General features: G+C 74.6%; 55 protein-coding genes and 1 pseudogene (1 of these 56 cut by a window edge). 36 read left to right on the top strand and 20 right to left on the bottom strand.

The genetic code is table 11. The features are described 5' to 3' along the window. The 5 genes in view from V1L54_RS07345 to V1L54_RS07325 are tightly spaced (at most 57 nt apart) and all read left to right on the top strand, a layout consistent with a single transcriptional unit that may run on beyond the window. Window positions 1-74, top strand: the 3' portion of a protein-coding gene (locus tag V1L54_RS07345) for a peptide ABC transporter substrate-binding protein (protein WP_330117066.1). Its footprint begins 1,555 nt before the window's first position; only the last 74 of its 1,629 coding nucleotides appear in the window; its start codon lies off the left edge, out of view; the stop codon is at window positions 72-74. Window positions 75-131: 57 nt separating this feature from the next. Then, window positions 132-1,055, top strand: a complete 924-nt coding sequence (locus tag V1L54_RS07340) for an ABC transporter permease (RefSeq protein ID WP_330117065.1) — start codon at window positions 132-134, stop codon at window positions 1,053-1,055. Next, window positions 1,048-2,109 (top strand): ABC transporter permease, encoded by a 1,062-nt coding sequence (locus tag V1L54_RS07335; RefSeq protein WP_330117064.1) that lies wholly within the window; start codon window positions 1,048-1,050, stop codon window positions 2,107-2,109. The genes V1L54_RS07340 and V1L54_RS07335 overlap by 8 nt, the downstream gene beginning before the upstream one ends. 11 nt (window positions 2,110-2,120) lie before the next feature. Continuing rightward, the gene (locus V1L54_RS07330) at window positions 2,121-3,179 is read left to right on the top strand and encodes an ABC transporter ATP-binding protein (RefSeq protein WP_330117063.1); all 1,059 of its coding nucleotides are present in this window, start codon (window positions 2,121-2,123) and stop codon (window positions 3,177-3,179) included. Then, the gene (locus V1L54_RS07325) at window positions 3,172-4,374 is read left to right on the top strand and encodes an ABC transporter ATP-binding protein (RefSeq protein WP_330117062.1); all 1,203 of its coding nucleotides are present in this window, start codon (window positions 3,172-3,174) and stop codon (window positions 4,372-4,374) included. Before V1L54_RS07330 ends, V1L54_RS07325 begins: the two co-directional genes overlap by 8 nt. A 57-nt stretch (window positions 4,375-4,431) precedes the next feature. On the opposite strand, the gene V1L54_RS07320 is transcribed toward V1L54_RS07325, so the two are convergent. Further along, complete coding sequence (locus V1L54_RS07320; RefSeq protein WP_330117061.1) at window positions 4,432-6,699, bottom strand: S9 family peptidase; 2,268 nt, start codon at window positions 6,697-6,699, stop codon at window positions 4,432-4,434. A 234-nt stretch (window positions 6,700-6,933) separates the two neighbouring features. Here V1L54_RS07320 and V1L54_RS07315 point away from each other — a divergent pair, with 234 nt between their 5' ends. The 4 genes from V1L54_RS07315 to V1L54_RS07300 all read left to right on the top strand — a co-directional run bounded on the left by V1L54_RS07315 (window position 6,934) and on the right by V1L54_RS07300 (window position 10,756). After that, the gene (locus tag V1L54_RS07315; RefSeq protein ID WP_100203401.1) at window positions 6,934-7,128 is read left to right on the top strand and encodes a hypothetical protein; all 195 of its coding nucleotides are present in this window, start codon (window positions 6,934-6,936) and stop codon (window positions 7,126-7,128) included. A gap of 23 nt (window positions 7,129-7,151) precedes the next feature. Beyond that, complete coding sequence (gene mshB, locus V1L54_RS07310) at window positions 7,152-8,078, top strand: N-acetyl-1-D-myo-inositol-2-amino-2-deoxy-alpha-D-glucopyranoside deacetylase (protein WP_330117060.1); 927 nt, start codon at window positions 7,152-7,154, stop codon at window positions 8,076-8,078. Next, window positions 8,075-8,461: a DUF6113 family protein gene (locus V1L54_RS07305; protein ID WP_330117059.1), complete on the top strand. Its 387-nt coding sequence runs from the start codon at window positions 8,075-8,077 to the stop codon at window positions 8,459-8,461. The genes mshB and V1L54_RS07305 overlap by 4 nt, the downstream gene beginning before the upstream one ends. A 240-nt stretch (window positions 8,462-8,701) precedes the next feature. Then, window positions 8,702-10,756 (top strand): hypothetical protein, encoded by a 2,055-nt coding sequence (locus tag V1L54_RS07300; RefSeq protein WP_330117058.1) that lies wholly within the window; start codon window positions 8,702-8,704, stop codon window positions 10,754-10,756. Between the two features lie 66 nt (window positions 10,757-10,822). Here V1L54_RS07300 and V1L54_RS07295 read toward each other — a convergent pair whose 3' ends face one another. Continuing rightward, window positions 10,823-11,722 carry a transglutaminase family protein gene (locus V1L54_RS07295; RefSeq protein WP_330117057.1) on the bottom strand — a complete coding sequence of 300 codons (900 nt, stop codon included), beginning with the start codon at window positions 11,720-11,722 and terminating at the stop codon, window positions 10,823-10,825. Window positions 11,723-11,753: 31 nt separating this feature from the next. After that, window positions 11,754-12,758 carry a GNAT family N-acetyltransferase gene (locus V1L54_RS07290; protein ID WP_443076540.1) on the bottom strand — a complete coding sequence of 335 codons (1,005 nt, stop codon included), beginning with the start codon at window positions 12,756-12,758 and terminating at the stop codon, window positions 11,754-11,756. Window positions 12,759-12,902: 144 nt separating this feature from the next. Between V1L54_RS07290 and fdxA the strand changes: the two genes are divergently transcribed. Next, on the top strand, window positions 12,903-13,229 hold the full coding sequence (fdxA, locus tag V1L54_RS07285; RefSeq protein ID WP_100203396.1) for a ferredoxin: 327 nt from the start codon (window positions 12,903-12,905) through the stop codon (window positions 13,227-13,229). A 99-nt stretch (window positions 13,230-13,328) separates the two neighbouring features. Then, window positions 13,329-14,426 (top strand): succinyldiaminopimelate transaminase, encoded by a 1,098-nt coding sequence (gene dapC, locus V1L54_RS07280; protein ID WP_330117055.1) that lies wholly within the window; start codon window positions 13,329-13,331, stop codon window positions 14,424-14,426. 125 nt (window positions 14,427-14,551) lie between these two features. Here dapC and V1L54_RS07275 read toward each other — a convergent pair whose 3' ends face one another. Both V1L54_RS07275 and V1L54_RS07270 read right to left on the bottom strand, forming a co-directional pair. Continuing rightward, window positions 14,552-15,022 (bottom strand): ATP-binding protein, encoded by a 471-nt coding sequence (locus tag V1L54_RS07275; protein ID WP_330117054.1) that lies wholly within the window; start codon window positions 15,020-15,022, stop codon window positions 14,552-14,554. A 366-nt stretch (window positions 15,023-15,388) separates the two neighbouring features. Beyond that, entirely contained in the window at window positions 15,389-16,333 is a 945-nt protein-coding gene (locus V1L54_RS07270; protein ID WP_330117053.1) for a VldE C-terminal domain-containing protein, read from the bottom strand. A 115-nt stretch (window positions 16,334-16,448) separates the two neighbouring features. On the opposite strand from V1L54_RS07270, the gene dapE reads away from it, so the two are divergent. Together dapE and V1L54_RS07260 are read left to right on the top strand one after the other, a co-directional pair. Beyond that, complete coding sequence (gene dapE / locus V1L54_RS07265) at window positions 16,449-17,573, top strand: succinyl-diaminopimelate desuccinylase (protein ID WP_330117052.1); 1,125 nt, start codon at window positions 16,449-16,451, stop codon at window positions 17,571-17,573. Window positions 17,574-17,757: 184 nt separating this feature from the next. Then, window positions 17,758-18,549, top strand: coding sequence for an LOG family protein (locus V1L54_RS07260; protein ID WP_330117051.1), 792 nt, complete (start codon window positions 17,758-17,760; stop codon window positions 18,547-18,549). Between the two features lie 20 nt (window positions 18,550-18,569). Here the strand turns inward: V1L54_RS07260 and folP are convergent, their stop codons facing one another. Further along, window positions 18,570-19,430 (bottom strand): dihydropteroate synthase, encoded by an 861-nt coding sequence (folP, locus tag V1L54_RS07255; protein ID WP_330117050.1) that lies wholly within the window; start codon window positions 19,428-19,430, stop codon window positions 18,570-18,572. A 172-nt stretch (window positions 19,431-19,602) separates the two neighbouring features. Between folP and V1L54_RS07250 the strand changes: the two genes are divergently transcribed. Together V1L54_RS07250 and V1L54_RS07245 are read left to right on the top strand one after the other, a co-directional pair. After that, complete coding sequence (locus V1L54_RS07250; RefSeq protein WP_330117049.1) at window positions 19,603-19,992, top strand: DivIVA domain-containing protein; 390 nt, start codon at window positions 19,603-19,605, stop codon at window positions 19,990-19,992. Continuing rightward, on the top strand, window positions 19,989-20,585 hold the full coding sequence (locus V1L54_RS07245; protein ID WP_330117048.1) for a DNA-3-methyladenine glycosylase I: 597 nt from the start codon (window positions 19,989-19,991) through the stop codon (window positions 20,583-20,585). Before V1L54_RS07250 ends, V1L54_RS07245 begins: the two co-directional genes overlap by 4 nt. Window positions 20,586-20,644: 59 nt before the next feature. Here the strand turns inward: V1L54_RS07245 and V1L54_RS07240 are convergent, their stop codons facing one another. Then, window positions 20,645-21,490 (bottom strand): enoyl-CoA hydratase-related protein, encoded by an 846-nt coding sequence (locus V1L54_RS07240; protein ID WP_330117047.1) that lies wholly within the window; start codon window positions 21,488-21,490, stop codon window positions 20,645-20,647. A 291-nt stretch (window positions 21,491-21,781) separates the two neighbouring features. On the opposite strand from V1L54_RS07240, the gene V1L54_RS07235 reads away from it, so the two are divergent. Then, window positions 21,782-21,949, top strand: coding sequence for a DUF3117 domain-containing protein (locus V1L54_RS07235; RefSeq protein WP_014137929.1), 168 nt, complete (start codon window positions 21,782-21,784; stop codon window positions 21,947-21,949). Between the two features lie 172 nt (window positions 21,950-22,121). Here the strand turns inward: V1L54_RS07235 and V1L54_RS07230 are convergent, their stop codons facing one another. Further along, window positions 22,122-22,811 carry an O-methyltransferase gene (locus V1L54_RS07230; RefSeq protein WP_330117046.1) on the bottom strand — a complete coding sequence of 230 codons (690 nt, stop codon included), beginning with the start codon at window positions 22,809-22,811 and terminating at the stop codon, window positions 22,122-22,124. A 174-nt stretch (window positions 22,812-22,985) separates the two neighbouring features. Between V1L54_RS07230 and sigE the strand changes: the two genes are divergently transcribed. The 5 genes from sigE (at window position 22,986) to V1L54_RS07205 (ending at window position 27,786) form a co-directional block, all read left to right on the top strand. Next, the gene (gene sigE / locus V1L54_RS07225) at window positions 22,986-23,756 is read left to right on the top strand and encodes an RNA polymerase sigma factor SigE (protein WP_330117045.1); all 771 of its coding nucleotides are present in this window, start codon (window positions 22,986-22,988) and stop codon (window positions 23,754-23,756) included. After that, on the top strand, window positions 23,753-24,709 hold the full coding sequence (locus V1L54_RS07220; protein ID WP_330117044.1) for an anti-sigma factor family protein: 957 nt from the start codon (window positions 23,753-23,755) through the stop codon (window positions 24,707-24,709). Before sigE ends, V1L54_RS07220 begins: the two co-directional genes overlap by 4 nt. After that, the gene (locus tag V1L54_RS07215; RefSeq protein WP_330117264.1) at window positions 24,706-26,331 is read left to right on the top strand and encodes a S1C family serine protease; all 1,626 of its coding nucleotides are present in this window, start codon (window positions 24,706-24,708) and stop codon (window positions 26,329-26,331) included. The genes V1L54_RS07220 and V1L54_RS07215 overlap by 4 nt, the downstream gene beginning before the upstream one ends. A 109-nt stretch (window positions 26,332-26,440) precedes the next feature. Then, entirely contained in the window at window positions 26,441-26,968 is a 528-nt protein-coding gene (locus V1L54_RS07210; protein WP_330117043.1) for a sec-independent translocase, read from the top strand. 173 nt (window positions 26,969-27,141) lie between these two features. Continuing rightward, window positions 27,142-27,786 carry a hypothetical protein gene (locus V1L54_RS07205; RefSeq protein WP_330117042.1) on the top strand — a complete coding sequence of 215 codons (645 nt, stop codon included), beginning with the start codon at window positions 27,142-27,144 and terminating at the stop codon, window positions 27,784-27,786. Window positions 27,787-27,843: 57 nt separating this feature from the next. Here V1L54_RS07205 and V1L54_RS07200 read toward each other — a convergent pair whose 3' ends face one another. The 3 genes from V1L54_RS07200 to V1L54_RS07190 form a co-directional block, all read right to left on the bottom strand. Continuing rightward, window positions 27,844-29,010, bottom strand: a complete 1,167-nt coding sequence (locus V1L54_RS07200; protein WP_330117041.1) for an Mrp/NBP35 family ATP-binding protein — start codon at window positions 29,008-29,010, stop codon at window positions 27,844-27,846. 125 nt (window positions 29,011-29,135) lie between these two features. Continuing rightward, entirely contained in the window at window positions 29,136-29,729 is a 594-nt protein-coding gene (locus tag V1L54_RS07195) for a DUF1003 domain-containing protein (protein WP_443076522.1), read from the bottom strand. Continuing rightward, the gene (locus tag V1L54_RS07190) at window positions 29,698-31,026 is read right to left on the bottom strand and encodes a magnesium transporter MgtE N-terminal domain-containing protein (protein WP_330117037.1); all 1,329 of its coding nucleotides are present in this window, start codon (window positions 31,024-31,026) and stop codon (window positions 29,698-29,700) included. Before V1L54_RS07190 ends, V1L54_RS07195 begins: the two co-directional genes overlap by 32 nt. 262 nt (window positions 31,027-31,288) lie before the next feature. On the opposite strand from V1L54_RS07190, the gene V1L54_RS07185 reads away from it, so the two are divergent. Next, on the top strand, window positions 31,289-32,053 hold the full coding sequence (locus tag V1L54_RS07185; RefSeq protein WP_330117036.1) for a hypothetical protein: 765 nt from the start codon (window positions 31,289-31,291) through the stop codon (window positions 32,051-32,053). Window positions 32,054-32,110: 57 nt separating this feature from the next. Here V1L54_RS07185 and V1L54_RS07180 read toward each other — a convergent pair whose 3' ends face one another. After that, window positions 32,111-32,653 (bottom strand): hypothetical protein, encoded by a 543-nt coding sequence (locus V1L54_RS07180; RefSeq protein WP_330117035.1) that lies wholly within the window; start codon window positions 32,651-32,653, stop codon window positions 32,111-32,113. Window positions 32,654-32,797: 144 nt separating this feature from the next. On the opposite strand from V1L54_RS07180, the gene V1L54_RS07175 reads away from it, so the two are divergent. Further along, on the top strand, window positions 32,798-33,739 hold the full coding sequence (locus tag V1L54_RS07175; RefSeq protein WP_443076521.1) for a DMT family transporter: 942 nt from the start codon (window positions 32,798-32,800) through the stop codon (window positions 33,737-33,739). Between the two features lie 58 nt (window positions 33,740-33,797). Here V1L54_RS07175 and corA read toward each other — a convergent pair whose 3' ends face one another. Continuing rightward, window positions 33,798-34,949 carry a magnesium/cobalt transporter CorA gene (corA, locus tag V1L54_RS07170; protein WP_330117034.1) on the bottom strand — a complete coding sequence of 384 codons (1,152 nt, stop codon included), beginning with the start codon at window positions 34,947-34,949 and terminating at the stop codon, window positions 33,798-33,800. Between the two features lie 502 nt (window positions 34,950-35,451). On the opposite strand from corA, the gene V1L54_RS07165 reads away from it, so the two are divergent. From V1L54_RS07165 to V1L54_RS07145, 5 genes are all read left to right on the top strand, one after another. Continuing rightward, entirely contained in the window at window positions 35,452-36,063 is a 612-nt protein-coding gene (locus tag V1L54_RS07165; RefSeq protein WP_330117033.1) for a suppressor of fused domain protein, read from the top strand. Window positions 36,064-36,232: 169 nt separating this feature from the next. Next, complete coding sequence (locus tag V1L54_RS07160; RefSeq protein ID WP_330117032.1) at window positions 36,233-36,892, top strand: DUF6758 family protein; 660 nt, start codon at window positions 36,233-36,235, stop codon at window positions 36,890-36,892. A gap of 64 nt (window positions 36,893-36,956) precedes the next feature. Continuing rightward, entirely contained in the window at window positions 36,957-37,802 is an 846-nt protein-coding gene (locus tag V1L54_RS07155; protein ID WP_330117031.1) for a PHP domain-containing protein, read from the top strand. A 43-nt stretch (window positions 37,803-37,845) separates the two neighbouring features. Further along, on the top strand, window positions 37,846-38,457 hold the full coding sequence (locus V1L54_RS07150; RefSeq protein ID WP_330117030.1) for a MarC family protein: 612 nt from the start codon (window positions 37,846-37,848) through the stop codon (window positions 38,455-38,457). Between the two features lie 189 nt (window positions 38,458-38,646). After that, window positions 38,647-39,105 carry a GNAT family N-acetyltransferase gene (locus V1L54_RS07145; protein ID WP_330117029.1) on the top strand — a complete coding sequence of 153 codons (459 nt, stop codon included), beginning with the start codon at window positions 38,647-38,649 and terminating at the stop codon, window positions 39,103-39,105. A gap of 193 nt (window positions 39,106-39,298) precedes the next feature. Here the strand turns inward: V1L54_RS07145 and V1L54_RS07140 are convergent. After that, window positions 39,299-40,120: pseudogene (locus V1L54_RS07140) on the bottom strand (IS5 family transposase); the annotation flags it as partial. Between the two features lie 215 nt (window positions 40,121-40,335). Here V1L54_RS07140 and V1L54_RS07135 point away from each other — a divergent pair. Next, complete coding sequence (locus tag V1L54_RS07135) at window positions 40,336-41,118, top strand: TIGR03084 family metal-binding protein (protein ID WP_443076539.1); 783 nt, start codon at window positions 40,336-40,338, stop codon at window positions 41,116-41,118. A 176-nt stretch (window positions 41,119-41,294) separates the two neighbouring features. On the opposite strand, the gene V1L54_RS07130 is transcribed toward V1L54_RS07135, so the two are convergent. Together V1L54_RS07130 and V1L54_RS07125 are read right to left on the bottom strand one after the other, a co-directional pair. After that, window positions 41,295-42,185, bottom strand: coding sequence for an alpha/beta fold hydrolase (locus V1L54_RS07130; protein ID WP_330117026.1), 891 nt, complete (start codon window positions 42,183-42,185; stop codon window positions 41,295-41,297). 378 nt (window positions 42,186-42,563) lie between these two features. Beyond that, window positions 42,564-44,180, bottom strand: a complete 1,617-nt coding sequence (locus V1L54_RS07125) for a DEAD/DEAH box helicase (RefSeq protein ID WP_330117025.1) — start codon at window positions 44,178-44,180, stop codon at window positions 42,564-42,566. A gap of 561 nt (window positions 44,181-44,741) precedes the next feature. Between V1L54_RS07125 and V1L54_RS07120 the strand changes: the two genes are divergently transcribed. Continuing rightward, window positions 44,742-45,515 carry a ferritin-like fold-containing protein gene (locus V1L54_RS07120; RefSeq protein WP_330117024.1) on the top strand — a complete coding sequence of 258 codons (774 nt, stop codon included), beginning with the start codon at window positions 44,742-44,744 and terminating at the stop codon, window positions 45,513-45,515. Window positions 45,516-45,601: 86 nt separating this feature from the next. On the opposite strand, the gene V1L54_RS07115 is transcribed toward V1L54_RS07120, so the two are convergent. The 4 genes from V1L54_RS07115 to V1L54_RS07100 form a co-directional block, all read right to left on the bottom strand. Next, entirely contained in the window at window positions 45,602-45,892 is a 291-nt protein-coding gene (locus V1L54_RS07115) for a hypothetical protein (protein ID WP_330117023.1), read from the bottom strand. A gap of 137 nt (window positions 45,893-46,029) precedes the next feature. Beyond that, entirely contained in the window at window positions 46,030-46,257 is a 228-nt protein-coding gene (locus V1L54_RS07110) for a DUF3107 domain-containing protein (RefSeq protein ID WP_330117022.1), read from the bottom strand. A 248-nt stretch (window positions 46,258-46,505) separates the two neighbouring features. Continuing rightward, on the bottom strand, window positions 46,506-47,132 hold the full coding sequence (locus tag V1L54_RS07105) for a TetR/AcrR family transcriptional regulator (protein ID WP_330117021.1): 627 nt from the start codon (window positions 47,130-47,132) through the stop codon (window positions 46,506-46,508). 174 nt (window positions 47,133-47,306) lie between these two features. Beyond that, window positions 47,307-47,546: a hypothetical protein gene (locus V1L54_RS07100; RefSeq protein ID WP_330117020.1), complete on the bottom strand. Its 240-nt coding sequence runs from the start codon at window positions 47,544-47,546 to the stop codon at window positions 47,307-47,309. A 123-nt stretch (window positions 47,547-47,669) separates the two neighbouring features. On the opposite strand from V1L54_RS07100, the gene V1L54_RS07095 reads away from it, so the two are divergent. The 6 genes from V1L54_RS07095 to moeZ all read left to right on the top strand — a co-directional run bounded on the left by V1L54_RS07095 (window position 47,670) and on the right by moeZ (window position 55,777). Continuing rightward, window positions 47,670-48,641, top strand: coding sequence for an alpha/beta fold hydrolase (locus V1L54_RS07095; RefSeq protein WP_330117019.1), 972 nt, complete (start codon window positions 47,670-47,672; stop codon window positions 48,639-48,641). 6 nt (window positions 48,642-48,647) lie between these two features. Next, window positions 48,648-50,012, top strand: coding sequence for a DUF3152 domain-containing protein (locus tag V1L54_RS07090; RefSeq protein ID WP_330117018.1), 1,365 nt, complete (start codon window positions 48,648-48,650; stop codon window positions 50,010-50,012). 222 nt (window positions 50,013-50,234) lie between these two features. After that, on the top strand, window positions 50,235-52,064 hold the full coding sequence (locus V1L54_RS07085; protein WP_330117017.1) for a DUF3492 domain-containing protein: 1,830 nt from the start codon (window positions 50,235-50,237) through the stop codon (window positions 52,062-52,064). Continuing rightward, complete coding sequence (locus V1L54_RS07080; RefSeq protein ID WP_330117016.1) at window positions 52,061-53,293, top strand: hypothetical protein; 1,233 nt, start codon at window positions 52,061-52,063, stop codon at window positions 53,291-53,293. The genes V1L54_RS07085 and V1L54_RS07080 overlap by 4 nt, the downstream gene beginning before the upstream one ends. Window positions 53,294-53,473: 180 nt before the next feature. Continuing rightward, window positions 53,474-54,394, top strand: coding sequence for an NAD-dependent epimerase/dehydratase family protein (locus V1L54_RS07075; RefSeq protein WP_330117015.1), 921 nt, complete (start codon window positions 53,474-53,476; stop codon window positions 54,392-54,394). A 204-nt stretch (window positions 54,395-54,598) separates the two neighbouring features. Continuing rightward, on the top strand, window positions 54,599-55,777 hold the full coding sequence (moeZ, locus tag V1L54_RS07070; protein ID WP_330117014.1) for an adenylyltransferase/sulfurtransferase MoeZ: 1,179 nt from the start codon (window positions 54,599-54,601) through the stop codon (window positions 55,775-55,777). The last annotated feature ends 42 nt before the right edge of the window (window positions 55,778-55,819 follow it).

Genomic DNA, 55,819 nt, shown 5'->3' with positions numbered 1-55,819 from the left:
ACTCCGACCGGGTGCGCGACGTCAAGCTCAACGCCTTCTCCGTCCCCGTCTTCACCGACATCGAGGTCGTCTGACGCCCCCTCCCGTCGGCGATCCGCCCGACGGGACCCGCCCGACGAGGAGGCACCCCAGTGGGGCGCTACGTCATCCGCCGACTGCTCCAGATGGTCCCGGTGTTCACCGGGACCACCCTCCTGATCTTCGTGATGGTCTACGCGCTGGGCGACCCGGTCGCCGGCCTCTTCGGCGACCGGGCCCCCGACCCGGCCACCGCCGCCCGGCTGCGCGCCGAGTTCCACCTCGACAAACCGCTGTGGCAGCAGTACCTGCTCTACCTCGGAAAGATCTTCGGCGGCGACTTCGGCACCGCCTTCAACGGCCGGCCCGTCGTCGACCTGATGGTCACCGCGCTTCCGGTCACCATGCGGCTGATGCTGGTCGCGATCGTCATCGAGATCGTGATCGGCATCCTGCTCGGGGTGGTGTGCGGGCTGCGCCGGGGCCGTGCCGTGGACACCTCGGTGCTGCTGCTGACCCTGGTGGTGATCTCCGTCCCGACCTTCGTCACCGGTGCCACCCTGCAGTTCCTGCTGGGCGTGAAGTGGCCGCTGACCAGCCCGGCCGTCAGCTCGCAGGCCACGTTCGGCGAACTGCTGCTGCCGGGCACGGTCCTGGCGCTGGTCTCGCTGGCCTACATCGCCCGGCTCACCCGCACCTCGGTCGCCGAGAACACCCGGGCCGACCACGTCCGCACGGCGCGGGCCAAGGGCCTGCCGGAGCGCCGGGTGGTCACCCACCACCTGCTGCGCAACTCGCTGATCCCGGTGATCACCTTCCTCGGCGCAGATGTCGGCAGCCTGATGGCCGGGGCCCTGGTCACCGAACGGATCTTCAACATCCAGGGCGTCGGCTACCAGCTCTACCAGGGCGTCCTGCGCCAGAACTCCCCGACAGTGGTCGGCTTCGTGACGATCCTCGTCCTCGTCTTCCTGCTGGCCAACCTGCTCGTGGACCTCCTCTACGCCGTGCTCGACCCGAGGATCCGGTATGCCTGAACCACGCTTCGGCCCGCTGCCCGACGGCCCGCCCGCGCCCGGCCCGCCCGCCGCCGGCGCGAGCGTCACCCTGAACCCGGGGGCCGCCGGGACCGACCCCGCCGCGGGCCGTCCGGCCGGGCACGGACCGGGCGGCCGCGGCGGCGGCCGGAGCGGACGGCGGCGGCCGCGGGGAGCGCACCGCAGGAAGGGGCGCCGGGGGGAGGCCCGCAGTCTGTGGTCGGACGCCTGGTACGACCTGCGCCGCAACCCGGTCTTCCTGGTCTCGGCCCTGTTGATCCTCTTCCTGGTGACCGTCTCCCTGTGGCCCGGTCTGCTCACCGACCGCGATCCCCTCTCGTGCGATCTGGGCAGATCGCTCGGCGGCCCCGTCCCGGGCCACTGGTTCGGGTTCGACGCCCAGGGCTGCGACGTCTACGCCCGCACCGTGTACGGCGCCCGCGCCTCCATCGCGGTCGCCGTGTGCGCCACGCTGGGGACCGCGCTCGTCGGCGGGACGCTGGGCGGTCTGGCCGGGTTCTTCGGCGGCTGGACGGACGGCCTCCTCTCCCGGCTCACCGACGTCTTCTTCGGCATCCCGATCGTCCTCGGCGGCCTGGTCTTCCTGGCCATGATCAAGGCCGCCGGGATCTGGCCGGTCGTCCTGGTGATCGTGCTGCTGGGCTGGCCGCAGGTGGCCAGGATCGCGCGCGGCTCGGTGGTCTCGGTCAAGGAGGCGGATTATGTGCAAGCCGCCCGGGCGCTGGGCGCCGGCAGCGGGCGGGTGCTGCTGCGCCACGTGCTGCCGAACGCCGTCGCGCCGGTGATCGTGGTCGCCACCATCGCGCTGGGCACCTACGTGGCGCTGGAGGCCACCCTGAGCTTCCTGGGCATCGGGCTCCAGCCGCCGACCGTCTCCTGGGGAGTGGCCATCTCCAACGCCTCCGACGGCATGCAGTTCCGCAACGCGCCCCACATCCTGCTCTATCCGGCCGCCGCGCTGAGCGTCACGGTGCTGGCGTTCATCATGCTCGGCGACGCCGTGCGCGACGCCCTCGATCCGAAGCTGCGCTGAGGGAGGCGTACGTGACCACCATCGACGAGACCGCCCCGGTCCCGGGGAGGGAAACCGGCGGCGGGGACGGCGGGCCGCTGCTGGAGGTCCGCGACCTGCACGTGGAGTTCGCGTCACGGGACGGCCTGGTGAGGGCGGTCAACGGGGTGGACTGCTCGGTGTCCGCCGGGGAGACGCTGGCGGTGCTGGGGGAGTCGGGGTCGGGGAAGTCGGTGACCGCGCAGGCGGTCATGGGGATCCTCGACATGCCGCCGGGCCGGATCTCCAGGGGGGAGGTCCTCTTCCGGGGACGGGACCTGCTGGGGATGACCGAGGACGAACGGCGCAGAATCCGCGGTTCCCGTATCTCGATGATCTTCCAGGACGCGTTGTCGGCGTTGAATCCGGTGTACAGCGTGGGTTTTCAGTTGGGGGAGATGTTCCGGGTCCATCGTGGGCTTTCGCGGAGGGAGGCGAAGGCGAAGGCGGTGGAGTTGATGGACCGGGTGCGGATTCCGGCGGCGCGGGCGCGGGTGAATGATTATCCGCATCAGTTCTCGGGGGGTATGCGGCAGCGGATCATGATTGCGATGGCGTTGGCGCTGGAGCCGGATCTGATCATCGCGGACGAGCCGACGACGGCGCTGGATGTGACGGTGCAGGCCCAGGTGATGGAGCTGCTGGCGGAGTTGCAGCGGGAGTATCACATGGGGTTGATCCTGATCACGCATGATCTGGGGGTGGTGGCGGATGTGGCGGACAAGATCGCGGTGATGTACGCGGGGCGGATCGTGGAGACGGCTCCGGTGCACGAGTTGTACGAGCGTCCGGCGCATCCGTATACGCGGGGTCTGCTGGATTCGATTCCGCGGCTGGATCACAAGGGGCGGGAGTTGTACGCGATTCAGGGGCTGCCGCCGAGTCTGACGAGCATTCCGTCCGGGTGTGCGTTCAATCCGCGGTGTCCGCGGGCGCGGGAGGTGTGCCGGGTGGATGTGCCGCCGTTGTACCGGGTGACCGAGTCGGACGGCACCGAGCTTGCCGGGCGCCGCAGTGCCTGCCACTTCTGGGAGGAGACCATCCATGGCTGAGATCAGGAAGAGTGACGAGGCCGTGGTGGAGGGCGCCTCCGCCGACCGTGCGCCGGACTCCGCCGTGGCGGGGGAGGCCGCGGTGGCGGGGGAGGCCGCGGTGGCCGCCGTCGGGAAGCCGGCCGGGCGGGGCGAGCCGGTTCTTGAGGTGCGGGGGTTGGTGAAGCATTTTCCTCTGACGCGGGGTGTGGTGTTCCGGCGTCAGGTGGGTGCGGTGCGGGCGGTGGATGATGTGTCGTTCGCGTTGTTCCAGGGGGAGACGCTGGGGATCGTCGGTGAGTCGGGGTGTGGCAAGTCGACGGTGGCGAAGTTGTTGATGGGGCTGGAGCGGCCGACGGCGGGGGAGATCCGGTACAAGGGTGAGGACATCACGCGGTTGTCGGGTCGGGCGTTGAAGGCGGTGCGGCGGAACATTCAGATGGTGTTCCAGGATCCGTATACGTCGTTGAATCCGCGGATGACGGTGGGGGATATCGTCGGGGAGCCGTTCGATATTCATCCGGAGGTGGCGCCGCGGGGGGATCGGCGGCGGCGGGTGCGGGAGCTGTTGGATGTGGTGGGGTTGAATCCGGAGTACATCAACCGGTATCCGCATCAGTTCTCGGGTGGGCAGCGGCAGCGGATCGGGATCGCGCGGGGGTTGGCGCTGAATCCTGAGGTGATCATCTGTGATGAGCCGGTCTCGGCGTTGGATGTGTCGGTGCAGGCGCAGGTGGTGAATCTGATGGAGCGGCTGCAGGAGGAGTTCGATCTGTCGTACATCTTCATCGCGCATGATCTGTCGATCGTGCGGCATATCTCGGATCGGGTGGGGGTGATGTATCTGGGGAAGATGGCGGAGGTCGGTACGGATGTGGAGATCTATGATCATCCGACGCATCCGTATACGCAGGCGTTGCTCTCGGCGGTGCCGCAGCCGGATCCGCGGGGGCGGGAGCGGCGGGAGCGGATCATTCTGTCGGGGGATGTGCCCTCGCCGGCGGATCCGCCGTCGGGGTGTCGTTTCCGTACCCGGTGCTGGAAGGCGCAGGAGCGGTGTGCGCAGGAGGTGCCGCTGCTGGCGGTGCCCGAGCGCTTCGCCGGCAGCGACTCCCCGGCCGCGCATCCCTCCGCCTGCCACTTCGCCGAGGAGAGGAACGCAGCGAGGGAGAACGCCGCGGAGGAGAACGCGGCGGTGGGCCCGTCCGCGCCGTAGGGCCCGGGACGCACCGCCGCGGCGGTGCGGCGGCACGCCCCGGTGCGGACGGAGCCCTCAGACCACGCCCAGCGACCGCTTGAGGAAGGCCACCTGGAGCAGCAGCAGGTTCTCCGCGACCTGTTCCTGCGGGGTCATGTGCGTCACCCCGGACAGCGGCAGCACCTCGTGCGGGCGGCCCGCGGCCAGCAGCGCCGAGGACAGCCGCAGGGTGTGGGCGGCCACCACGTTGTCGTCCGCCAGACCGTGCACGATCATCAGCGGCCGGTGGGTCTCGGCCGGTGCGGACAACCCCTCGTCGGTGACAAGGGAGTTGGCCGCGTACACCGCCGGCCGCTCGTCGGGCAGGCCCAGGTAGCGCTCGGTGTAGTGGGTGTCGTACAGCCGCCAGTCCGTCACGGGCGCGCCCGCCACGGCCGCGTGGAAGACGTCCGGGCGGCGCAGGACGGCCAGCGCCGCCAGATAGCCGCCGTAGGACCAGCCGCGGATGCCGACCCGGTCCAGGTCCAGCGGATGGCTCCCGGCGAGCGCGTGCAGCGCCTCGACCTGGTCCTCCAGGGTGACGCCGGCCAGGTCGCCGGCGACCGCCTTCTCCCAGCCGGGGGAGTGCCCGGGGGTGCCGCGGCCGTCCGCGACCACCACGGCGAACCCCTGGTCGGCGAACCACTGCGAGGTCAGGTACGCGTTGTGCGCGGCCACCACGCGCTGGCCGTGCGGTCCGCCGTAGGGGTCCATCAGCACCGGCAGCGGCCCGTCGCCGTCCCGGTGGCCGGCGGGCAGCAGCACGGCGGTGGGGATGCCCCGCGCGCCCGCCCGCAGCAGCCGGGGACGGGCGGTCAGCACCGGCTTCTCGGTGTGGGAGGCGAGGACCGCCAGCGGGGTGGGGGCGCCCTTGCCGCTCTCGGGCAGGCGCAGCGCCTCGACCAGCGCGCCCGGACGGTCCGGGACGGCGGTGGACAGCACCACCGTCTCGCCGCCGCGGACGGCGGAGGCGAGGTGCCCCGCGTCCTCCGGGACCCCGGACACCCCCGAGACCCGCTCCCAGCCGCCCTGGTCGCCGCTGCCGCGGAACCAGGCCCGGTACACGGCGATCTCGCCCACCGGGACGTCACCGGGGGCGTCCGGACCGGCGGAGGCGGAGAACAGCACGTCCTCCTCGCCGATGTCCAGCACGGCCCGCACGTGCAGCGCGGCGGAGGTGAGCGGGCGGTCCCCGACCAGCAGCACCCGGGCCCCGCCCTCGTCCGCGATCCGCACCAGCCGCCCGTCGGGCGTCCACGCGGGCACCCCGGGGAACAGCTCCAGCCACGCCGGGTCCTCGTCCGCGTGCAGCGGCGCGGTGCGGCCGGTGGCGGTGTCCACCGTCAGGTACAGCTGATCGCGCTGGTCCCGGGACTGGACGAGCAGCAGGGGCGGTCCGGCGGCGGACCAGTGGACGCGCGCCAGGTACGGGTAGCGGGCCCGGTCCCAGACCACCTCGGTACGGCCGGATGCCCCGGCGTCCGCGGTGCTCCCGGCGTTCGCGGTGTCCCCGAGGTCCAGCAGGTGGAGCGTCACCTCGGCGTTGGGCGTGCCGGCGGCCGGATAGGCGACCTCGGCGGGCTCGCTGCCCGGGTTGGCCGGGTCGGTGATCCACCAGCGCCGCACGGCCGAGTCGTCCACCCGGGCGGCCAGCAGCCGGGTGCCGTCGGGTGACCACCAGAAGCCGCGGAGGCGGTCCATCTCCTCGGCCGCGACGAACTCCGCCAGCCCCCAGGTCGTACGGCGGCCCGCCCCGGTCTCCTCGGGCTCCGCCAGCACCCGGTCGGCGCCGCCGTCCCGGAGGCCGTCCGGACCGTCCGGGCCGGTGACCCGCAACGCGCCGTCCACCACATAGGCGATCCGCCGTCCGTCGGGGGAGGGGCGGGGATCCACCACCGGGGTGGGCACGGGCAGTTCGCGTACGGCCCCGGTCCGCAGGTCGGCGGTGAACAGCCGCCCCGACAGGGCGAAGGCCGCCGTCTCCACCGCGGCGTCGGTCGCGTAGCCGACCACCCCGGCCGATCCCTCGCGGCTCCGCTCGCGCCGGGCGCGCTCCTCGGGCGAGAGCTCCTCGTCCGCCCCGCCGAGCAGCTCCGCCGGATCGGCCACCAGGCGCTCCCCGGCGGCTTCCGGACCACCGTCCGGGGTGAGGTCCAGCACCCACAGGCGGTTCGCCCGGTCGGTGCCGCCGGCGGAGCGGAGGAAGACGGCCCGGGAGCCGTCCGGCGCCACGGTGAACGCGCGCGGCGCGCCCAGGGTGAAGCGCTGCGTTCTGGCGTACTGGCGTGGAAACGACATGACCATGGGCCGAGCGTACGGTGTCCCGGTCACCGGCCACAGCGGGTGACGTGGCCAAGGTCACATGGCCGTGCGCCCCTCTTCTGCACCCGTGCACCGATCCGTGCCGTCTAACGGAAAGTTATGATCCGTTGCGCATGGTTCGCGACGGGGTATGCACTTCCTGGCACTTCCTGTCGCACGCCTGTCGCAATGAGTCCTGTCCCGTTCGACCTCGCGCTCCCTTGGAGGTGAACCGCCGTGGCCCTCTCGATCTCGGCGGTGGTGCTGCTGGCGATCATCGTCTTCCTGCTGATCAAGAAGTCCGGACTGAAGACGGGGCACGCCCTGGTCTGCATGCTCCTGGGCTTCTACCTGGCCAGCTCGACGGTCGCCCCCACCATCAGTGAGCTGACCTCCAACGTCGCCGGCATGATCGGAAGTATCAAGTTCTGACGGCCGGGACGTAGGCTCGCCCCATGACCGAGCTTCCCGCCCGCCGTCTGATGCTGGTCCACGCGCACCCCGACGACGAGTCGATCACCAACGGGGTCACCATGGCGCGGTACGCCGCCGAGGGTGCGCTGGTCACCCTGGTGACCTGCACGCTGGGCGAGGAGGGTGAGGTCATCCCGCCCGCGCTGGCGCACCTGGCCGCGGACCGCGAGGACACCCTGGGCCCGCACCGGATCGGTGAACTGCGGCACGCCCTGCGCGAGCTGGGCGTGCTGGACCACCGCTTCCTGGGCGGTCCGGGACGCTACCGGGACTCGGGGATGTTCGGCACCGAGGCCAACGGGCGTCCGGGCTGCTTCTGGCGGGCGGACGTCGACGAGGCGGCCTCCCACCTCGTCGAGGAGATCCGCGAGGTGCGCCCCCAGGTGCTGGTCACCTACGACCCGGACGGGGGATACGGCCACCCCGACCACATCCAGGCCCACCGGGTGGCGACGCGCGCGGTGGAGCTGGCGGCCGACCCCGCCCACCGGGGCGGCGGACGGGGCGGGCCGCACCGGGTCGCGCGGGTCTACTGGAGCTGCGCGGCGCGTTCGGTCGTCGAGGCGGGCTTCGCCCGGCTGCGCGAATCCGGCGGCGGTCCCTTCCCGGAGCTCGCCCCGGCGGACGACGTACCGGGCGTGGTGGACGACGCCGAGGTGGCCGTCGTCATCGAGGGCACCGCGGCCGAGGCCGCGGCCAAGGCCGCGGCGATGCGCGCCCACGCCACCCAGATCGTGGTGGCCGACGCGCCGTCAGGACCGGCCGTCTCCTTCGCGCTCTCCAACCGGCTGAGCCAACCGCTGCTGCACACCGAGCACTTCAGGGCGGCCGACGGCCGCGTTCCGGACGTGCCGCTGCGCGACCTGTTCGCGGGGCTGCCGGCGGCGGACGGCGGGAGCGCCGGGTGAACGCCAGAGGGGCGCGGATCGCCGCGTACGCCGTACTGGCCGTGCTGGGCGCGCTGGTGGCCGTCGCGGGCGCGCTCGTCCAGGCGGGCTGGTTCCCGCTGGGGCTGCTGCTGGCGCTCGGCGGGGCCGTGGGGCTTTTCCACGGCGGCGCGCGGCTCACCGGTACGAAGATCGGCGCGGCGGCCCCGGCGGGTGCCTGGATGCTCACCGTGCTGCTGCTGACCTCCTCCCGCCCGGAGGGGGACTTCCTCTTCGGCACCGGGCTGGGCAACTACCTGTTCCTGCTGGGCGGGATGTTCGCCGCTGTGATGTCCGCCACGCTCGCGCCGTCCGAACGGTCGCTCCAGGGCGGGCCGTCCGCCCCGGCCGGTCCCCGGAGGTGACGCGGCGGCCGGCCCGGTCCGCCGTGCTCGCCGCGGGGCCGGCAGCCGGCCGCCGGACGGTGCCGGCCCCGCCGGGCGGTGACGCCGGCCCGCGCCCCGCGCCGGTCTCACCGGGACGGTGATTCGGTACTCCCGGGACCCGCGGCGGCGGTCACCAGTAAGGTGGAGCGCGCCGGCGAGCCGCCCGCACAAGCCGATCGAAACCGAGGCGGGCGGCGAATCCAACCGGGAGATCCTGCATTGAGCCGTGAAACTGACAGCCCGTCCTCCGGTCCCCAGGCCGGAGGCGGCACCGCGTACCCGTCGGGAACCGAGCCGTACGGCACGCCGACCGGCGGCGCGACGGGTGAGTCCGCCGGGCGGGCCGCCGCGCAGCCGGGCGAGCCGAAGACCGAGACCACGCTGACCACCCGCATCCGCATCAACATCCCCGGTTCCCGGCCCATCCCCCCGGTCGTCGTGCGCAAGCCCGTCGCCGAGGCGGGCGGAACGGGGGAGGGGGCCGGCCCCGGTGGGCAGGCGCCCGGCGACCGGCCGGAGGGCCGGGACGCCGCGGGCGGCGCGGCGCGGACTCCCGCCGGGGGCACCCCGGCGGTGGCCCCGGGCGGGCCGGGCGGCGCTCCGGGCAAGGGCCGGCCGACCAGCTCCTGGTTCGCCCCGCGCAAGCCCGTGGCCGACGGCCCGCAGGGTGCCGCGCCCGACGTTCCGCGGGGCGCCGTCCCCGGCACCCCGGCCGCGCCCCCGCGGCAGCGCACCGACACCCCGCCGCACGGTTTCGCCGCGGAGCCACCGGAATCCGGCGGCCCCCTCGGCATCGGCGGCGCGAACGGCTTCCCGCCGCCGACCTCGGTCGGCACCCCGCCGCACGGTTTCCCCGCCGCCTCCCCGCCGGGGCCGTCGGCCACCGCACCGGGCCCCTTCCCCGACGACGGACCCGGCGGACCGACCACCTCGGCCACCGGTGAGACCCTGCTGCCGCCCGGGTTCCAGCAGACCCACGGCGGCCCGCCGCCCGCCCCGGCGCACAACGGCACGCGGCCGGGCCCGGACACCGGGCCGCAGCCCGCCGTGGACGGCGCCTCCGCCGTGCCCGGGCCCCCGCGGATCGGGGGGCCGACGCTCGACCTCGGCGGCCCCGCCTCCGCCTCCGCCTCCGCCGACGGCGAGCGGGTCTCGGGCGACACCCTGGTCGGCAGCATCCCCCGGGTGCCGCCGGCCGGCGGCGACGGCCGGTTCCGGGACGGGGAGGACGACAGGGGGGACGGCGGGGAGAACGGGACGGACCCCGCCCGGCACGCCGGCCCCGCGGCGCCGCCGCCCGCCCCGGCCCCCGCCAGGCGTGGCCGCTCCAAGCAGGTTCTGGTCGGCTTCGCCGCCTTCGGTCTGCTCGGTGTCGCGGTCGCGTACGGCGCCGGTCTGCTGCTCGACCACGCCGAGGTACCGAACGGCACCACCGTGCTCGGTGTGGAGATCGGCGGCATCAGCCGGGAGGAGGCGGTGGACAGGCTCGACGCCGCCCTCGGGAAGCGCGCGGCCACGCCGCTGGTCCTCCAGGTCGAGGGCGGCGAGGAGACACTCAAGCCCAGCGTCGCGGGCCTGTCGTTCGACACCGAGACCACCGTGCGCCAGGCATCCGGACAGGACTACAACCCCGTCTCCGTCATCGGCTCGCTCCTGGGCGGCGCCCGCCACGCCGAACCGGTCTTCAAGGTGGACGAGGAGAAGCTCACCGCGGCCCTGGAGGACCTGACCCGTGGGGTGACGAACGGCGGGGCGCGGGAGGGCACGGTCGAGTTCGTCGACGGCAAGGCCGTCGGAAAACCCGGCGAGCCGTACCAGCAGGTCGACCTCGACAAGGGCGCCGACCTGCTGGAGAAGGCCTACCGGGAGCAGGTCGCCACCGGCGGGAAGCCCGCCGTCGCCCTGCCGGTCTCCGTCCGGCAGCCCGAAATCGGCCAGGAGGAGATCGACCGGGCGATCCGGGAGTTCGGCGAGCCGGCGATGTCCGGTTTGGCCACCGTCAGGGCGGGCGACCGGTCGATCTCGTTCAGCCCCACCGGGACGCTGCCGACGTTCCTGTCCATGAAGCCGGTCGACGGCAAGCTCGTGGACAGCTACGACCTGAAGGTCCTGGAGAAGCTGTACGGGAGCACCTTCGACGGCGTCCTGATCACCCGCGGCGACGGCTCGAAGACCCCGGTCACCCCCCAGGACGTCGCGGGCGCGCTGCGCGAGGCGCTCCGGGAGACCGGAGAGGACAAGCGGGTCGGTGTCATCGAGCTCGATCCGCAGTAGCGGTTCCGTCCGCCCCGGCCGTCCGGCGGTCCCGGGAGAGCCCCGGGAAACCGGCCCGTGCCCCGCTCAGTTGAGCCGGGCACGGGCCGCCCGCGCCTGACGGCGGACGGCCTCGGCGGCGTTCGGCTCCATCGCCGCCACCGCCTCCGCGTAGCTCTCCAGCTCCCGGGCGCCGCCGGTGAAGTCGCCCCGCTCGACCAGCAGCCGCGCCCGTTCGTAACGGAGCCGGGCCGGGTGGTGGGGCAGCAGGAGCGACAGCTCCACCGCCCACAGCTGGACGTCCGTGTGCTCGGGCCGGGCGGCCGCCCAGGCACGGATGTTGTTCAGCACCCGCAGGGTGATCTCCAGCGGACCGGCGGGCCGCAGCATCGCCTCCGACAGCGTGGCGCCCGACGACCCGGCCACCAGCAGCTCCACATCCGTCTCGTCCAGCAGCAGGCCGCCGGAGAAGGGGTCGGCGAGGACGTGGTCGCCGTCCGGGTCCCCGAAGCCGACCACGAAGTGTCCCGGCAGCGCGACCCCGTACACCGGTGCCCCGGCCCGGCGCGCGACCTCCAGCCACACCACCGACAGCAGGATCGGCAGCCCCCGCCGTCGCCTGAGCACCTTGTCGAGCAGGGAGGAGTCCAGCCGGCGGTAGTCGTCCGGGGTGCCGTGGAAGCCGTGCTTCTCGCCGAGCAGGACGGCCAGCGCGCGCGCCCAGCCGCGCGGGTCGCGGTCGGCCCCGTACGGCAGCAGCCCCGCCAGCCGGTCCAGCTCGATCTGGGCCTCGTCGATGTGCCGGTCGATGCGCCGGCCGAGGTGCTCGTCGTTCTCCCCGCGCTCCCCGCCGAGGGCGGGATCGGCCTCGGCGCCGATGAGGAGGCACAGCAGCGCCAGGTCGGGCCGCCCGGCCCGGGCGGCCGCCGTGAAGCGCTCCCGCACCGTGCCGCCGTTCTCGCCGTTGTCACCGTCACCGCTCCGCATGCAACACTCCGTACCCGTTCTCGGCCCGTTCTCAGCCCCGGGGCGCCCGGCGGTAGTGATAACCGTGGTGGTCCGTGAAGCCCAGCCGGTCGTACAGCGCCGTCGCGGCCGTGTTGTCCGGCTCGACCTGGAGGTACGCCGCCGAGGCGCCCTCCGCCAGCGCCGCGCGGGCCAGTTCGGCCATCACCGCCGTCGCCAGCCCCGCGCGCCGCCGCGCCGGGGCCACCTCGACGGCGGCGAACCCGGCCCACCGGCCGTCCACCACGCACCGTCCCACGGCGTCCGGCGTGCCGTCCCCGCCCGGCACGGCGGCGAACCACACCGACGGGCCGCCGGACAGCACCTTCAGCGCGTCCCGGGCCGAACCGGCCGACGAGGCGCGGCGGTACGCGCCCAGCCACGCCTCGTCCGGCCGCCGTGCCAGCCGCACCCGCGCGTCCGGCGCGCGGTCGGCCAGCGGCGCGAGCGCGGCGGTGCGCAGGACGGCGAACCGCTCGGCCGTCCAGCCGCGCCGCTCCAGTTCGGCGGCCAGCAGCTCGTCGCTGTCGCCGCCGCCGGTGGTCACCTGGACCAGGACGGGCAGCCCCCGCTCGCCGTACCAGCGGCCGGCCCGTGCCAGCGCCTCGTCCAGCGGCACGCCGGGGTCACCGAGCGGGAGGACGGAGTTGGCGCGGCTGGTGAAGCCGCCGGCGGCGCGGAGCGTCCAGCCGCCCAGGGGGGCGGTCTCGGCCGCCGGCCAGCCGCGCGCCGCCACCTCCGTCAGCTCCCGCACGCCCGCCGCCGGACCCCGGCGGCGGGCGGGCGTGGCGGGCACGACCTTGCCCGCCACCAGGGACGACTCCGCCACGCGTACGCTCTGGCCGCCGCGCCGGGTGATCGAGAGCACACCGTCTGTCCACGATGTGAGAACACCGACCGTGTCGGTGAACGAACCAGCGGGGTCCCCGGGAGCGGTCAGACTGCGTACCGAGACACGTTTCCCCACGTCAGCGGCGCTGATACGGATGCTGAGGCGTCCGCCCACGGTGAACTCCACGGTCCTGACCACCCCTCCTGTTCGTCTCATGCCCGGGAACGGAGATACTAGAGGCGGGCATCGACGACGCCGCGCTCCCGCGCGCTATCGCGGCTCAGCCAGAACCGGACCGGCTGCCGCGCCCTACCGAGGAGGAACGACAGCGTGACCTACGTCATCGCGCAGCCTTGTGTCGACCTGAAGGACAAGGCATGTATCGAGGAGTGCCCCGTCGACTGCATCTACGAGGGCCAGCGGTCCTTGTACATCCACCCGGACGAATGCGTCGACTGCGGAGCCTGTGAGCCGGTCTGCCCGGTCGAGGCCATCTTCTACGAGGACGACACCCCGGAGGAGTGGAAGGACTACTACAAGGCGAACGTCGAGTTCTTCGACGAGCTGGGCTCGCCCGGTGGTGCCAGCAAGCTCGGCCTGATCGAGCGCGACCACCCCCTCATCGCCGCGCTCCCGCCGCAGGAACACGACGAGTGAGCCGTCCGCGGCCCCAGCGCTGACCCCGGTCCCGCACGGCCCCGCAGGCCGCGCGGGACCGGGGTTTTCCCGGAGAGAACCGGAAAGAGAGCGAACCACGTGCCACCCCTGTCCGCCCGTCTGCCGGTCTTCCCGTGGGACCGGCTGGAGCCGTACAAGAAGACCGCCGCTGGGCATCCGGACGGCATCGTGGACCTGTCCGTGGGCACCCCGGTCGACCCGGTGCCCGAGGTGGTCCGCGCCGCGCTCGCCGCCGCCGCCGACAGCCCCGGCTATCCGACGGTGTGGGGCACCGCCGAGCTGCGGGACGCGATCACCGGCTGGTGCGCGCGGCGGCTGGGCGCCCGCGGACTGGCCCACACCCATGTGCTGCCGGTCGTCGGCTCCAAGGAGCTGGTGGCCTGGCTGCCGATCCAGCTCGGCCTGGGCCCCGGGGACAAGGTGGCGTACCCCCGGCTGGCGTACCCGACGTACGAGGTGGGGGCGCGGCTGGCCGGCGCCGAGCCGGTGGTCTACGACGAGCCGCGCGAGGTGGACCCCCGCGGTCTGCGGCTGCTGTGGCTGAACTCCCCCTCCAACCCCACCGGCCGGGTGCTGCCGAAGGAGGAGCTGACGGCCACCGTCGCCTGGGCGCGCGAGCACGGGGTGCTGGTCCTCAGCGACGAGTGCTACCTGGAACTGGGCTGGGAGGCCGATCCGGTCTCCGTCCTCCACCCGGACGTGTGCGGCGGGAGCCACGAGGGGATCGTGGCCGTCCACTCGCTGTCCAAGCGCTCCAACCTGGCCGGCTACCGCGCCGCGTTCCTGGCCGGGGACGAGGGGGTGCTCGCCGAGCTGCTGCGCGTCCGCAAGCACGGCGGGATGATGGTGCCCGCCCCGGTGCAGGCCGCCACGGTGGCGGCGCTGGGCGACGACGCGCACGTGCTGGAGCAGCGGGGGCGCTACGCGGCGCGGCGTACGGCGCTGCGCGGCGCCCTGGAGGCGAACGGCTTCCGGATCGAGCACAGTGAGGCGTCGCTGTACCTGTGGGCGACGCGGGACGAGCCCTGCTGGGACACCGTGGCCGCGCTGGCCCGGCGCGGTGTGCTGGTGGCGCCCGGCGACTTCTACGGCCCGGCGGGCGGGCGGTTCGTACGGGTGGCCCTCACGGCCACGGACGAGCGGGTCGGGGAGGCCGTACGGCGCCTCACGGCGTGACGGACCCGGACCCCGGACCCGGGCTCCGGGAGACCGGTCCGGCCGGGGGCGGGAACCGTACCGCGGGGGCCCGGGAACCGGTCGGCGCCGGCCCCGGACCCCCGCGGGGTGTGTACCTCCGGGCGTCAGCCCAGCGGCAGCCCCTTGCCGGTCAGCCCCTGGGCCGGCAGGGTGCCGACGCCGGGCACCGGGCCCTTGCCCTTGGCCACCGGGCCCTTGACGGTCGTTCCGGTGGCGGCGGGCTTGGCGGCCTCACCGGCGATGACGCCGGCGGAGCGCACCGTCCGGTCGGCGGTCTGCTGCGCGGCCGGCACGGTGGCCCGGCCCGTGGCGCCGACGGTCCGGCTCGCCGCGGGCACGGCCTTCCTGACGGTGTTGCTGCCGGTGGCGGCCGCCTTGTCGCCGGCGCTCCGCGAGGTGTAGTCGACGGTCTTGCCCAGGTTCGCGCCGTCCGTCTTGCTCAGCGCGCCCAGGCCCTTGGCGGGCGAGGCGAGGTCGGCGGCGCTCGCGGAGCCGGCCGCGCCGACCGTGGCCGCGGCACCCGCCGCGACCAGCAGCGCGGTCCGTGCGATCCGGCGCGAGAGGGGGAGGGACATGTTGCTCCTTCGACGAAGGGAAGAGGCTTCCTGCGGGGGAATTCCTCCGGACCGGCGCGTCCGGAAAGACGCGGTACGGGTCCTTCGGGGCGATGCCCCCGGATCGCTGTGCCTATCGCGTGAAGCGTCCCGGAAGTTGCGGTCGCCCGGGTAAAGGATTGGTAATGCGGCGCATTGCCGGGTCGAACGGGAAGCGGGTTTCCGGGCGGGCGTGAATGCCGCCGGGAAAACGCCGGGACCCCGTGCCGCCAAGGGGCGCGACGGGCGCGCGGGGTCCCGCGGGCATGGCCGCGCGGGCCCGTCGGCGGGCGGGCCGGTTACCCCGGGGGAGTGAATCCGTATTCCGTTGTGCGAAGGCCGCCGGAACTACCGGGTGGTGGCGATGACGACTTCCGAACGGGAGGCGCCCCGGGTCGTGCGCCAGCCTTCGCCCGCCCTTTCGGCCTCCCAGACGCGGTTTCCGTAGGACACCCTTTCGATTCCCAGCTCAAGGGAATGGGCCACGGCCCAGTGCGCCACCTCCCAGCCGCGGCGCCCGGCGTCCGTCCCCGATCCGCGCCCCTCGCCCTGGACGGGGACCGAGACGACCGGGCCGGGCGCGCTGCGGCCGCCTCCGCCGCTGCCGCCGAGCGCGGCCGGGTCCGGCAGGACGTCCCGGCCGAACTCGCGGGCCAGCTTCTCCCGCACCCGCACCGGGTCGCCCGCGGCGCTGCCGGACGCGCTCCCGGACGCGCTGCCGGGGACACAGGTGAGCGCGGCGGCCCGGCGACCGGTGAGCGCGGCGGTGAGCAGCGCGGCCTCGGGCTCGTGCTTGGCGTAGGCGTCGGGGAAGCCGCTGCGCTGCACCCGCTGCGCGGCGACGGTCAGCGGCAGCCGGGAGTAGCCGGGGACCTCCACCAGGTGGTCGTAGAACTTCCCGGCGGCGTACACCGGGTCCATGATCTGCTCCGGGGTCCCCCAGCCCTGGGAGGGGCGCTGCTGGAACAGGCCCACGGAGTCCCGGTCGCCGTAGTCGATGTTGCGCAGCGCAGACTCCTGCATGGCCGTGGCCAGCGCGATGGTGACCGCCCGCTCCGGCAGCCCCCGGGCGGAGGCGACGGCCTGGATGGTCGCCGCGTTGGCGGCCTGCTGCGGCTCGATCTCGTACGGTTCGCCGCCCCGGGCGGCCGTCACCGTGCAGCGCGCGGGGCCGGGCCCGCCGGGGTCGTGGCGTACGGCCAGGTACCCGACGAGCCCGAGCAGTACGACACACGCGGCGGCCGGCCGCAGCAGTCGCCGCCCACGGCGCGGTGTTGGTGCTCGCTCGGACACGCGGACAAAGGTACCGGTTGGTAGCCCGCCGGTGGCCGGGTCGTGCGAATCCGGTGTACTCCGGTGTACACGGACCGGTCGGGCGGGCGGAGCGGCGGCGGGTAGGGTCGGCGCCATGGAGCGAGTTCCCGCCGCACCCGGCACGTCCCCCGGCCCGTCCGCCCTCCCGCCCCCCGCGCTCGACCTGACGCTGGACGCGGCGCGGCTGACCGCGCGGCTCGTCGACGTCCCCTCGGTCAGCGGCGGCGAGAAGGAGCTCGCGGACGCGATCGAGACCGCGCTGCGCGCCCTGCCCCATCTGCGGGTGGACCGCCACGGCAACAACGTCGTCGCCCGCACCGCGCTCGGCCGGGCCGAACGCGTCGTGCTCGCCGGGCACATCGACACCGTGCCGATCGCGGACAACGTCCCCTCCCGGCTCGTCGACGGCGAGCTGTGGGGGTGCGGCACCTCCGACATGAAGGCCGGGGTCGCCGTCCAGCTGCGCATCGCCGCCACCGTCCCGGCCCCCAACCGCGACCTGACCTTCGTCTTCTACGACAACGAGGAGGTCGAGGCACACCGCAACGGCCTCGGCCACCTGGCCCGGGACCGCCCCGACTGGCTGGCGGGGGACTTCGCGGTGCTGCTGGAGCCCTCCGACGGGCAGGTCGAGGGCGGCTGCCAGGGCACGCTCCGGGTCAAGCTGCGCACCGCCGGGCAGCGTGCGCACTCCGCGCGGAGCTGGCGGGGCGAGAACGCGGTCCACGCCGCCGCGCCGATCCTCGCCCGGCTGGCCGCGTACGAGCCCAGGCGCCCGGTGATCGACGGGCTGGAGTTCCGCGAGGGGCTCAACGCCGTGGGGATCACCGGCGGGGTCGCCGGCAACGTCATCCCCGACGAGTGCACCGTCACCGTCAACTACCGCTACGCGCCCGACCGCACCGAGGCGGAGGCGCTGGAGCACGTCCGGGAGGTGTTCGCGGACTGCCCGGTGGCCGAACTGGTGGTGGACGACAGCTCCGGCCCGGCGCTGCCCGGTCTGTCGCATCCGGCCGCCGCGGCCTTCCTGGCGGCGGTGGGCGGCGAGGCGCGGCCGAAGTTCGGCTGGACCGACGTCTCCCGGTTCAGCGCGCTGGGCGTGCCCGCGGTCAACTACGGCCCCGGCGACCCGAATCTGGCCCACCGGCGCGACGAGCGCGTGGCGACCGGGGCGGTCCTGCGCTGCGAGGAGCGGCTGCGCGCCTGGCTGACCTCCTGATCCGCCGGGTATCCGGTGGTGCGTGCCCCGGTACCGGGGCGGTCGCCGGGATGTCCGGGCGAGTTCCGTCCGGCGTCATCCGGACCTGCGTACCCTGGCGGCCTGCTGCCGGACGGCACACGGGACGTGCGGGACGGCCGGGGCATGCGGGACACACGGTGAACACGGAGGAGAGGAGCCACCCATGAACGGTGCGGACGAGACGGGCCGGCCGCGGGAGCAGCGGGGCGGCCCGGTGGTGCGCCGCCGCGGCCAGATCCAGCCCAGCACCACCGACCAGCGGCTGCTGGACACCGCGGGCCCCTCGGACTGGGTGCACCAGGACCCCTGGCGGGTCATGCGCATCCAGTCGGAGTTCGTGGAGGGCTTCGGCACCCTCGCCGAACTCGGGCCCGCCATCAGCGTCTTCGGTTCGGCGCGCACCCCCCGGGAGTCGCCCGAGTACGAGGCCGGGGTGAGAATCGGCCGGGCGCTGGCGGAGGCCGGGTTCACGGTGATCACGGGCGGCGGTCCCGGAGCCATGGAGGCGGCCAACCGGGGCGCGAACGAGGCGGGCGGCGTCTCGGTCGGCCTGGGCATCGAACTCCCCTTCGAGCAGGGGCTGAACGAGTACGTCGACATAGGCGTCAACTTCCGCTACTTCTTCGTGCGGAAGATGATGTTCGTCAAGTACGCCAGCGGCTTCGTCGTCCTGCCGGGCGGCATGGGCACGCTGGACGAGCTGTTCGAGGCCATCACCCTGGTCCAGACCCGGAAGGTCACCCGCTTCCCGATCGTGCTGTTCGGCACGGAGTACTGGCGGGGACTGGTGGACTGGCTGCGCGACACCCTCGTCGCGGGCGGGAAGGCCGGCCCGCAGGATCTGGAGCTGTTCCATGTGACCGACGACGTGGACGAGACGATCGCGCTGGTCACCAAGGAGATCTCCACCCCCGACCGGCCGGCGGAGCACGGTCTTCCGAAGGAACCCTCCTGACGGTCGCCGGCCCGCCGCGGTCAGGCCAGACCGCGGCGGGCCACGGCCGGCGGGCGCCGTCCCGCGAGTGAGGCGACCATGTCGAGCACCTGCCGGGTCTCGGCGACCTCGTGGACGCGGTAGACGCGGGCGCCCAGCCACGCCGAGACCGCCGTCGTGGCCAGGGTGCCGGTCAGCCGCTCCTGGACCGGCCGGTCCAGGGTCTCCCCGACGAAGTCCTTGTTCGACAGCGACACCAGCACCGGCCACCCGGTCTCCACCATCTCGGCCAGCCGCCGGGTGACCTCCAGGGAGTGCCGGGTGTTCTTGCCGAAGTCGTGGCCGGGGTCGATCAGGACCGCGTCCCGCCGCACCCCCAGCCCGACGGCGCGCTCGGCCAGGGCCAGGGTGGTCCGCAGCACATCGGCCATGACGTCGTCGTACGCCGCCCGGTGCGGCCGGGTGCGGGGCGCCGCGCCGCCGGTGTGCGTGCAGACCAGCCCGGCGCCGTACCGCGCCGCCACCCCGGCCAGCTTCGGGTCCACCCCGCCCCAGGCGTCGTTGAGCAGGTCCGCGCCCGCCTCGCAGACCGCCTCGCCGACCTCGTGCCGCCAGGTGTCCACGCTGATCACCACGTCCGGGTGGCGCCGCCGCACCTCGGCCACGAAGCCGGCCGTGCGCCGCACCTCCTCGGCGACCGTCACCTCCTCGCCGGGACCGGCCTTCACCCCTCCTATGTCGACGATGGCGGCGCCCTCCGCCACCGCCTGTCCGACCCGGTCCAGTGCCGGTCCGTCGAGGAAGGTGGCACCCCGGTCGTAGAAGGAGTCCGGCGTCCGGTTGACGATGGCCATGACCACCGTCTCGTGCTCGCCGAACTCCTGCCGTCCCAGCCGCAGCATGCGCCGTCCTCTCCACGCGGCTCCCCGTGGCGGTGGGGAGCCGCCGCACAGATCTTCCTCCGCCGACCCTAGCCGCCGGTGTCCCGTGGCACGATCACAGGAGGCACCGGAGACAGGAGAGCCGGTGCCCGCCGCCGGCGGGACGGCTCCGGGGAGATTGCGGGGAGATGGCGTGTTCTGGTTTCTGCTGATCGCGTTGGTCGTGGTGGTCGCCGCGGTCGCGCTGGTCGTGGTGGGCGGGGGGGACGGGCCGGACCGCACCGCGACGGCCGGGCTCGCCGACGCCCCGCCGGACCGTACCGAGGCATGGCTGCCGCCCGACCGCCCGGTGGGCCGCGCGGACCTGGAGGCACTGCGGCTGCCGGTGGCGGTCCGGGGCTACCGCATGGCGGAGGTGGACGACGTCCTCGACCGCCTCGGCGCGGAACTGGCCGAGCGCGACGCCCGGATCGCCGAGCTGGAGGCGTCCCTGGCAGGCGCGCAGGCGGCGGCCCTGGGCGGCCCCGAACTGTTCCGCGGGCCCGGGGACGGAGCCGGCGGCGCGCCCGGGGAGGCCCGGTGACCGGGGGCGGGGCACTGCCCGGACCGGACGGCAGGCCGCGCTGTCCGTGGAGTCTGACGGCCGAGGACTACACCGCCTACCACGACACCGAGTGGGGCCGTCCGGTGCACGGCGACGACGCGCTGTTCGAGCGGCTGTGCCTGGAGGCGTTCCAGTCCGGGCTGTCCTGGCTGACGATCCTCCGCCGCCGCGAGGGCTTCCGGGCGGCGTTCGCGGGCTTCCGGATCGCCGCGGTGGCGGAGTTCACCGAGGCCGACCGGGAGCGGCTGCTCGCCGATCCGGGCATCGTCCGCAACCGCGCCAAGATCGACGCGGTCCTCGCCAACGCCCGGATCGCGGCCGGGTGGGCGCCGGGGGAGCTGGAGGAACTGGTCTGGTCCCACGCCCCCGACCCGGCCGGGCGCCCGGTCCCGCGCACCCTCGCCGACGTACCCGCCGTCACCCCGGAGTCCACGGCGCTGGCCGGGGCCCTGAAGAAGCGCGGCTTCCGCTTCACCGGACCCACCACGGCCTACGCCCTGATGCAGGCGTGCGGCCTGGTGGACGACCATCTGGCGGACTGCTGCGCCCGCGCCCCGCGGACGGTGCCCTGACCGGGCCGGCGGCCCCCGGCCCGGACGGGGCGCCGCCGCCCGCGGGGTGCGCGACGGTGTCAGTGACCGCGGAAGACGGGCTCGGCCCTGTTCACGAACGCCTCCACCGCCGCCCGGTGGTCCTCCGTGGCGCCGGTGCGGATCTGGAGTCCGGCCTCCTTCTCCAGGGTCTCGGCCAGTGAGTGGGAGGAGCCGTAGGCCAGGGCCTCCTTGAGCGCGGCGTAGGCGGCCGTCGGCCCCTGGGCGAACCGGCGGGCGACGGCCTCGGCCTCGGCCGCCAGGTCGCCGGCCGGGACGACCCGGTTGGCGACGCCCAGTTCCAGCGCCTCCCGGGCGGTCACCCGGCGCGGGAGGAACAGCAGGTCGGCGGCGCGGGCCGGGCCGACCAGCCGCGGCAGGGTCCAGGACACCCCGGAGTCGGCGGCGAGCCCCACCCCGGCGAAGGCGGTGTCGAAGGAGGCGGTGTCCGCGACGACGCGGTAGTCGGCGGCGAAGGCGAACCCGGCCCCGGCCCCGGCCGCCACCCCGTTGACGCCCGCCACCACCGGCTTGGGCATCCCGGCGATGGCCAGGGTGATCGGGACGTAGTGGTCCCGCACGGTGTCCATGGCCGCGCCGCCCGCCCGCCGCAGCCTCCCGGCGTGTTCCCGCAGGTCCTGGCCGACGCAGAAGGCCCGGCCGCGGCCGGTCAGCAGCACCGCGCGCACGGCGGAGTCCCCGGCCGCCCGCCGCAGGGCGGCCAGCAGCGCCTCCTTGAGCGCGGTGTCGAGGGCGTTCAGGGTCTCGGGGCGGTCGAGGACGATGGTCGCGAGGCCCGCGGACACTTCGTAGCCGACGCCGCCCGGTGTGCCGTCCGGGCCGCTGTCCGGTGTGTTGTCCGGTGTGCTGTCTGGGGTGTCTGCCATGCGGGCCAGCATCGCAAGGATCACCGGAGGCCGATATATCCCCCGCACCGTGCGGCGCGTCAAACAAATCCATGGCGAAAAACGGAGAGAAGCGACACGGAGGAGTGCGCTGTATCGCGGCTTGATCGCCGAATTGGGTGGTTTTGTGTGAGCGCGTTGCGCAAGGGATACCGACCGATGTTGGTCATGCGGTCATGTGATGCGGGATAATGAACGGGAAGCAATGTGTTCGACGCCGGTGACACCTGGGTTGCCGGCTGAGATCAGCTGGTTTCAGGAAGGGGAACGAGCATGGCGGCCATGAAGCCGCGGACGGGCGATGGCCCGCTCGAGGTGACCAAGGAGGGGCGGGGCATCATCATGCGCGTTCCGCTCGAAGGCGGTGGACGACTCGTCGTCGAGCTCACCCCTGACGAGGCGGATGCACTCGGCGAAGCCCTGAAGAAGGCCTGCGGCTGAGGAGTCACCGGCACCCGCATTCCGCCGCCACCTTATGCCGTCACCGCCCCCGGAGAGCGTTCCGCTCCGGGGGCGGTGGTGTGTCCGGTGCCGCTCCCGGGACGGGCGGCGCCGCGGGGCTCCGTGCTTTCCCGGAGCCGGGAGGCGCGGGGTTCCGGGGCCGTCCGCGGGCTCAGCCCTCCCGCTTCACCGCGCACAGCAGCCCGTCGCCCACCGGCAGCAGCGACGGCAGCAGCGCGGGGCTGTCCCGGACCGTGCGCAGCAGCTCGCGCAGCCGGAGTACCTCGGCGGGCTGGGCGGCGGAGTCGACGGTGCGGCCGTCGGCGAAGACGCCCTCGAAGCAGACCAGCCCGCCGGGGCGCAGCAGGCGCAGCGACTCCTCCAGGTACTCCAGGCTCTCCAGCCGGTCGCCGTCGCAGAACACCAGGTCGTACCCGCCGTCCGCGAGCCGGGGCAGGACGTCCAGGGCGTGGCCCGGGATGAAGCGGGCGCGGTTGCCCGCGAAGCCCGCGGCGCGGAACGCCTGGCGGGCGATCTGCTGGCACTCCGGCTCGGTGTCCACGGTCGTCAGCACACCGTCCGGCCGCATGCCGTGCAGCAGGTGGATGCCCGACACCCCGGTGCCGGTGCCGATCTCGGCCACCGCCTTGGCGTCCACGGCGGCGGCGAGCAGCCTGAGTGCCGCGCCCGTGCCGTCCGACACCGGACGCAGTCCGGCCTCCCGGGCGCGGTCGTGGGCCCAGCGCAGCGCCGCCGAGCGCTCGGCGTGCTCGGCGTGCCCGGCGCCGTACGCGTCGGCGAACGCCCAGCTCGCCTGCCGATTGCCGGTAATCGCCCTCTCCCGTCCCCATGGTCCACGCAACGGTGACTGTATCCGCTGCCGTCGGGAACCCGCAGATGGGACCGCGCGTTGGAAAGTGACGAGGCCGTACACCCCGGACGGCGTCCCGGCCGGTGCGAGAGGTGCGGGAGGCGCGCGGCCCGGGGCGGGAAGACGGCCGAAGAAGCTTATCCGGAGCTAACGGGCGAGGTGGCTATGGTAGGGGCTCCACTGGACACCACCAGAGCCGACAGGGGAGGTGCGGCTGCGGCCGGCGACCGAGGAGTGCTGAGGCGCTTCCGCAGGTCCACCGGCGAGCCGAAATCCGTGAACGACACCGCTGACCAGCACCGCGCCGCCGACCCCGCGACCACCGCGACCTTCGCAACCGACGCGGGCGCCCCGGCGTGGACGCCTCCCACCTGGGAGGAGATCGTCAGCACCCACAGCGCACGGGTCTACCGGCTCGCCTACCGCCTCACCGGGAACCAGCACGATGCCGAGGACCTCACCCAGGAGGTCTTCGTCCGGGTCTTCCGCTCGCTGTCCACCTACACCCCCGGCACCTTCGAGGGCTGGCTGCACCGCATCACCACCAACCTCTTCCTGGACATGGTGCGGCGCAAGCAGCGCATCCGCTTCGACGCCCTGGGCGACGACGCCGCCGAGCGGCTGGCCAGCCGGGAGCCCTCCCCGCAGCAGCACTTCAACGACACCCACTTCGACGCCGACGTGCAGCAGGCCCTGGACACCCTCGCCCCGGAGTTCCGGGCGGCGGTGGTGCTCTGCGACATCGAGGGGCTGTCGTACGAGGAGATCGCCGCGACGCTCGGCGTGAAGCTCGGCACCGTCCGCAGCCGTATCCACCGGGGCCGCTCCCATCTGCGCAAGGCGCTCAAGCACCGATCGCCCGAGGCGCGCGCCGAGCAGCGCGCGCTGGCCGGGGCGCTCCCCGGCGTCGCGGGCGGGGAGGGCGGCGCCGAGTGAGTGGCACATTCGACGACCTGCACGACCCGGAGCCGACCGCCGCCGAGCAGCATCTGGGCGACCGCCTCGCGGCCCTGGTGGACGGTGAGCTGGGGCACGAGACCAGGGAGCGGGTCCTCGCCCACCTGGCGACCTGCCACGCCTGCAAGACGGAGGCCGACGCCCAGCGCAGGCTGAAGAGCGTCTTCGCCGAGACCGCGCCGCCGCCGCCCTCGGAGGGACTCCTCGCGAGGCTCCAGGGGCTTCCCGGCGGCCTGGGCGGTGATCTCGGCGGTCCCGGCGATCTCCGGGAGCCGCCCCTCGGGAGCAGGGGGCCGGACGGAACGGCGGATCCGGCCGGATCCGCGTGGGAGTTCGAGTATCTGCCGCCCGGCAGCGTGCTCACCCCGGACCGGGGTTTCCGCATCCACGAGACGGACCGGCCGGCCTCGCGCGGGCGCCGTTTCGCCTTCGCGGCGGCGGGTGCCGTCTCACTGGCCGCCTTCGCCCTCGGCGGTGCGCTGACCTCCACCGCCGGCGGTCCCACGGTCGCCGCGGGCGGGGAGGGCGGTACGGCCGCCAGTCCGCCGCGCACCGCCGCGGCCGGCACGGAGCGCGGCCGGGAGAGGGAGCAGAAGATCCCCGGCACCCCGGTCGGCCCGGCCGCGGCGCCGACGCCGACGCCGACGTACGGGCCCACCCGGCTCGGATCGCGGGTGGAGGCCGAGTTCGCGGCCCGGCAGTACGAACTGATGACCGTGCCGGTGCTCGACGTGCCCGCCGGCCTGCGTCCGCCCCTGATACACCCGGCGTATCCGGCCCGGCAGCTGCGGACCGCGCCGCCGCCCGGCAGCCGGGCGCCCGGTGGCCAGCCGCTCATGGGCACCTCCTCCGCCCCCGCACCCGGCGAGGTGCCCACCGCGAGCCCGGTGGCGAGTCCGACGGCGGTCCAGGCGGCTCCGCACGGCCGCTGACGGCCGTTCCGCGCCCCGGCGGGTCTGTCCGTGCCCCGTGGGACCGAACTGGTTCAATCGGTGGGATCGGGACGACCACCGGGGACACCGCGCGGGTCCGCGCGGGGAGTGGTGCGGGTGAATGTGGGGAGAGCATGGACGAGGGGAAGGCCGCCGAGGCCGCGCCGCGGCCGCTGCACGGTGAGGACCCGTACGGCACACCGCCCTACGGCGGCCCGGGCCCCTGGGCCCCGGCCCCGCCCGTCCAGCACCCCGTGACGCCCGCGCGGGGCACCCCGCTGCCGCCGCGGGCGCAGCCCCCCGTCCCCGCTCCCGGCGCGCCGCCGGACCCGGCGTTCGCGCGGTACGACCCGTGGGCGCCGCCGTCCGCCGCGCAGTCCGCCACGCCGCCCTCCGGGGTGCCGGTACCGCCCGGACCCGCCTCCCCCTCCCCGGGCCCGCGGGAGGCGCCGTACGGCCCGCACAGCGGCTCTCCCGGCCCCGCCGCGGAGCCGCGCCGCCGCCGTCGGCGGCGGATCGCGGCGGCGGCCGTGCTCCTGGCGCTGGCCGCCGGCTCGGCGGGCGGCGTGGCCGGGGCGTACGCGGAGCGGCACGGCGTACTCGGGCTCGGCACGATCGAGCTGTCCCAGGCGCCCGCCGAGGACACCGGCCGTGATCCGCGCAGTGTGGCGGGGATCGCCGAGCGGACCCTCCCGGGCGTGGTGACCATCCACGTCCGCGGCGCCGGGGAGCAGGGCACCGGCACCGGCTTCGTCCTCGACGAACGCGGCCACCTCCTGACCAACCACCATGTGGTGGATCCCGCCGGAGACGGCGGGGACATCACGGTGACCTTCCACGACGGGCAGACCGCCGCCGCCGAGGTGGTCGGCACCGACAGCGGTTACGACCTCGCCGTGCTGCGGGTGAGGGAGGTCTTCGGACTGCACCCGCTGCCGCTGGGCAACTCCGACTCAGTGCGCGTGGGCGACCCGGTCGTGGCGATCGGCGCGCCGTACGAACTGGCGGGCACGGTCACCGCGGGCATCATCAGCGCCAGGGAGCGCCCGATCGTCGCGGGCGGCGGTGACGGCGGGGACGCCGGAGACGCCGGGGACGTCAGCTACGTGGACGCGCTGCAGACCGACGCGCCGATCAACCCCGGCAACTCCGGCGGCCCCCTGGTGGACTCCGAGGGCCGGGTGATCGGCATCAACAGCGCGATCCGCGCGGCCGGCGGCGGCTCGCCGGAGTCCGGCCCCGGCGGCAGCATCGGCCTGGGCTTCGCCATCCCGGTCAACCAGGCCAAGCGGGTGGCCGAGGAGCTGATCAACACCGGCCGGGCCACCCACCCGGTGATCGGCGTCACACTCGACATGGACTACTCCGGCGACGGCGCCCGGATCACGCCGGAGGCCAAGCGGGGGAGCGAGCCGGTGGTGCCGGGCGGGCCGGCCGACCGGGCGGGCGTCGAGGCCGGCGACGTCATCACCGCGGTGGACGGCACCCCGGTGCACAGCGGGGAGGAGCTGATCGTGCGGATCCGCAGCCACCGCCCCGGCGACCGGCTGGAACTGACCGTCGAACGCGGCGGCGCCGAGCGCTCGGTGAGCCTCGTCCTCGGCTCGGCGACCGGACCGTGACGGCCGCCGGACGGCTGCCGTCCACACCGCCGACTCCCGCGCCGGGCCTCCCGGCGGGTACCGTGACTGTGGCCGCACGGGTCGTGGACTTATCTGAGGGAGCTGCCCGGTGTTCTTCGACATAGGACCCCTGGAGCTGGTCGCGCTCATCATCCTGGCGGTCCTCGTCTTCGGGCCGGAGAAGCTGCCGAAGCTCATCCAGGACGTCGCGGGGTTCATCCGCAAGGTCCGGGAGTTCTCGGACAACGCCCGGGAGGACATCCGCCGGGAGCTGGGCCCGGAGTTCAAGGACTTCGAGTTCGAGGACCTCAATCCCAGGAACTTCGCCCGCAAGCACCTGCTGGACAACGAGGACCTGGGGCTGAAGGAGATCCGCAACGGCTTCGACCTGCGCCAGGAGCTCGCCGAGGTCACGGACGCGGTCAACAGCCGGGAGAGCAACGCGGGTGCTGCCGCGGGCACCGCCGCGAGTGCCGCGGACCCCGCCGCCCCGGCGGGTGGCACCTCCCTGGAGAAGCCCTCCGACGGCTCCGCGGACCGGTCCTCCGGCCGGCCGGACCCCGCCGCCCCGGCGGGCGGCACCTCCCTGGAGAAGCCCTCCGACGGCTCCCCGCCGTTCGACGCCGACGCCACCTGACCTCGTCCGGGCCCCGGTCCGGGAGGTGCGCCGGGAGGGCCACCCACGGCCGGACACAGCCGGTCCTGTCCGGTTCGGCGGACAACGGTGGCTATCCTCCCTGTGTCCGTGGGTCGGGCCGCCCGAGGGGGGCGGGCCCCGCGGCACAGGGCATACGAGGAGGCGTCGCACAGATGGAGACGACGGGCCGGGCAGGGCCGCAGGACGCACCCGCGTCCGGGGCGGACGGGGTGATCGACGGCTATCTGATGGCCGACTTCCCCTGGTACGGCCTCGACGAGGCCTTCACCGGCCCGCGCTGGCTGGTGAGGGTCGGCGCCGCCGCCGACGGCAGGGTCGAGCACGGTGCGACCGGCCACGGGGAGGAGCCCTCCTTCCGGTCCGACGCCGAGGACCCGGACGGCCGGGCTTTCGCCGTCGTCGTGACGGTCGCCGGACGGCCGGGGCGCAGCAGCCCGGACGGCACGGGGATCCTGGAGGCCACCTCGATCTCGTCGGCCGCGTGGCTCGCCGGGTCGGGCCTGCTGTCATGCACCTGGCCCACCCGAATGGACCTCGCGCTCCGGCAGAGCTGGCTCGACCAGCAGACGGCGACCGCCTGGGAGCTCGCGGACGACCTGGAAAACTCCGCCTGGTCCGCCCTGACCCTGCCGGTCGACGGCACACCGGCCGAGTTCCGCTACCGGGAGTCGGAGTACGGCTGGGTGCTGGCGGGACCGGGACAGGGCGGCGTGCACATCGGTGCCTACGGACGGGGGATGAGCGCCTACGGGCTGGGCTTCTCGGTGATCAAGGACCTCACCGTCTACGACCGCTGACCGGCCGGCGCCCGCCGGGCCGGCGCCCGCCGGGGCGGCGTACCGCCCCGGCCGGCCTCAGAACTTGTTGCGCGGGGTGATCCCCAGCGACATCCCGGCCAGTCCGCGCTGCCGTCCGCCGAGCTTGCCCGCGATCGCGCGGATCGCCGAGCCGGCGGGGGAGTCCGGGTCGGTCAGCACCACCGGCCTGCCCTCGTCGCCGCCCTCGCGCAGCCGTACGTCGATCGGGATGCCCCCGAGCACCGGGACGGTGGTGCCGGTGGTCCGGCTCAGCCCGTCGGCCACCCGCTGGCCGCCGCCGGTGCCGAAGACGTCCACCATCTCGCCGCAGTGCGGGCAGGGCAGCCCGGACATGTTCTCCACGACGCCCACGATCTTCTGGTGGGTCTGCACGGCGATGGACCCGGCGCGCTCGGCCACCTCGGCCGCCGCCTGCTGCGGGGTGGTCACCACCAGGATCTCGGCGTTCGGGACGAGCTGCGCCACCGAGATGGCGATGTCGCCGGTGCCGGGCGGCAGGTCCAGCAGCAGCACGTCCAGATCGCCCCAGTAGACGTCGGCGAGGAACTGCTGGAGCGCGCGGTGCAGCATCGGCCCGCGCCACACCACCGGGGCGTTGCCCGGGGTGAACATGCCGATCGAGATGACCTTCACCCCGTTCGCGGACGGCGGCATGATCATGTTCTCGACCTGGGTGGGCCGGCCCTCCGCGCCCAGCATGCGCGGCACCGAGTGGCCGTAGATGTCGGCGTCCACGACGCCCACCTTCAGCCCGTCGGCCGCCATGGCCGCCGCCAGGTTGACCGTCACCGAGGACTTGCCGACCCCGCCCTTGCCGGAGGCGATCGCGTACACCCGGGTCAGCGAGTCCGGCCGGGCGAACGGGACCTCGCGCTCGGCCTGGCCGCCGCGCAGGGCGGCCGCCAGCTCGCGGCGCTGCTCGTCGCTCATCACGTCCAGCGAGACCGTCACACCGGTGACGCCCGCCACCCGGCCGACCGCCTCGGTCACCGAGGAGGTGATCGTGTCGCGCATCGGGCAGCCGGACACCGTCAGGTAGACCGTGACCGCCACCGAGCCGTCCTCGGCGATCTCCACCGACTTCACCATGCCCAGCTCGGTGATCGGGCGGTGGATCTCCGGATCGTTCACGGTGGCGAGCGCGGCGCGGACCGCGTCCTCGGTGGGGGCTCCGCTGCGTGCCGCGGACGTGTCAGTAGCCATGGCTCCGATGGTACGGCCCGCCGGCGCCGCCGCCGAAGAAGGCGGCCGAGACCCCGGTCACCGCCCGCCGCCCCGGCCGGTAGGGGCCTTCCCGGCCCCGCTCCGGACCCCGCCGCCGCGGGCCGTCAGCGCTCGCGGTCGGCCGGCGGCGGGACGGCGCCGCGCTGCTCCAGCTCCTTCAGCAGGTCCTGCAGCTCCGAGCGGATCCAGTCCCGGGTGGCGACCTCGCCCAGGTTCATCCGCAGCGTGGCGACCTCCCGGGTGAGGTACTCGGTGTCGGCGATGGAGCGCTCGTTGCGCTTGCGGTCCTGCTCCAGGTTCACCCGGTCCCGGTCGTCCTGCCGGTTCTGGGCCAGCAGGATCAGCGGGGCGGCGTAGGAGGCCTGGAGCGAGAGCATCAGGGTCAGGAAGATGAACGGGTACTCGTCGAAGCGCAGCGCCGGCGGGGCCGTGGTGTTCCAGGTCAGCCACAGGATGATGACCACCGTCATCCAGACGATGAACCGCCCGGTGCCCAGGAAGCGGGCGATCCGCTCCGACAGCCGTCCGAAGGCCTCCGGGTCGTACTCCGGCAGCGGGGAGCGGCGCGGCACCATCGGCTGGTCCAGCCGTACCCGGCGCTCCCGCCCGGTGACCGGGGGAAGGCTCCGCTCGCGCTCCCTGCGCGCCATGCGCTCGTCCCGTTCCCTATCGGCCATCGACGTTCTCCCGGCTCTCATGGCTCTCGAGTCCGCTCTCCGCGGGCGGTCCGGGTGCTCCGACGGCCCTCCGGGCCGCCGCCTCCCGCCAGTCCTCGGGCAGCAGATGGTCCAGGACGTCGTCGACCGTGACGGCGCCCAGCAGCGAGCCGTTCTCGTCCACCACCGGCGCCGCCACGATGTCGTACGCCGCCAGGTAGCTGGTCAGCGTGGACAGCGGGGTGTCGGGGGGCAGCGGCCGCAGGTCGGTGTCCACGACCGCGCCGACCAGGGTGCCCGGCGGCTCCCGCAGCAGCCGCTGGAAGTGCGCCATCCCCAGGTACTTCCCCGTCGGGGTCTCGTCCGGCGGTCGGCACACGTACACCTGCGCGGCCAGCGGGGCGGGCACGTCCTTCACCCTTATCCGGGCCAGGGCGTCGGCGACCGTGGCGTCGGGACGCAGCACGAGCGGCTCGGTCGTCATCATGCCGCCCGCGGTGTGCTCCTCGTACGTCAGCAACCGCCGCACCGGGTCGGCGTCCTGCGGCTCCATCAGCCGCAGCAGCCGCTCCATGTCCTTCTCGGGCAGCTCGGAGAGGAGGTCGGCGGCGTCGTCGGGGTCCATCGCCTCCAGCACGTCGGCGGCGCGCTCGTCCTTGAGTTTGCGCAGGATCTCCACCTGGTCGTCGTCCGGCAGCTCCTCCAGCACGTCCGCCAGCCGGTCGTCGTCCAGCGCCGCGGCGACCTCCGCGCGGCGCTTGGCCGACAGGTGGTGCAGCACGTTGGCGAGGTCGGCCGGGCGCAGCTGCTCGAAGGTGGCCAGCAGGTTGGCCGCCCCCTGGCCCTCCTCCTCCAGGGAGAAGCCGGTCACCGCCGACCACTCCACGGTCAGCGTCTCCCCGCGCCGCCGCCGCAGCGGGCCGCCGCCACCGCGCCGTACGAAGACCTTGTCGATCAGCCAGTCCCGGCGGCTCGGCGGCTGGGTGATGCCGACGTCGAGCACGGTGACCTTCTCGCCCGTCCCGGCCATCGTCACCTGCCGGTCCAGCAGTTCGCCCAGGACCAGGGTCTCGGTGGGCCGCTGCTCGAAGCGCCGCAGGTTCACCACCCCGGTGGTGATCACCTGTCCCGACTCGACCCCGGTCACCCGGGTCATGGGGAGGAAGACGCGCCGCCTGCTGATCATCTCGACGACCAGGCCGAGGACCCGCGGCGGCAGCTCGCCGACGCGCAGCATGGCCACCACGTCCCGGACGCGGCCGACCTGGTCCCCGACGGGGTCGAAGACGGCGATCCCGGAGAGGTGCGAGACGAAGACCCGCGAGCCGCCCAGCGCCATGCCCTGTCCTCCCCGTCCGACTCGTATCCCACTCGTGAACCCGCTCGTGCGCGCGCACCGGCCGCGCGCCGCCGCACGGCCGCCGGGTACCCGGCCGCGGCCGGGTACCCGCGAAGGCGGTGACCCGAATGCGGCTTTCAGGCTAGCGCGCCCCCCGCCGGCCCCCCTCGGCGGCACCGGCCGGACGGCCGCCCTCCGCTCCCGGCCGGCGCCCCCGGTAGGGTGCGGTCCTGCTGCCCCGATCCCAGGAGGAAGAGCGGACGTGACTGCGTGGGTCCACGGTGTTCGTGCCCGGAGTACGGCGGTGGTGGGGGCGGTCCTCGCGGCACTGGTGGTGGTGCTCACCGGATGCGGGTCCCAGGACCCGGACGAGGGGACCAACGGGGTGGGCAGGCTCTCCGCCACCGAGATCGAGGAGAGGGCCCGCAAGGCCGCCCGGGCGGCCGGGTCCGTACGGCTGTCGGGCAGTGTGGTCAGCCAGGGCCGGACCTACCGGCTGGACATGCGGCTGACGGGCGACGGCGGCATAGGCGAGGTCCTCGCCAAGGGCGGGCCCCGCTTCGAGCTGCTGCGGATCGGCGAGGAGCTGTACCTCAAGGCCGGCGCGGACTTCTGGGTCCACCAGGAGCAGGACGGCGAGGAGCCGAATGACTCGGACCTGGCGGCGGCCCGCAAGCTGGAGGGCAAGTACGTCAAGGTGCCGACCGGTGATCCGGCCCACCGGCAGCTCAGCGGCTTCACGGACAAGGACGTGCTGCTGGAGGGGCTGATCGCGCTCCAGGGAAAGCGGGAGAAGGGCGCCCGGGACGAGGTCGACGGCGTGCGGACGATCGAGGTGCGGGCCGGGAAGGGCGAGGGCGGGGTGCTCAGCGTCGCGCTGATCGGCACGCCGTATCCGCTGCGGCTGGAGCGCGGCGGCGGTGCGGGGGTGGTCGAACTGACCGAGTGGGACAAGGAGTTCGCACTGCGGGCCCCGGAGGAGGAACAGGTCGTCGACTACGGGAAGAAGATCTCGGCCGCGGAGTAGCCGGAGCCCGGGCCGGTCCCGGTCCGGGACCGGATCCGCCGTCCCGCCGCGGCGGGCTCAGCCCCGGCGGCGCCCGCGGCGCAGCAGCAGCCTCGGCAGCCCGGCCGGAACCGGCCGGCGGGTGGTCGCCGGCGTCGGCAGCGGGGCGGCGGCCCGGGAGCCGTCCGGCATCGCGCCGGGTCCCTCGGTGGGCTCCCCGGCGGGCTCCAGCCTCAGCACCCGGCACTCGCGCGCCCAGCGCCCGGCGATCGACGCGGCGTCCGGGGCGTTGAGCCGTTTGCCCGCCAGTTCGGCCACCGCGGCCTCCCACCGGTCCCCGCCCGGGGGAAGTTCGACGACCCGGGCGGGCCAGCCGACCAGCCGCCCGCCCTTGTCCTTGCTGCGCGCGGTCACCGTCGCGGTGCCGCCGTGGACGAGCCCGAGGCCGGCCAGCGGCTGCTCGCCGGGGCCGTCGCCCACCAGGCAGACGGCACCGTCGTGCCAGACGTGCCACAGGGCGCGGTCCGGCCCCTGCGGGCCGCGCACCCACACCAGGGCGGACTTCTTCGCCGACTCCTCGATCAGCGCCCGACCGGGCGCGGGGATGGACGGTGTCGTCATGGGGGGACCCTACCTCCGGCGGACCGGACCGTCCCGGCCCTCGGACGGTCAGTACCGCGACCGGGGCACGCGCCTTACCCTGGAGCGGACCGGCCCGAGCCGGGCGGCCCGGGAGCGACCGGAGCACAGCAGAAGAGGAGTCCCGTGCGCACCGCCGACACCCCCACCGCCCGCCGGGCGTCCGACACCGTCACGGCCGCCGCCACCGGGTACCGGGGCGCCGGTGCCGACCTCTTCCTGCTGGTGGTCGCGGTCTCGGGCATCTCGCTGTCCGCGCCCCTGATCGCGGCCACCGCCGCACCGGCCCTGGCCATCGCCTTCTGGCGCAACGCGCTGGCCGCCGGCGTGCTCACCCCGGTGGCCCTGCTGTGGCACCGGGCCGAGCTGCGCGCCATGAGCCGCCGCACCGTCGCACTGGCCGTCGCCGCCGGGGCGCTGCTCGCCCTGCACTTCGCGCTGTGGTTGCCCAGCCTCCACATGACCTCGGTCGCCTCCTCGACCGCGCTGGTCACCACCACCCCGGTCTGGACCACCCTGCTGCTGCGGCTGCGCGGCCACCGGCAGCCCGCGCTGGTCTGGGCGGGCACGGCGGTGGCCTTCGCCGGCGTGGTGCTCCTCACCGGGGTGGACCTGTCGCTCTCGCCCCGGGCGCTGGCGGGCGACGCCCTGGCGCTGGCGGCCGGCATGGCGGCGGCCGGGTACGTGCTGCTCGGCGCGGAGGTGCGCCGCACCGTCTCCACCACCGGCTACACCTTCGTCTGCTACACCGTCACGGCCGTACTGCTGCTGGCCGGCTGCCTGGCCTTCGGCGTGGACCTGGGCGGCTACAGCGGCGAGACCTGGTTCAAGCTCGTGCTGCTCACCGCCACCGCGCAACTGCTGGGCCACTCGCTGCTCAACCGGGTGGTGCGCGGACTGGGCCCGTCGGTCACCTCCACGGCGATCCTGCTGGAGACCCCGGGCGCGGCGCTGATCGCCGCCCTCTGGCTGGGCCAGAACCCGCCCGCCGCCGTCTACGGCGCGCTGGTGGTGATCCTGGCCGGGCTGGCCCTGGTGGTCCGGGCGAACACCCGGAGGGCGCGCTGACCGCGGCGGGGCGCCCCGGCCGTCCCTCCGCCCGGGACCCAAGAGGCCGCGGGAGAGGTCAGAGCCAGCCGTTGCGCTTGAAGCCGCGGTGGATGGCGTAGCAGATCCCGGCGATCACCGCCATGACGGTCGGATAGCCGTACCGCCACTCCAGCTCCGGCATGTAGGTGAAGTTCATGCCGTAGATCCCGGCGATCATCGTCGGGACGGCGAAGATCGCCGCCCATGAGGTGATCTTCCGCATGTCCTCGTTCTGGGCCACCGTCGCCTGGGCGAGGTTCGCCTGGAGGATCGAGTTCAGCAGGTCGTCGAAGGACAGCACCTGCTCGTTCACCCGGGTGAGGTGGTCGGCGACGTCGCGGAAGTACTTCTGGATGTCGGGGTCGATCAGCCGCATCGGCCGCTCGCTGAGCAGCTGCATAGGCCGCAGCAGCGGCGAGACCGCCCGCTTGAACTCCAGCACCTCGCGCTTGAGCTGGTAGATCCGTCCGGCGTCGCTGCCGCGGCGGCCCCGGCCCGCGCTCTCCGAGAAGACCTGGATCTCCACCTCGTCGATGTCGTCCTGCACCGCGTCGGCGACCGCCAGGTAGCCGTCGACCACCTGGTCGGCGATGGCGTGCAGCACCGCCGAGGGGCCCTTCGCCAGCAGTTCCGGGTCGTCCTCCAGCCGGTGGCGCAGACTGCGCAGCGAACCCTGGGTGCCGTGCCGGACGGTGATGACGTAGTCCCGGCCGGTGAAGCACATCACCTCGCCCGTCTCCACCACCTCGCTGCTGTCGGTGAGTTCGGTGTGCTCGAGGTAGTGAATCGTCTTGAAGACGGTGAACAGGGAGTCGTCGTACCGCTCCAGCTTCGGCCGCTGGTGTGCGTGGACGGCGTCCTCGACGGCGAGCGGGTGCAGACCGAACTCCCGGGCGATGCCGGAGAACTCCTGCTCGGTGGGCTCGTGCAGCCCGATCCACACGAACGCGCCGTTCTCTCCGTCGCTCCGGCCGCCGTCCGTCCCGCCCTCCCGCGAGCGCAGCGCGCGCAGGGCCTCGGCGGGGGACAGCCGGCAGGTCTCGCGGCGGCCGTTCCGGTAGACGGCGCAGTCCACGACGGCGCTGTTCTTGGCGGTGTCGTCGTGGGCACCGCCGGGGGCGTAGGGGGAGCGGCCGCCCCGGCGGAGGGTGGGACGCACCACGGCGCGCAGGTCTCGGATCATCGACATGCTGGGCTCCTTCGCGTGCCGAGCCGCCGACGGCGGGCGCAGCGCTGCCCGGAATGTGGACCTACGGAGCCCACGGAACCTGGGAACCGGTGGACCGGAGGCCTGCAAAGCGGGCACCACGCGAACCGCGCGAACCGGCGGCGTTCGAGGGGGTGGTCGAGCAGGGTTCATGCGCTCTTCCACGGAGCCGGTCCGCGGGGGAGAGAGAAGGCCTCCTCAGCGCTTCCTCGGGGTTGCTCCGCCCGGTGGCGGGGTGAGGAAGGCGGAAGACCCTGAGGTCTCAGGCGCGGCGACGGGGCTGCCGTACGGAAGAGCGGCTGGTACTGCACGGTCGACTCGGATCCATCGCAGCCCCACCTCCTCCGGCCGGTCCCCGCTGGGGGAATATGTGTACACGCCTTGACCAGCAGTCAACGGTAGCACTCGCGGAGCCCCTCCCAGGACCGCTCCGCGCCGCCGCCTACCCTCTTTGCCTGATCAATACACGATCTATGCTCGCCGTATGGCACACGTTCTCCAGTTGGCCGAGGCCGCCCTGCGCGACGCCCTCGGGGAGCCCGACGCGCGGGCCGCGGTGACCTTCCTGGGCGCCGACCGGATCGAGGTGCTGCGCTTCCCGGGCGTCGACACGGGGGCCGGCGACGGGAACGGGGTGGTGCGGTACGCCACGCTGGGGATGTCCGCCTCGCCCATGAGCGATCCCGCCGCCGTCGTCGCCGATCCCGACCGCGGCCCCCGCGCCGAGCTGGTGCTGACGGTGCGGGCCGGGGCGGCCGACACCGACAAGGTGCTGCGTCCGCTCGCCGTGTTCGCCGCCTCTCCCCAGGTGGAGGGGCTGGTCGTGGCGCCCGGTGCCGCGCTGGAGTTGGGCGAGCCGCTGTGGCCGGGCGCGCCGTTCACCTCCGTGCTGGTCGGCGAGCCCGGCGGTCTGGTGGCGGATCTGGAGCTGGAGCCGCCCAGGGACCCCGTCCGCTTCCTGCCGCTGCTGCCGATGACGCCCAACGAGGCCGCCTGGAAGCGGGTGCACGGTGCGGCGGCGCTCCAGGAGCGCTGGCTGGCGCACGGCACGGACCTGCGCGACCCCGGGCGCGCGTCCGTACCCCTGGCGGACTGAGCGGGACCGCCGCGCGCCCCTGCCCCGTCCCTCCCGCGGCCGTCCCACGCCCGTCCCGCGACCGTCAGTGTCCGGCGCCCCCGCCCGGCGCCGCGGCCGGCCCGGTGGCGCGATCCGTACGAGTGATCGTCCTTGACGCGAGGCGTCCGGGGGAGGACCGTGGTGCTCCATGAGGGGCGAACCCAGTTGCCCGAAGTGCGGCGGCCGTGTCCGGGCACCCGGCCTCTTCGCCGACTCCTGGCAGTGCGCGGCGCACGGGGCGGTGTATCCGCTCCAGCCGGTCCTGCCGCCGAGCGTCGAGGCCCTCGGCGTCGTCCTGCACCGTGCCCGGGTGCCGGTGTGGATGCCCTGGCCGCTGCCGATCGGCTGGCTGTTCACCGGGATCGCCTACGCGGGCGACGACCGCAGCGGCGGCCGGGCCACCGTCGTCGCCTGCTCGGGCCCCAGCCCGCTCGGCGGCCCGGGTGAACTGCTGCTGGTGGCCGAGGAACTGGGTGTCGGCCTCGGCGCGCGCTACGCCGGGGTGCCCGGCCCCGATCCGGGCCCGCGGCTGGACGTGAACCGGCCACCGCACACGAAGGTCCTCGCCGCCGGCCGTCCCACCCCGCTGTGGCTGGTGGACGGCACCCCCGACGACCGCGCGGTGTTCGCGGGCGAGGCGTGCGGGCTGTGGCTGTGGGCGGTCGTCTGGCCCGAGCGGTCCGGGCTGCTGATGTACGACGAGGTGGTCCTCACCGACCTGCGGGAGGCGGGCGCCGAGGTGGAGCTGGTGCCGTGCGGCGCGCTCTCCCCGCGCCTGGTGGGGGCGCCCCGGGAGCCGGGCCGGTGAAGGGGCGCGCGGCTGTTCTATTCTGAGGTGTCCGTTCCAGCCGTCCGCCGTGGGAGTCTCTGCCGTGCGCATCGACCTGCACACCCACTCGACCGCCTCGGACGGCACGGACACCCCCGCCGACCTGGTGCGCGGCGCGGCGGCGGCCGGGCTGGACGTGGTGGCGCTGACCGACCACGACACGGTCGCCGGGCACACCGAGGCGATCGGCGCGCTTCCCGCCGGCCTCACCCTCGTCACCGGCGCCGAGCTCTCCTGTCGGCTGGACGGGGTGAGCCTGCACATGCTGGCCTACCTGTTCGACCCGGCCGAGCCGGAACTGGCGCGCGAACGCGAGCTCGTCCGCGACGACCGGGTGCCGCGCGCCCGGAGCATGGTCGCGAAGCTCCGCGAGCTGGGTGTGCCGATCACCTGGGAGCGGGTCGCCGAGATCGCCGGGGACGGCTCCGTTGGCCGCCCGCACATCGCGACCGCGATGGTGGAGGCCGGCACCGTCGGGACCGTCTCGGACGCCTTCACCGCCGAGTGGATCGCCAACGACGGCCGGGCCTACGTCGACAAGCACGAGCTGGACCCCTTCACCGCGATCCGCCTGATCCACGGCGCGGGCGGGGTGGCGGTCTTCGCCCACCCGCTGGCCGTCAAGCGCGGGGAGTGCGTGCCGGAGAGCGCCATCGCCGAGCTGGCCGCCGCCGGACTCGACGGCGTCGAGGTGGACCACATGGACCACGACGCCGCCACCCGCGGCAGGCTGCGCGGACTGGCCCGCGACCTCGGGTTGCTGGCCACCGGGTCCAGCGACTACCACGGCACCCGCAAGACCTGCCGGCTGGGGGAGCACACCACCGAACCGGACGTCTACGCCGAGATCGCCGCCCGGGCGTCAGGCGCGGCCCCCGTCTCCGCCTGACGCACCGTCCCGATCCCCGCACCACCTCACACAGGGCGCCGCCGTGTTCGACTTCGCTGTCCTCGGATCCGTCTTCGTCACACTCTTCGTGATCATGGACCCGCCCGGCATCATCCCGGTCTTCCTCGCGCTCACCTCCGGCCGTCCTGCCAAGGTGCAGCGGAGGATGGCCCTCCAGGCCACCGCCGTGGCCTTCGGGGTGATCGCCGTCTTCGGGCTGCTGGGGCGGCAGATCCTGGCCTATCTGCACGTGTCGATCCCCGCGCTGATGGTCGCGGGCGGCCTTCTGCTGCTGCTGGTCGCGCTGGACCTGCTCACCGGCCGGGCCGACGAGCCCCAGCAGAGCAAGGACGTCAACGCCGCGCTCGTACCGCTGGGCATGCCGCTGCTGGCCGGCCCCGGGGCGATCGTCTCGGTCATCCTGGCGGTGCAGCGCGCGGACGGGGTCGCCGACCATCTCTCGGTGTGGTCGGCGATCGTCGCGCTGCACCTCGTGCTGTGGCTGGTGATGCGCTACTCGCTGCTGATCATCCGGGTCATCAAGGACGGCGGGGTGGTCCTGGTCACCCGGCTGTCGGGGATGCTGCTGTCGGCGATCGCGGTCCAGCAGATCGCCAACGGCGTCACGCAGTTCATCCAGGGGAACGGCCACTGAGGTGCCCGGCCCGGGACGACGGTGGTCCCGCCGGGGACGACCGCGGGCCGGCGGCCGCGCGCCGGCCGGTCGCCCGGCCCCGCCGGCGCCGCGGCGGGACGCCTCCGGGCCGTGCGGCGGGTGGTCCCGCCGGAGAGCGGCGGCGAGCGATACCTTTACCGGCAATCACATGATCAGAATGGGGGTGGCATGACCTCGACCGTCACGGAGGAGCCGTGGGACAGCGCCGACGGCGTCCGGCTGCGCGCCGCGATGCAGGCCGAACTGGCGGCCCGCTACCGCATGGAGGACCAGGAGCCCGAGGCGCCGACCGCGGAGACCATCGACGTGTACGTGATCGCCCGCGACGCCGGTGGTGAGGCGACCGGCTGCGGCGCCCTGCGCTTCCTGGACGACGGCACAGCCGAGCTCAAACGGATGTACGTGGTCCCGGAGTCCCGCGGTACCGGCGTGGCGACCGGCATCCTGCGCGCCCTGGAGGACCGCGCGCGTCAGCACGGGATCGGTGCCATAGTGCTGGCGACCGGCACCGGACAACCCGACGCGATCCGGTTCTACGAGCGTGAGGGCTACCGGCGGACCGCCGGGTTCGGGCCGTTCGCCGGCCACCCGATGGCCAGGTGCTTCACCCGCCGCCTCGACGGCTGAGCCGGGCGGACGGCCTGCGGGAGACGGAAGCCCGGCGGGGGCGCACCCGCTCACCGGCCCGGTCCGTCGCGGTGGCGGCCGCCGCCTCAGAGCCTGTCGGGTGGCCGGTTGATTACGCCGCGATGAGGTCCTCGACGGTCTTGGCTCGGGCGGTCGTGCGGTGGGATTCATGGCTCCACCGCGATGACTGCCCGGCGAGCCGGACGAGCATCAGGCGGATCATCGCCACCTTGATCATGGCCTCGGAGGTGGCGGTGAGCCGTTCGTAGTCGCGGGCCGGCCGACGGTTCCGGACCAGCCAGCCGAAACTTCGCTCCACCACCCAGCGGCGGGGCAGGACCTCGAAGCCCTTGACATCGTCGGTCCGCTTCACGATCTCCACGACGATGCCCAACGCGTCGCGGGCCCATGAAAGCAGCTTGGAATCAACCGAGTTGGCGTATCCGCCGTCGGCCCACACCAGGCTGACCGTGCGGAAGGCAGCGGCGAGCCGGGCTAGGACGGCGCGGCCTCCGGCGTGGTCCTGCACGGACGCGGAGGTGACGGCGACGACCAGCAGCAGGCCCATCGTGTCAACGATCATGTGTCTCTTCCGCCCTGTCGTTCGCTTGCCGACGTCGAATCCACGCGCCTCGCCGCCCTCGCTGGTCCTGCTCGACTGGGCGTCGAGCACGGCGGCCGGCGGCTCGGGATCGCGTCCGGCCCCGATCCGGACATGGCGGCGGAGCTCGTCGTGGACGCGGTCCCACGTGCCGTCCCGCCGCCACTTGGTAAACCAGCGGTGGACCGCGTCCCAGGGCATCAGGTCGCGCGGGAGCATCCGCCACTGGCAGCCCGAGCGCAGCACGTAGAAGATCGAGTCGAGTACCAATCGGTCGCCTTGCCTGCGCACCCCGCCGCCTTTCCGCAGGTCACGCACGGGAAGGAGCGGCCGGATGATCTCCCACGTCTTATCGGTCAGGCTGGACGGATAGCACGGGCCGCCGACGGCCTCGGAGCTGTCGCTCTGGCACACACCACGTGATCATTCCGGGGCCGCCGCCGTGCCTGGAGGGCAGATCGCGACCGTCACGCGACTCGCGTGACCAGCCCCGGCACGCTTTGCGTCACCGTCGGGGAAGCGCGGTGGTCCGTGGTGCGACGAGCCCCGCCACCGAGTGGGCAGACTCTGGCGACATTGGAGTCTGCCCGCACACTTCGCCTCCGCTGCCCCTCATGGCGGAATGCATCATGGCGTACATGTTGAACTACAACCTCGCCGTCCCCGATGTGGACGACGCCGGTGTCCTGGCCGCGCTGGTGGCTGAGGGCGATGATCTCGACGTCCTGGTCACGGCAGTGGACGACTGGTCCATACCGACACCGGCACCGGGCTGGACGGTCGCCCACCAGATAGCCCATCTCGCGTGGTCGGACGCAAACGCACTCAGCGCCCTACGCACTCCGGACGCGTTCAGCGCCGAGCTTGGGCGGGCGGAAGCCGAAGGCAGCGGGTACGCAGACAAGGCCGCCGCCGCGGGAGCGGCCAAACCTCGGTCGGTACTCCTGGACGAGTGGCGGGCCGGTCGAGCGGAACTCGCGGCGGCGCTGCTCGACACGCCATGGGACCACGCATTCCCCTGGTACATGTCGAAGGTGACCCCGGCCCTGATGGTGCCCCTTCGTCTGATGGAAACCTGGGCACACGGGCAGGACGTCTTCGATGCTGTGGGCGTGGCGCACCGCCCGACGGATCGACTGCAGCACGTGGCTTCGCTGGGGGTCTTGGGACGGGCGCTGTCCTTCGCCGCCGTCGGACTGCCTGAGCCGGCGGCCCCCTTCCGCGTCGAGCTGACAGCACCTGACGGACAGACCTGGGTGTGGGGTCCCGAGGCTGCCGCCCAACGGGTACAGGGCAGCGCCATGGACTTCTGCCTGTGTGTCACCCGGCGTCGCCCCTGGTCCGAGACCGACATGACGGCGACCGGCGAGGACGCACAGAAGTGGCTGGAGGTGGCGCGCGTCTTCCTCTGAGAGCGTGGTGGATGGCTGGTCATGCGCGATGCGTGACGGTTGCGATCTGCCCTCCAGACACGGCGACGGCCCCGGAATGATCACGTGGTGTGTGCCAGAGCGACAACTCCGAGGCCGTCAGCGGCCCATGCTCGGCATAATCAACCGGCCACCCGACAGGCTCTCAGGCACCACCGTCAGGGCCGTCCGGCGGCGCAGTCGTGCCAGAAGGCCGCCAGCGCCCCGGCCGTCGGCCCGGGCCGCTCGGCGCCCGGTGAGTGCTCGGCGCCCCCGACCACCGTGCGCCGGGCGCCCAGCCGCCGTGCCATGTCGTCCATCAGCGGCACCGGCCAGGCGTAGTCCACCTCGCCGGACAGCACGTGCTTGGGGACGGGGACGGCCGCGAGCTCGCCGACCCGGTCCGGCTCGGCCAGTAGCCGGCGGCCGGTGGCGATCAACTGCTCGGGCACGTTCGCCAGCCAGCGGCGGCGCAGGAAGCCGGCCACGTCGGGCGGGGTGGCCGCGTCGGCGGCCTCCGGCGGGTCCAGATCGCGCATCGCCTGCCAGACCGCCGCCATGTCCAGTACTCCCAGGGCCTCGATCAGCATTCTGGTGCGGGCCTGCTGCCCGGCGGAGATGGCGGCCGGGCCGGAACTCATGAGCGTCAGGGAGGCGAAGGGCGCCGCGTCGCGCAGCACGGCGGCACGGGCGACCAGCCCGCCCATGGAGTGCCCCAGCAGATGGACGCGCCCGCCGGGCGCGGCGGCCCCGTCCGGTGCGCCGGCCACCGCCTCGGCCTGGGCCAGTACGTCCAGGGCCAGTTCGTCCTGGGCGTAGGCGGCCTCGTCGCGGGGGCCGCCGGTCTCGTACTGCCCGCGGCCGTCCACGGCCACCACCCGGAAGCCCTGCCGCGCCAGCGGGGCGAGCAGGGCGATGAAGTCCTCCTTGCTGCCGGTGAATCCCGGCAGCAGAAGGGCGGTCCCGGCGCGCGGCTCGCCCGCGTCGTGCACGGCGAACTCCCCGCGCGCGGTCGTCAGCCGGTATGCCCGCGCACCGGGGGGCAGGGTGAGGGTCGGCGGCTTGCTCATGCGGCGAGGGTAGTTGCTCGGCCGGGACGGTTCCCCGCCGCCTCCGGAGGGGTCTTCCCCGCGCCGCTGCCCGGCCCGGATGCGGGCGCGGGCGTGCACGCCCGGGACTTGTCCCGCGCGCCCAGGGCCGCGCGACGGCCCGGTGGGCGACTCGGTGTCCGTCTGCGGGCCCGGCGCGGCTGTCCGGGGCCCGGTGGTTTCCGCGGCCCGGCGGTGGTGCGCCCGGCGTACCGCCGGGCCGACCGGCTCCGGGCAAGGACCGTTTCCCCGGCTTCCGCCCGGAAGAGGTCCGGACGGACCCGGCCGGAAGGGGGCGGACGCTCCGCCCGGACCCAGACCCGGTGGCCGCCGCCCGGGAGCGGCGGCCCCGTGGTGCCGTCAGCTCCCCTGGGCGGACTCCCCGGCTCCCGCGGCACCGCCGCGGGTGCGGCGCCTGCGGCGCGGCCTGCGTGTCTCGCCGGCGGACTCGCCACCGGCCTTCGGGCCGCCGTCCTGTGCGACGGCGGTGGCGGCAGCGGGTGCGGAACCGGCATGGTCCGCCGTGGCCGCGGCCGCGCCGCCGTGGGTGCGGCGCCTGCGGCGCGGCCTGCGTGCCTCGCCGGCGGACTGCCCGCCGGCCTCCGGGCCGTCGCCCCGCGACTGCTCCGCGCTCGTGGCGGCGGTGCCGTCGCCGCCGTCCACCGGCGCGCCACCGCGGGTGCGGCGGCGGCTGCGCGGAGTGCGGGCGCGCGGCGCCTGCTCCCCGTCGGCGTCCCGGTCCCGGCCCCGGTCGCGACCCTGAGCCTGGCCGCGGCCCCGGCCACCGGTCTCGCCCAGGTCCTCGACCTCCTCGGCGCCGAGTCCGGCCCGGGTGCGCTCCGCGCGCGGCAGCACTCCCTTGGTCCCCTCGGGGATGCCCAGCGCCTCGTAGAGGTGCGGGGAGGTGGAGTACGTCTCCGGCGGGTCGTTGAAGGCCAGTTCCAGCGCCTTGTTGATCAGTTGCCAGCGCGGGATGTCGTCCCAGTCGACCAGGGTGACGGCGATGCCCGTGTTGCCCGCCCGGCCGGTGCGGCCGATGCGGTGCAGATAGGTCTTCTCGTCTTCCGGCGTCTGGTAGTTGATCACGTGTGTGACGCCCTCGACGTCGATGCCGCGGGCGGCGACGTCGGTGCAGACGAGCACGTCGATCTTGCCGTTGCGGAAGGCGCGCAGCGCCTGCTCGCGCGCCCCCTGGCCCAGGTCGCCGTGGACCGCTCCGGAGGCGAAGCCGCGGCGGCCGAGCTGCTCGGCGACGTCGGCGGCGGTCCGCTTGGTGCGGCAGAAGATCATCGCCAGTCCGCGGCCCTCGGCCTGCAGGATCCGGGAGACCATCTCCACCTTGTCCAGGGAGTGCGCCCGGAAGACGTGCTGCGCGGTGTTGGCGACCGTGGCGCCCTCGTCGTCCGGCGCGGTGGCGCGGATGTGCGTGGGCTGCGACATGTAGCGCCGGGCCAGCGAGATGACCTGGCCCGGCATGGTCGCCGAGAACAGCATCGTCTGCCGCTTGGCGGGCAGCTGCTGGATGATCTTCTCGACGTCCGGCAGGAAGCCCAGGTCGAGCATCTCGTCGGCCTCGTCGAGCACCAGGGTGCGGATGTGCGCCAGGCTGAGCTTGCGCTGGCCCGCCAGGTCCAGCAGCCGTCCCGGGGTGCCGACGACCACGTCGACGCCCTTCTTCAGGGCCTCGACCTGCGGCTCGTACGCACGGCCGCCGTAGATCGCCAGCACCCGGACGTTGCGGACCTTGCCCGCGGTGAGGAGATCGTTGGTGACCTGCTGGCACAGCTCGCGGGTGGGGACGACCACGAGTGCCTGCGGGGCCTCGGTGAGCTGCTCGGGCGTGGCCCGGCCGGCCTCGACGTCGGCGGGGACGGCGACGGACTCCAGGAGCGGCAGACCGAAGCCGAGGGTCTTGCCGGTGCCGGTCTTGGCCTGGCCGATGACGTCGGCGCCGGCCAGGGCGACCGGGAGGGTCATCTCCTGGATGGGGAACGGGGACGTGATGCCGACGGCTTCCAGCGCCTCGGCGGTCTCGGGAAGGATCCCGAGCTCTCGAAATGTGGTGGTCAGGATGCTTGCCTCTTCCGTGAGACGCGGGACGGGGGAGCGAGGGCGCACACCCGGCGGAGCCGGGGCGGGTCGTACCGCGCCGGGCGTCGGCAGCCTTCCTGCGGCGGCCTTGTGGCGCGGGACCACGGGCTCTCGCTCAAGCGCTCGTACCGCGCGAGCGGGTCCCTCCCAAGCCCGGTCCGGGCGGAGCGCACGGCCTGCAGAGCCGTGCCTTTCGCGTACGGACCGCGCGGAGGGCGGTCGTATCGGAGCCGATCGGGCCACCGACCGGGCATCCGCTGCGGATCCGGGGAACGCCCCCGAAGACCCTGGTAACACACTGTGCGTCGAACCCGCCGTCAGGAAGCGGGCCCAATATCACTGTACCTCCAAACCGCGCATGTGCACCGGGGCGAATACCGGACGACCCGCCGCCGCGGTCCCCCGCGGCGGGTTCCCGGGCAGGTCGGGCGGGCTATTGTGCGCGGCATGGAGACGTCTGACACATCCCCTGCCGAGCCCCCTGCCGAAACCCCCGCCGAGCCCTCCGCGGATCCCGGGACGTCCGGGGGCGTCGCCGTCCTGGACTGGGCCGGCGCCTCCGCCGACCCGCAGTACCGGGCGGCCGTCGTGGACCTGCTGGGCGTGCTCGCCTACGGTGAGCTGGCCGCCTTCGAACGGCTCGCGGAGGACGCCAAACTGGCGCCCACCCTCGCGGACAAGGCCGAGCTGGCCTCGATGGCCTCGGCGGAGTTCCAGCACTTCGAGCGGCTGCGGAACCGGCTGGCGGAGATCGGCGAGGACCCGACGGCGGCGATGGAGCCGTTCGCCGCCCCGCTGGACGAGTTCCACCGGCTGACCGCGCCGTCGGACTGGCTGGAGGGCCTGATCAAGGCGTATGTCGGCGACTCGATCGCCTCGGACTTCTACCGTGAGGTCGCCGCCCGGCTGGACTCCGACACCCGCGCCCTGGTGCTGGCGGTGCTGGACGACACGGGGCACTCCGGCTTCGCGGTGGAGAAGGTGCGGGCGGCCATCGAGGCCGATCCCCGGGCCGGCGGCCGGCTCGCGCTGTGGGCCCGCAGGCTGATGGGCGAGGCGCTGTCGCAGGCCCAGCGTGTGGTCGCGGAGCGCGACGCGCTGTCCACGATGCTGGTCGGCGGGGTCGCGGCGGGCTTCGACCTGGCCGAGGTGGGCCGGATGTTCTCCCGGATCACCGAGGCCCACACCAAGCGCATGGCCGCGCTGGGAATGGCGGCCTGACGCGGCCACGCCCGCCGGGGGACGCGCCCGCCGGAGGCGTACCCGCCCGGCGCGCACGTGCGGGAGGTACGGGGCGGGCGCGGGGCTCAGGCCGCGCCCACGCTCGGGCGGCGGCCGGAGGCCGCGGCGCCGTGGCGGGGACGGACCAGCAGGGAGAGCAGGGCCGCCGACACCAGGACGGCGACCGCCAGGGTGGGGAACAGATGGCCCGGCCCCAGGACGGCCCGGGTGATCACACCGCCGCCGAAGGCGGCGGCCGGCCCGGTGACCAGCACCAGGGAGCGGTCGCGGAAGCGGTCCGCGAAACGGTGGGTGGCGACGAGGGCGACGGCGAGACCGAGGAGCGCGGAGCCGAGCACCTCCCAGAACCAGAGCATGGGTCCTCCCGCGGGCCGGTGGAGCGTGCACATCGGGCTACTCGGTACTACCCCGCGTACACGGAGCGCCAAACGGCGGCCGGGCGGGAATCCCGCCCGGCCGCCGCCGTGTGCTCTCCCGGGGTGTCCGGGTGTCCTCAGAGGGCTCCGAAGCCCACCTTGCGGGTGCTCGGCTCGCCGATGTCGACATAGGCCAGCCGGTCGGCCGGGACGACCACCCGGCGGCCGTTCTCGTCCACCAGGCTGAGCAGCTGCGACTTGCCGGTCAGCGCCTCGGCCACGGTGCGCTCGATCTCGTCGGCCGTCTGCCCGCTCTCCAGAACGATCTCGCGGGGCGCGTGCTGCACGCCGATCTTGACCTCCACGGCTATGTCCCTCCGAACGGTGTGTGCTTCCCCCTGGCGGAGCCGGGGCGGAGACGCGGCCAGCCGCGCCGTACTCAGCCACATTAGCCCGCGGCGGGGTGCCGGGCCGCTCAGGACCGCACGCCGACAGCGAACATCCGGGGACACGCCGGGCCGGAGCGCGGGAGGGTACCCGGGGGCGCGGTCCGTCCCGCGGGAGCGCCCGGGCGCTCCCGGTCCCGCCGCCCGCCGCTCCTGTCGAGCCGTGCTCAGCCGTGCATGGGGAAGCCCGCGATACCCCGCCAGGACAGCGAGGAGATGAGCTTCGCCGCGGCGTCGCGCGGGATCCGCTGTCCGTCGCCGAGCCAGTACCGGGCGGTGATCTGCGCCATGCCGCACAGTCCCACGGCGAGCAGCATCGCCTCGTCCTCCGGCAGGTCGGTGTCCTCGGAGATGACCGCGCTGACCGCCTGCGCGCAGTCCAGGCTGACCTTGTCCACGCGGTCGCGCACCGCGGGCTCGTTCGTCAGGTCGGACTCGAAGACGAGCCGGAAGGCACCGCCCTCGTTCTCCACGTACCGGAAGTAGGCGTCCATGGTCGCCGCGACCCGCTGCTTGTTGTCGGTGGTGGAGGCCAGCGCCGCGCGCACCGACTCCACCAGCGCCTCGCAGTGCTGGTCGAGCAGGGCCAGGTAGAGGTCGAGCTTGCCGGGGAAGTGCTGGTACAGCACCGGCTTGCTGACCCCCGCCCGCTCCGCGATGTCGTCCATGGCCGCGGCGTGGTAGCCCTGGGCGACGAACACCTCCTGGGCCGCACCGAGCAACTGGTTGCGTCGGGCCCGGCGCGGCAGGCGTGTGCCACGCGGGCGTGCCTCGGTCTGCTCGACGGCTGTCACGCTCGCCTCCTGGGATCTCCGTGGAACGCCTTCCGGGCGGGGTCCGGGCCGGGACCTGCGGAAGGGGATGTTCCGTGCGCGATGTGCGCTGCGTCCGCCATCGTACTTTTGGGTAAACCGTACGCGCGCGGCGCGGGCACGGAAAACCGCGCTTCGAAAGCGTGATGTGGCGGTTTAACGGTAATCGTCCTCGTCCAGTTCGACCACGCGGGCCTGCTCGGCGGCGTCCGCGGGATCGACCTCCGGTGACTCGGGTCCGATAAGCGGTGTGTCGTCGCGGCGCAGCACCTCCGCGCGCTGCTCGGCCGCGTCGGCCTCCGGTGCCTCGACGCCGAAGCGCTCGGCCGCGGTGGCCCGGTTCTCGTCCTCGTCGAACTGGTCGAAGGTGTCCGGGTCGGTGGGGTCAACAGGCATGAGCATCCTCTTTCCACGGTGGACGGGGTCCACACGAGCCTAGGAGAGGAGAATTCCGGCCGTGCGGCGGATGTGAGTCCGAACACATGAGAGCGGCAGTGATCGTCTCGTAACATTGCCCCCATGTCATCGACCGAGCAGCCGGGGCCGCGGACGGCGGTCCCCTTCGAGGTGCCGCCCGCCGACCGGTCGCGGGCCGCGGCGGAGGAGCGTCTGAGACACGTGTCGCTGCCCGGTCTGACGCTGGCGGTGCGCACCCGTCCGTCGGCGCGCGAGGGGCTGCCCCCGGCGCTGTACGTCCACGGGCTCGGCGGTTCCTCGCAGAACTGGTCCGCGCTGATGCGGGAGCTGGCCGACACGGTCGACGGGGAGGCGGTCGACCTGCCGGGCTTCGGCCACTCGCCGCCCCCGGACGACGGCGACTACTCGGTCTCCGGGCACGCGCGGGCCGTCATCCGCCACCTCGACGCGTCCGGCCGCGGGCCCGTGCACCTCTTCGGGAACTCCCTGGGCGGCACGGTCGCCACCCGGGTCGCGGCGGTACGGCCCGACCTGGTGCGCACCCTCACCCTCGTCTCGCCCGCCCTGCCCGAGCTGCGCCCGCAGCGCTCCGCGATCCCCACCGCCCTGCTGGCGCTGCCGGGCGCGGCGGCCCTCTTCGGCCGGCTGACCGGGAAGCAGACCGCCGAGCAGCGCACCCGCGAGGTGATGGCGCTGTGCTACGGCGATCCGTCCTCGGTGCCCCGGGAGGAGTTCGAGGCGGCGGTGGCCGAGTACGAACGGCGGCTGGCGCTGCCGTACTTCTGGGACGCGCTCGCCCGGTCGGCGCGCGGCCTGGTGAACGCCTACACTCTCGGCGGCCAGCACGCGCCGTGGCGCCAGGCGGAGCGGGTACTGGCCCCGACGCTGCTGGTCTACGGTGGACGGGACCGGCTGGTCGCCTTCCGTATGGCGCGCAGGGCCGGTGCGGCCTTCCGCGACTCCCGGCTGCTGACGCTGCCGGACGCGGGACACGTCGCGATGATGGAGTACCCGGCGGCGGTGGCGGGCGCCTTCCGGGATCTGCTGGGAGCCACCGACACGGGCAGGGGTTGACGAGCCGTGGGACGCCACAGCCGCCGGGGCGGGCCGGCCGCCGGCAAGCCGACGACCACGGGTACGGGGCGGTACCTCGGCGCCCGGGAGGAGGCCCCGCGGCCCCATCCGGCGCCGCCCCCGCCGTACGCCCGGCGGGACCGGGCGCCGCGCCCCGGTCCCCCGGAGCCGGAGTACGCCTCCGCCGGTGACCGGGCCGTCCCGGCGCAGGGCGCGGCGGGAGTCCGCGGCGGGCACCCCGAGCACCGCGAACCGGGCGGCGCCTGGGGGCTGCCCGGGCCCCGGGCCGCAGCCGTCGCCGGACGGCCCGGCGGCGCCCCGCCGCCGGGGGTCGTCCACGGGACGGGGCGGACACCGCGGCAGGAGTACCTCGACGCCTTCGACGCGCCCGGCGCCTCGAACACCCCCGGCGCCCCTGGTGACGGGGCGCCCGCCGCGCCCGCCCGGCCGGCTCCGGCCGGCGGGTCCGACGGGCCCGCCGGCACCGGGGGCCACCGGGAGCGCGGGGAGCGCGGCGGCCGGGGCCGGGCCTTCACCGGGGTCGCCGCGGCGGCCGTGACCACCGTGCTCGCCGTCGTGGTGGCCGGACAGGTCACCGACCTGGGGACCGGTGCCGGCGACACGACCGGGGCGGCCGGGGGGAGCGAGCGGGCGCACGCCCGCGACACCTCCCGCTCGGATCCCCGCTCCGACGCCCGGCCCACCCCCGCCCGGACACCGCCGGCCGCTCCGGCCGCGCCCTCGGGCTCCCCGGCCGCCACCACCGACTCCTACGACCGGCTGATGGCCCGGCTCTACGAGCTCGCCCCGGACGCGAAGGGCTCGGGCAGGCTCGTCCCCGTCGCCGGGCGGAACAAGGCCCCGGACCGGGGGGAGATCGTCCGCTACCGGGTGGACGTCGAGGACGGACTGCCGCTCGACGGCGAGCTGTTCGCCCGGGCCGTCCACCGCACCCTCAACGACGAGCGGAGCTGGAGCCACGGCGACGTCCGCACCTTCGAGCGGGTCTCCGGGGACGCCGGGGACGAGCCCGATTTCGTGATCACCCTGGCCAGCCCCGCCACCACGGGCGTGTGGTGCGCGAAGTCGGGCCTGGACACCACGGTCGACAACGTCTCGTGCGACTCGGCCGCGACCGAGCGCATCATGATCAACGCCTACCGGTGGGCACGCGGCGCGGAGACCTTCGGCCCGGAGCGGATCCGGGAGTACCGGGAGATGCTCATCAACCACGAGGTGGGCCACCGGTTGGGCAAGGGGCACGTGAACTGCCCCCGGGACGGCGCCCGGGCACCCGTGATGATGCAGCAGACGAAGACCCTGAAGACGGGCGGGGCGACCTGCCGCCCCAACGCCTGGCCCTTCCCGTAGCGCGGCCGGGCCCCCGCCGGGTCCCGCTCCCTGCCGGGGGCCGGGATCCGGGAGCGCGCACTGTCCGGCCGAACGTTCCAGCACGCCGGAAGTCACGGTAGTTCACCCCTTCCGGTGGTGCTGCGGACAACCGTCCGCCATACCGGCCCACCTCGCGCATAACGTCTTCCCGCGACGCCCCGGACACGGCCGGCGGCCCGCGAGGAGGATCGGGGTGAACACATGCGCATCGCACTGCTCACGGAGGGCGGTTACCCGTACCCGGGCGGTGACGCCGCCGCGTGGTGCGACCGGCTGGTGCGCGGCCTGGACGGCGACGAGTTCGAGGTCTACGCGCTCGGCCGGCACCCGGGTCAGCTGGACGACGTCCTCCGGGAGATCCGGCACACGCTGCCGGGCAACGTCCGGCGGGTGCGCACCGTGCCGCTGTGGGGCCCCGCCCCCGGCGGGCCCGGTGCCCGCGGGCGGTACGGCCGGCGCGGCCGGCGGCGGTTCGGCGAGCACTTCGCGGAGCTCGCCGGTGCCGTCTGCGCGGCCCGGCGCGACGTCTGGCCGGCCACCGAGGCGGACCGTTTCGCCGCCGGGCTCCACGGACTGGCCGCCCTCGCCCTCGAGCACGGCGGGCTCTCCGCCGTGCTCCGCTCCGAACAGGCGGTCCGGCTGCTGGAGTGCGCCTGCCGGGCTCCCGGTGCGCGCCGCGCCGCGCGCGAGGTCCCCCCGGCCGGCCTGCTCACGGTCACCGACCGGCTGGAGCGGGCGCTGCGCCCGCTCTCGCCGGACTGGTACGGCGGCGGGCCCGGGCCCGCCGGGGCGGACGTCTGCCACGCGGTGGGCGGCGGCTGCGCCGCCCTGCCCGGCCTGCTGGCCGGGCGGCTGCACGGCACACCGCTGCTGGTGACCGAGTACACCGAGCACGGGGTGCGGCTGCGCGAGCACTGCCTCGCCGGTGCCGCCCGGGCCGCCGCCCCGGACGCGCGCCCCGCGGACCTCCCCGTACGCGCCCTGCTCACCTCCTTCCGGGCGCTCCTGGCGCACGAGACGTACCGCCGGGCGGAACTGGTCGTCTCCGGCAACGCCCACGCCCGCCGCTGGCAGCTGAGGTGCGGGGCGGACCGGGACCGGCTGCGCACCGTCCACCCGGGCATGGACGCCGCGCCGTTCACCGCCGTCGGGGAGGACACCGGGCGGGAACGGCCGGTACCGGTGCTGGTGTGGACCGGGCGGATCGAGCCCGCCCGTGACCTGGCCTGCCTGCTGCGCGCCTTCGCCGAGGTCCGCCGGGCCCTGCCCCGGGCCCGGCTGCTGGTCGCCGAACGCCCCGGCGGTCCCGGCGCGCCGGCCGGGGAGGAACTGGCGGTGGCCGCCTACCGGGCGCACTGCCGGCTGCTGGCCGACGACCTCCTCCCCGCGGCGCCGGACGGTTCCGGCGGTGCGGAAGGCCCTCCCGTCCGCTTCGCCCGCGTCGGCGATCCCCAACTGCCCACGGCCGCCGACGCGTACGCCGCCGCCGACGTCGCGGTGTTCTCCAGCGTCGTGGCAGGCTTCCCGGCCGAGCTCGTCGAGGCGATGCTCGCCGGGCGCGCCACGGTCGCCACGGACGCCGGAGCGGTGCGCGAGGTCGTCGGCGGTACGGGCCTGGTGGTGCCGCCGCACGACCCGCGCGCACTGGCGGACGCCTGCGCCGCGCTGCTGGGCGACCCCGCCCGGCGGGCCCGGCTGGGCGCCGCGGCCCGGGCCCGGGCGCTGGAGCTGTTCACCGCCGAGCGGAACGTCGCGGCGTTCCGCGGCCTCCATCTGGAGGTGCTCTCGCGCCGGACGGTGCCCGCCGGACGGGCCGGCGGGGCACACGGCGGCGCGGCGCGGCCCTTCGCCCGCCCGGCCGAGGCCCGGCTGCCCGGCCGGTGGGCGGCGCGCGCCGGAGCCGGGTCCGGCCCGGCCGCGCCCCGGCCCGCCGTTCCCGGACAGGCCCGGCCCGGCGGGCGCCCCGGCCGCGCCCCGGGCTGGGCCCGTACGCCCGCCGGGCCCGGGGAGCCGGAGGAGGGCCGCCGGTGAACCGCCCGCCGGACCCGTACCGGTCCGCCGATCCCGTGCACCGGCTGCTGGACCGCCACCGGGGGCTGTGCGAACGGGCCGTGGACCCGCTGGAGATCGCCGCCGGCCTGGAGGCGCACGGGATCACCGACCGCACCGCGGCGCGCTTCCGGCACCGGAGCGTCTTCTCGCTCGCCGAGGAGCTGTACGCCCGCGCCCCCCGCGCCGGCGGGCTCCCGCCCGGCCCGGTACCGGCCGCGCCGGACGGGGGCCGGGAGACGGGCCGCCGCCGTCCCGCCGGGCGGGCGGGCGCGGTGCTGCTCCCCCTGCTGCCCGGTGGGCTGTGCGCCGCGGCGGTGCACCTCCCGGTCCCCGCCGGCACCGCACCGGCCGTCGCCGTGGCGGCGGTGGCCGGCGCGGTGCTGTGGGCCGTGGGGCGGCACACGCGGAGCGTCCTGCTGTTCGCGGCCGTCGTACTGGGGAGCTGCTGGCTGCTCGGCTACGCCCTCGTCGGCGACCGGCTGCTGGCCCGGGCCCTGGACGGCGGGACACCGCCGCGGGCCCTGCTCGCGGAACTGCCGGCCGCTCCGGCGGCCGAGCGGTGCCTGCCGCTGGGTCTGGCCCTGTCCGTCGCGCCCGCGGTGTGGTGCGCGCGCCGGTTCGCGGCCCGGACGAGGCTGCGGCTGGCCGCCGGCCGCGGTCTGGCGGAGTTCGCGGCCCGGACGCGCCCGCCGCTCGCCCTGGCCGTCGCGCTGTCCGCCGCGGCCCCGCTCGCCGCGCTGTCCGCCGCGCGGCTCGCCGTCGGCGGTGGCGGGACGGGCGCCGGAGCGGAGGGGACGGACGTGCCGGGGCTTCTCGCGGCCCTCCGCTCCGGGACGGTCCCCGCCCTCCTGCCCGAGCTCTCCCCGGACGGGCCGCCCGGTGCCGTCCCGCTCGCCGCCGTGGCCGCGCTCGGCGCGCTGCTGTTCACCGCGGGACTGCTGGCCGCCCACGGCTTCCCGGCCGTCGCCGCCGCGGGACTCGCCGCGGCCGCCGGGCTGGAGGCCGCGGCGCTCGCGGTGGCCACCGGCGTGCCGGCGGCCCGCTGGCCCGCGCTGGCGCCGCTGGGCCGCCCCGTGGCCGAGGCGGCGGCCCGCTGGGGACCGGCCGCCGTTCCCGCGGTGGCCTGCGCGGGCGCGGCACTCTTCCTGACGGCCCTCGCCGCCGTCCTCCTCACCCGGGCCTCCGCCCACCGCCGGGACGGGCCGTGAACGCCCCGGGGGCCCGGCCCGTACCGGCTCGTCCGGACCCGCGCCGGCACATGACCGCGCAGGACGCCGCCCGTGCCGCGCGTCAACCCATGGCGTCACCGACGAAACCGATGAAGGAGCACACCCCATGACCGTTCCGCGCGCCGCCGGCGTCACCGCACGAGCGGGGGAGGACGTCCGATGAGAGTGCTGCTGATCGGGGCCAACGGATACCTCGGCCGCCATGTCGCCGACCGGCTGCTCGCCGACCCCGCCGTCCAGCTCACCGCGCTCGGCCGGGGCGACGACGCCGATGTCCGCTTCGACCTGTCCACCGGCAGTCCCGGCGCGCTCACCCGCTTCCTCGACGCGGTCCACCCCGGCGTCGTGGTCAACTGCGCCGGCGCCACCCGCGGCGGTGCCCGGGAGCTGATCCGGCACAACACCGTGGCCACCGCCACCGTCTGCGAGTCGCTGCGCCGCAGCGGCTGCGGGGCACGGCTGGTCCACCTCGGCTGCGCGGCGGAGTACGGACCCTCCCCGGCCGGCTCCTCGACCGGTGAGGACGCCGTACCGCGGCCGGGGAGTCCGTACGGCGTCAGCAAGCTCGCCGCCAGCGAGCTGGTCCTGGGCTCCGGACTGGACGCCATCGTGCTCCGGGTCTTCTCGCCGGTCGGCCCCGGCACCCCGGCCGGCTCCCCGCTGGGACGGCTCGCGGACGCGCTGCGCCGGGTGATGCAGCAGGGCGAGGGCGAGCTCAGGCTCGCCGGGCTGGGCGTCCAGCGCGACTTCGTGGACGTCCGGGACGTGGCGCGGGCGGTGCACGCCGCCGCCCTCTCGGCGGCCCAGGGCGTGGTCAACATCGGCACCGGACAGGCGGTACGGCTGCGCGAGGTGGTCTCCGTACTGGCCCGGGCCGCGGGCTACGCCGGCCCGGTGCACGAGCCGGACGAGACGCACCCGCATCCCGGCGGCCCGCCGGTGCCCCCCTACCCGGACGGCTGCGGCCCCTGGCAGCAGGCGGATGTGCGCAGCGCCCGCGACCGGCTCGGGTGGCGGCCCCGGATCGGCCTGGAGGAGTCGCTGGCGGACATCTGGATGGAGGCCGCGTGCCGGGTCTGAGGTGACGGCCGGGGCGCCCGCCCGTACCGCCGGCTCCGGTACGGCGGTACGGCGGTACGGGCGGGCGGAAGCCCAGGTGGAGCGCTGCCCGGCTGCTGGGACGGGGATGTCTCGCGCCTCGGACCGGGTGTCTCGGAATGAGATCCGCCGTGGCACTGTTACGAGAGGAACAACCGTCCACCGACCAACCATGTTGAGGTCTCCGTGTCGCTGCCACCCCTGGTCGAGCCGGCCTCCGAACTCACCGTCGACGAGGTCCGCAGATACTCCCGTCACCTGATCATCCCGGATGTCGGGATGGACGGGCAGAAGCGGCTGAAGAACGCCAAGGTGCTCTGTGTGGGCGCGGGCGGCCTCGGCTCGCCCACCCTGATGTATCTGGCCGCGGCGGGTGTCGGCACGCTCGGCATCATCGAGTTCGACGAGGTAGACGAGTCCAACCTCCAGCGCCAGATCATCCACAGCCAGTCGGACATCGGCCGCCCCAAGGCCGAGTCCGCGCGGGACACGGTGCTCGGGATCAACCCGTACGTGACGGTCAACCTCCACCAGGAGCGGCTGGACTCCTCCAACGTGATGGAGATCTTCGCCGGGTACGACCTGATCGTGGACGGCACGGACAACTTCGCCACCCGCTACCTGGTCAACGACGCCTGCGTGCTGCTGAACAAGCCGTACGTGTGGGGTTCGATCTACCGCTTCGACGGCCAGGCGTCGGTCTTCTGGAGCGAGCACGGTCCGTGCTACCGCTGCCTGTACCCCGAGCCCCCGCCGCCCGGGATGGTCCCCAGCTGCGCCGAGGGCGGCGTGCTGGGCGTGCTGTGCGCGTCCATCGGCTCCATCCAGACCAACGAGGCGATCAAGCTCCTGGCGGGCATCGGCGAGCCGCTGGTCGGCCGCCTGATGATCTACGACGCCCTGGAGATGACGTACCGCCAGGTCAAGGTCCGCAAGGACCCGGAGTGCGCGGTCTGCGGCAAGAACCCGACGGTCACCGAGCTGATCGACTACGAGGCGTTCTGCGGTGTGGTCTCCGAGGAGGCCCATGAGGCCGCGGCGGGCTCGACCATCACTCCCCGGCAGCTCAAGGAGTGGATGGACGCGGGCGAGAACATCGACGTCATCGACGTCCGCGAGCCCAACGAGTACGAGATCGTCTCCATCCCGGGCGCCCGGCTGATCCCGAAGAACGAGTTCCTGATGGGCAACGCCCTCGGCGAGCTGCCGCAGGACAAGCGGATCGTCCTGCACTGCAAGACGGGTGTCCGCAGTGCGGAAGTGCTCGCGGTCCTGAAGAACGCGGGCTTCTCCGACGCGGTCCACGTCGGTGGCGGCGTCGTCGGCTGGGTCAACCAGATCGAGCCGGAGAAGCCGATCTACTGAGCATCCCCCGTGGCGGGGGGGGGGGGGGCGCCCCCCCCCCCC

Origin of the sequence: Streptomyces rubellus (genome assembly GCF_036323805.1) — a bacterium.
GTDB lineage: Bacteria > Actinomycetota > Actinomycetes > Streptomycetales > Streptomycetaceae > Streptomyces.
Note: the sequence above shows the minus strand (reverse complement) of the source record. Positions and strands in the feature narration are given on the sequence as shown.

Excerpts from the sequence above, each read along its gene's own strand:
- V1L54_RS07160 (WP_330117032.1), top strand. The coding sequence starts at position 36,233 with ATGAGGGGCGAACCCAGTTGCCCGAAGTGCGGCGGCCGTGTCCGGGCA.
- V1L54_RS07130 (WP_330117026.1), bottom strand. The coding sequence starts at position 42,185 with ATGAGCAAGCCGCCGACCCTCACCCTGCCCCCCGGTGCGCGGGCATAC.
- V1L54_RS07145 (WP_330117029.1), top strand. The coding sequence starts at position 38,647 with ATGACCTCGACCGTCACGGAGGAGCCGTGGGACAGCGCCGACGGCGTC.
- dapE (WP_330117052.1), top strand. The coding sequence starts at position 16,449 with ATGGAGCGAGTTCCCGCCGCACCCGGCACGTCCCCCGGCCCGTCCGCC.
- V1L54_RS07095 (WP_330117019.1), top strand. The coding sequence starts at position 47,670 with ATGTCATCGACCGAGCAGCCGGGGCCGCGGACGGCGGTCCCCTTCGAG.
- V1L54_RS07195 (WP_443076522.1), bottom strand. The coding sequence starts at position 29,729 with ATGAGAGCCGGGAGAACGTCGATGGCCGATAGGGAACGGGACGAGCGC.
- V1L54_RS07115 (WP_330117023.1), bottom strand. The coding sequence starts at position 45,892 with ATGCTCTGGTTCTGGGAGGTGCTCGGCTCCGCGCTCCTCGGTCTCGCC.
- mshB (WP_330117060.1), top strand. The coding sequence starts at position 7,152 with ATGACCGAGCTTCCCGCCCGCCGTCTGATGCTGGTCCACGCGCACCCC.
- V1L54_RS07205 (WP_330117042.1), top strand. The coding sequence starts at position 27,142 with ATGGAGACGACGGGCCGGGCAGGGCCGCAGGACGCACCCGCGTCCGGG.
- V1L54_RS07325 (WP_330117062.1), top strand. The coding sequence starts at position 3,172 with ATGGCTGAGATCAGGAAGAGTGACGAGGCCGTGGTGGAGGGCGCCTCC.
- V1L54_RS07165 (WP_330117033.1), top strand. The coding sequence starts at position 35,452 with ATGGCACACGTTCTCCAGTTGGCCGAGGCCGCCCTGCGCGACGCCCTC.
- V1L54_RS07320 (WP_330117061.1), bottom strand. The coding sequence starts at position 6,699 with ATGGTCATGTCGTTTCCACGCCAGTACGCCAGAACGCAGCGCTTCACC.
- V1L54_RS07120 (WP_330117024.1), top strand. The coding sequence starts at position 44,742 with ATGGAGACGTCTGACACATCCCCTGCCGAGCCCCCTGCCGAAACCCCC.
- V1L54_RS07075 (WP_330117015.1), top strand. The coding sequence starts at position 53,474 with ATGAGAGTGCTGCTGATCGGGGCCAACGGATACCTCGGCCGCCATGTC.
- V1L54_RS07275 (WP_330117054.1), bottom strand. The coding sequence starts at position 15,022 with ATGTCCCTCCCCCTCTCGCGCCGGATCGCACGGACCGCGCTGCTGGTC.
- V1L54_RS07125 (WP_330117025.1), bottom strand. The coding sequence starts at position 44,180 with ATGACCCTCCCGGTCGCCCTGGCCGGCGCCGACGTCATCGGCCAGGCC.
- V1L54_RS07085 (WP_330117017.1), top strand. The coding sequence starts at position 50,235 with ATGCGCATCGCACTGCTCACGGAGGGCGGTTACCCGTACCCGGGCGGT.
- V1L54_RS07260 (WP_330117051.1), top strand. The coding sequence starts at position 17,758 with ATGAACGGTGCGGACGAGACGGGCCGGCCGCGGGAGCAGCGGGGCGGC.
- V1L54_RS07235 (WP_014137929.1), top strand. The coding sequence starts at position 21,782 with ATGGCGGCCATGAAGCCGCGGACGGGCGATGGCCCGCTCGAGGTGACC.
- V1L54_RS07200 (WP_330117041.1), bottom strand. The coding sequence starts at position 29,010 with ATGGCTACTGACACGTCCGCGGCACGCAGCGGAGCCCCCACCGAGGAC.
- V1L54_RS07190 (WP_330117037.1), bottom strand. The coding sequence starts at position 31,026 with ATGGCGCTGGGCGGCTCGCGGGTCTTCGTCTCGCACCTCTCCGGGATC.
- V1L54_RS07295 (WP_330117057.1), bottom strand. The coding sequence starts at position 11,722 with ATGCGGAGCGGTGACGGTGACAACGGCGAGAACGGCGGCACGGTGCGG.
- folP (WP_330117050.1), bottom strand. The coding sequence starts at position 19,430 with ATGCTGCGGCTGGGACGGCAGGAGTTCGGCGAGCACGAGACGGTGGTC.
- V1L54_RS07335 (WP_330117064.1), top strand. The coding sequence starts at position 1,048 with ATGCCTGAACCACGCTTCGGCCCGCTGCCCGACGGCCCGCCCGCGCCC.
- V1L54_RS07180 (WP_330117035.1), bottom strand. The coding sequence starts at position 32,653 with ATGACGACACCGTCCATCCCCGCGCCCGGTCGGGCGCTGATCGAGGAG.
- V1L54_RS07240 (WP_330117047.1), bottom strand. The coding sequence starts at position 21,490 with ATGGCAGACACCCCAGACAGCACACCGGACAACACACCGGACAGCGGC.
- sigE (WP_330117045.1), top strand. The coding sequence starts at position 22,986 with ATGGTAGGGGCTCCACTGGACACCACCAGAGCCGACAGGGGAGGTGCG.
- V1L54_RS07135 (WP_443076539.1), top strand. The coding sequence starts at position 40,336 with ATGGCGTACATGTTGAACTACAACCTCGCCGTCCCCGATGTGGACGAC.
- corA (WP_330117034.1), bottom strand. The coding sequence starts at position 34,949 with ATGTCGATGATCCGAGACCTGCGCGCCGTGGTGCGTCCCACCCTCCGC.
- V1L54_RS07100 (WP_330117020.1), bottom strand. The coding sequence starts at position 47,546 with ATGCCTGTTGACCCCACCGACCCGGACACCTTCGACCAGTTCGACGAG.